Here is a 57,671-nt window from a genome sequence, read left to right on the forward strand (position 1 = left end):
ATCAAAAAAGGAATACGGTCACTGAGCGGAGTCGAAGTGATTATGCATTGAAAATCAACTTTATTTAAATTTCATCTCGACTCCGCTCGATGAACTGACTTTTGTTTTTGGACACCCTCCTCACAAAAATCACTTCTACTCTATTCTTCTAAAGTAATAATTCCTTTTCGTTTTTTACCATCTAAGCGCACCACCAGAGGCTTTTCAAATTGCACATGTCGGCAATAGTTGGTTCTTTCAACTTCACGAGCGTTGGTTAAAGCATCCCATTTGATAAACGATGAAGTATCACTCTTGATGATTGAGCAATACCCTACCTGCATACTCGTAACATTGTGAAAAAAATGCGAGCCTCCCGATGCTTCCAGCGGATAATCTTCTAAGTCGGTCTCCACAATAACTTTTGCATTGGATATTTGCGTCCATGATACCGGAATACCAATCCACGGGTCTCGCGTCCCCCACCTGCCCGGACCAATCAAAAGATAGGAGCGATTCTCTAATTTCATTTTTCGGTTAAGCCCTTCAATCTCCTTCGCAATTTCGCGTGTTTGAGCCTTTTCAAACCTTGCACTATCAACATAAATAACATCACGAATGGATTTGACTTTGCCATTACCCATACTTTGACCCGATTGCAAAATAATCTGTTGTTCATTGATGCGTTCCATGTTGATACTATAATTCTGAGCACCTCCCATTAATGGTTTAATCTGTAATAAATAAAAAGTCGCCCTTCCCTGCTTATCTTTCTTTAAATCAACAGCAAACTCAATTTCTACCGGAGCCCCCATGGCTTCTTTCACCACATCGAGTACCACCTCAATGGCTCGTGGTAAAGGAATATATTTGTACTTCAGTATATCAGCAAAATTAAGGATGCGAGGCCCGGCTGTCTCCAGTCCCGGTTCAATGGTATTATTGTCGGGATGATAAACCGATGCCAGGTGACGTAAAGCACCATGCATTTCAGCATCATAAATATCCATGCGTTTTAATCCGGCTGTTTCTCCTTCCAGCAAGTTTAAACTCTGCTTATCTAAATCAATGGCATAAAACTCTGTCTGCGAATTCTTCAACTGGTCTTTGGGCGAGTTATTATCCAATTCGGGATACACAGGGCAAAAACGCAAGGCTTTTTCTCCATCCACTACATACTTACCAAAACCCAATGCCATCACTGCAAATCCATCTTCAGGGTTCATATGACTGAAAGAGTAATAGTTATACGATTGCGCCACCCCGCTGATATGCGGATAAAAAACCTTCTCATATTGCTGACCTACAGCCTCCTGAATAACAACTGCCATTTTCTCTTCTTCCACCTTAAAATCAACAGCCTCGGTAAAGGCACGGGCCGTATCACTAAATACGGATGCAAACACTAATTTAACTGCATTACACAGTTCATTTAAGCGTATTTCGTCAGACTCGGCATTATTAGGTAATAAATACGTTTCAAACACACCGGCAAAAGGCTGTTTCTGGCTATCTTCCAACAATCCTGATGAACGAACAGCAATTGGTCCGGTAAACATGGCTAATAAACGCCGAAGACGCTGAACGAGGGAAATAGACAAGTCACCGCCCAAAAATATCTTTTTAATCTGATGATAACTCAGATTCCTGAAAATCAATTCCCGAAAATCATTCCGCTCCATAAACAGCTCAAATTCATCGGTTCCAATAACAGTCGTTCGTGGCGTACGAATATTAATACCGGGCACATGGGCTGTGAAATCAAAATTAAAAAGCAATGTGTTGATAAAAGATAAACCACGCCCTTTTCCTCCTAAGGAGCCTCCCGACAAACTAACGATATTGGTAGATCCAATCGTTTCTACCTCATCAAAATCAATGACTTTACCCTGATTTTTCTCTTCGCGATGCCGTGTTATCACTTCCAGCAGATAGGTGCGTATCTCTTCAGGATCATCAAAGTCTGTTATCCGATAAGGAGCTATTTTTCGCGATATCTTAATTTCGCCCCGTGCCATCAACCACAACGAAAAGTGGTTTTTGCGAGCATGATAAACAATGGATTCAACCGGTACTTTGCGCATGGTTCGCTCAAACTCCTTGAGATTACGCGCAACCGCAATAGTGCGTCCATGGGCATCTTTATATGCAAAATTTCCAAAGCCGAGATAGTGCCTGATAAAGGTTTTGATATCCTGAATGAGACTCTCGGAATATTTATTGATAAAAACGGTTTTCAGCTCATAGGCATCCTGCGAATATTCAATTTTAGATGACTGAAGGATAACCGGTAAATCTTTAATTTCAGTCTTCACATAGTTAACCAAATCAAATCCGGCATTGGCATCCAACCTTCCATTTTTAGAGAACTCCACATCTGATATCAGACACAATAAGAATTCCCGGTATTTTTCAAATAGCTCTTGTGCTTCTTCGTATGTGCGGGCCAGCAAAACTTTGGGTCGGGCTTTTAGGCGTAAAACAGCATACAACTCATCTTCCTTCACATCTTCAATCAATCGTTTTGTTTGTTCCAGCACGCTGGCATAAAGCAGTGGTAAATACTTAGAATAATAACGCACCGAATCTTCCACCAGTAAAATGACCCGAGCCAAACCTATCTCTGTATCATTCTCCACATTCACTTTATCCTCTAAATGAAACACCATGGATGAAAACACCTTGGGATCGCCATTCCAGACAAATATCTCATCAAGCACACCCAATTCGCGCTGCCTTTGTTGAAAATATGGAATATCGCCATCGTTATTGAGCAGCATAAATATCGGAATGTAAGGGTACTCCTTTTTCACCATCTGACTTAAATCAATGGGCGACTGTTTTTCAACACCAACCATCACTATTATCAAATCGTAGTGCTTCTCATTGAGCTTGGCCATGGCCTCTTCGTAAGTAGTAACACCTGTGACACGCGGCACCTGTGACAAATGCAATTGATAAAAACCACCCATCACCTGCTCAGTAAAACGCCCTTCATTTTCAATGGCGTAAGCATCGTACAAGGTAGCCACCAGCAATATTTCTTTCACTTTAAAAGGCATCAGGTCGTGGTAAATATCACGAATGGCATTATTACGATGCATGAAATTTTGAAGCAGATGTTTGCTATTTATAGCATCTGTTTTATCAATTACCTGAGGTTTATAATTGCTAATACCAGCCGAACGCCTTACTTTCTCTAATAAGTTGCGGGCTGCCATGCCATTCAGGTAACCTACTATTAAATTACAGAGGTTTTTAATGAGGTCATTTTCTTCATTTAAAAACAGTTCTTCCTGTGTTTTTGCCAATTCTTTTAAATAATAAATCTCAATCGCCCCTTTCTTACCATTAATTGTTTCGTAGCGATGACGCAACAACCAGGGGGTTTCAATAAAACCAGGACTTAAATACTCCTCGCCATCAAAAGTGATGCGAGCCACGGAATAATCAGGATGCTGCATACCGGCAGGTATCTTCTCGGCAATATGGCTCAGCGTATAAGCAACCGGCATATTTAAGGCGATAATACGCGAGGTCTCATTTATAGTGTGTAATTCTTTCACCCTTTCGCGCTGATTAAACTTATCGCGTTCGGCAATCTGACCGTTTATAAAATCACCGATCAAGCGCGATAGGTTAATCAGTAAATCTCTTTCTTCCGATAAAAAAGGATCGCCTTGAAGGGATGGAAATTCCTTGACATAGAAAACATCAATAGACCCTGATAATCCATTGATGGTTTGAAATCGCTGCGTTTGCACCCATTCCGTTTCGATAAAATGGTCGCTTTTGTATTCTTTCTCATTATATGTTATCCGGGCTACTGTAAACTCGGGATATTGCCAACCCAATGGCAGAATAAATACTATTTGTTGCAACACATCATCAATGGACTTACCCTCGTTGATAATTCTGGTAGTCCTGTTGATTGTTGATAATTCTTTTAAACGCTCTAAGGATTCTGAATGATTACGTTCGGCCACCACGCGATTAATATAACCCGCTAATAGTCTTGCCAGTTGATTGAGCAAAGCACGTTCATCGCGCGAAAAAGGTCCCTCATCGCAATCGGGATGCACCTGACTATAAAACACATCAATTACGCCTTTTTCTCCATCTATCGTTGAGAAACGTTCTGTTAAGCCATGTTGTGTTTCGGTAAAACCTGATGTTGTAAATTCATTATCTTTAAATCGGATACGAGCTACAGCATCATCATACTTAAAGCCTTGAATTAAAATACCACTCACATCTTCAAGGGTATTTTTAATATCATTTTCCAACTGTATGGTATCACTAATCTGCTTTAGTGTCTCCAATACGCGCTGCGAACCAGATGCCGACTCTGATATTTGTTGTTGAGGTAGTGACATGCTTATGAGGTCAAGATTGCATAAGTTACACAAAAAGAAGCACAAATACTTGTTTCCTGGATTGAATAAAGACAAAATAATTCACCTTTTTATCGCCCAATATGATCGCGATTAACTAATTTATTTCTTAACTTTTTTTGTTGAAACAACCATGCTATAATCCTGATTTATTGACAGACATGCTAAAGGGACAATGAGTTAGAGATACACCTATTGTAAATATCACTTTATTAATAACCCTTTAAATACAGCTATTATGTCACACACTTCATCATTAGGCACCTCAGCTTTTATGGCTGAGTTGATGGCGAAGAATCCGGCCGAACCTGAATTTCACCAGGCCGTCCACGAGGTGGTTGAATCACTTGACCATTTTCTGGATGAAAATCCTAAGTACAAACATGCTCGAATTCTCGAACGCATTGTTGAACCCGAGCGCATTATCATGTTTCGCGTTCCATGGGTTAACGACAAAGGCGAGATGCAAGTCAACCGTGGCTATCGCATTGAAATGAATAGCGCTATTGGCCCCTACAAGGGCGGACTGCGTTTTCACCCAACCGTTAACCTGGGCATACTCAAGTTTCTGGCTTTTGAGCAGGTGTTTAAAAACAGCCTCACAACATTGCCCATGGGCGGCGGTAAAGGCGGTAGCGATTTTGACCCCAAAGGCAAATCAGACAATGAAGTAATGCGTTTCTGTCAAAGCTTTATGACTGAGCTATATCGCCATATTGGACCAAATACCGATGTGCCAGCTGGTGATATCGGTGTAGGAGGACGCGAGATTGGTTTTATGTATGGACAATATAAGCGCATTGTTAATGAATTTACAGGCGTATTAACAGGCAAAGGACTCAACTGGGGTGGTAGTGTTATCCGACCGGAAGCAACCGGCTATGGCAACGTTTACTTTGCACAGGAAATGCTTAAAACAAGAGGCGAAAGCTTTGAGGGTAAAACCGTTCTTGTTTCTGGTTCAGGTAATGTCGCACAATTTACAGTTGAAAAAGTCAATGACTTAGGAGGCAAAGTAATCACGCTATCTGATTCCAGTGGCTATATCTACGACCCGGACGGTATCGATAACGAGAAATTGAAATATGTGATGTACCTCAAAAACAACAAACGAGGCCGCATTAAAGAGTATGCCGATAAATATGGCGTCAAATATGTTGAAGGAGAACGCCCCTGGGGCGAAAAAGGGGACATTGCCTTACCAAGTGCTACACAGAACGAAATCAATGAAACAGAAGCCATCACCTTAGTGGGCAATGGCTGTATGTGTGTATCAGAAGGAGCAAACATGCCGTCAACACCTGAAGCCATTCAGATTTACCTCGATAAAGGTATTTTATTTGGCCCGGGTAAAGCGGCCAATGCTGGTGGCGTAGCTGTCTCAGGATTGGAAATGACACAGAACAGCATGCGATTGAACTGGACCCGCGAAGAAGTTGACCAGCGCCTTCAGTCCATTATGCAAAGCATCCACTCCACCTGTTGCCAATACGGAACCAAAGACAATGGCTTTATCAACTATGTGGATGGTGCCAACATTGGTGGTTTTGTAAAAGTAGCCGACGCCATGATGGCGCAGGGAGCTGTTTAAACGATCGTAAAACCATATTCATTAAGACCTTAAGGCTTCAAAAACCTTAAGGTCTTATCGTTTAATTAATGATTACTTTTAAACACGAACAACCATCAACAAATCCAGTCTATGAAATACATCTCCTTTATCAGCATTATTTTAGTATTCGCCTGCCAGCACAAACAAGAAAACACAGAACAGCAACATCATTTTTCATTTACAATTGAAACACAGCTACCCGGAGAACCGGAAGTTGTATACGATAACCTGACCGGTGATATCAGTCCCTGGTGGGATCATACTTTTTCGGGCCATCCACACCAATTATTCATTGAAGCTAAACCCGGCGGTGGCTTCTACGAGATTTTTGATGAATCGGGTGATGGGGTGCGACATGCGGTGGTAACAGGTGCTCAAAAAGGTAAACTGCTCCGTATGGAAGGTCCGCTGGGATTGGCCGGTCATGCGCTTACTTTAGTGACTACCTATCATCTGTCAGAAGTGAATGACTCTACTCATTTAAAAGTGGAAGTGCATGGTGCAGGCGAATACAAAAAAGACTGGCCCCAAGTCATCGAAAATGTATGGACACACTTTATTATCGAACGGTTTAAGCCCTATTGGGAGGAAAAATACACTGCAGGTTTGACCCAATAAACCATTTAGTATTCTAACTGGCAGCTTCGCCACTTTTTAGGGTCAGCTTCGGGATCAACCTCGCTGGGAGCGAAGTTGATCCGAACATGGTACGAAGAAGACCCGAAGCGGTTACAAAGGAGGCATAATAAGAAAACCCGAATAACAATATGTTTATTCGGGCTTTCACATCCTACACTCAAACCTATTTAGCTTTACTTGTCCTTTTCAATCTTCACAAAAGCAATCTTTCCCCTTGTTTTAATGAGATGAAGACCATTTTTTGCATAGAGTTTCAACCAGTCATCCACATTTGCCTTATCACTATTTATCGATATATTAATAGTGTATTTTCCTGACAAATCTGTAACAACCGGATAACGTACAGCTCTTTTGGGGTCATTAATATACTCTCCATTTTGCGACACATATAATAGTTGGTTTTCGATGAGAGATACTAATTCCGCTGCTGTGCAATTTTTATTAACAATAAACTCCTTAAAACTGATCGAACTACTTCCTTTTACATCAAATGCTTCGTACCCATCCTTTATTACACAGTCCTTCTCAGATATTTTCATTAGCTTATAAAAAACTACGTCCTTTTCATTTATAGAAGTCTTTAAATTAAATGCTGCATTTAACTGCCCTAATAATATTTTTCTATAATCTCCGGCAAAATTAGAACAGGAGAAATCAATGTTATACAAACTTAATGGACTAAAGGAATTAATATAGTTCAGCTCTTCATCAAAAATAAATCTTGCTTTTGTCAAATTTGCAAATGCATATTGATACAACTCAAGAATAGTTGCTTTTGTAATAGTGCAACTATTAATTATCTGAAATGTATCCACTAATGCATTTCCTTGCCATCCTTTAATGATTTGTTTTGGCACTTTGACATCTAACAGCTCCATTTTCATTTGTCTATCTGCAATATCCGAATTCCTTAACTCAAATGACACCAATGCTTTATTTATCTTTGTAGACTCTGCTATTTCATCACTTTTTGTTTTACATTCAATCACAGGTAAACGTGGTTTACCTCCATTAATAAGTTCTGTAATTATTTCATTTGTAATATAACCTGGAATAGTGTTAGCATGAATTTGTCCATTTTTATCTATTAAAACCGAATGTGGAATCCCATTATGCGGAAATACCTTCGACAAAGACCTGTCCTTATCATAAATAAAATCAAAGGGAAAGTTATTATCAGAAATGAATGCATTTATTCGGTTTATAGGTTCACTCGACACACAAACAATCTGAAGCTCATCTCCAAACTTTGTTTTAAGTTCTTTTAAATGGTGCATTGCCTCAATACAAGGGCCGCACGAGGTTGACCAAAACTCAATAATAATAACCTTATCTTTATTTTTATTGATGAAGTCATAATCAACACAAGTGCCTTCGTTTATCTCCTGCCAATTAATGTGACTAGTTTTTTGACTAATCTCACTTGAAGGTTGGCAAGAAAAGAATAAAATAATAAAGCTAAGGAATGATATAAGTCGCATAGTTTAGGAATTAGGTATTGGCAGTAATTCTTCTAGCCTTTTTTCCAGCTCATCAGCCGAAGGATTAATTGAATAGCTTCTTTTTCTACCACTTAAATTATTGACCTTACAACTAATTGTTTTTTAATACTTCATCTAATATCAGACTGAATTCTTCAACACTTTTTCCTCCAACAGCTTTAGACATTAATTCGCCATTTGCTTTAAAAAATAACAGTGTCGGAAAACCTTTAATTTGGTGTACTTCTTTAGCTCTTTTCGCAATGCTTTTATCTTTAATAGGATCTAATTTTATACAGATCAACTTCTCATTCATTCTCTCTGCAATCCCTGCATTAGTATATACAGACGTATCCATCATTTTACAAGGAGCACAGCCTTTGGTTGAATAGTTTACAAACACTTGTTTTCCTTCTTTTCTTGCTTGTTCAAAGGCTTGTTCAAAACTTATTTCCAGGAATCTAACGCCTTCTTTGTCTTGTGCAGTACAAATTCCTAAGCTTATAATCAACAGTAAACCAACCACTACATATCTCATCTTTATATTTTAAAAGTTAAATTTCGTTTTAAATCACATATTACTTAATTAGCTCTTTCAATCGACTCACCGGAATAATCTCCTTAATCGTACTCTGGTAAATTTTACCCTCTTGGTCGTAGTAAATATTTTGTGTGCCGGCCACAACGCCAACTACATTACCGCAATCGTCCATGATGGGTGCACCGCTTGAGCCTTTGGCAAATTCGGCTGATATCGATTGTCGTATTTTAGTGGTGCCCGGTTTGATGTATTTGCGGTCGATATGTCCTTGCGTGTACGTATAAAAACGGTGCTCAGGGTGAGATATCAGGTGAATAGCTTCGCCCACAGGCTGCTCCTCACCCATGCATAAGGGCGATAATTGTTGTCCTTTAGTGTCAATCTTAAAAATAGCCAAATCATCGTGTTTACTGGCAGCCAATACCTCTGTTACTGGATAGATATTCTGCTCCACATCCATTACAAAAAAAGTGATGTACTCGTTTGGCTTTGAGGGGTCGTATGACTTAAACACATGGTAATTGGTAACGCAAACACCATCAGCCGAAATAACAAAAGCTGAAGCCGTACTGATGTGATCTTCGGGACAGTGACCACATTTAAACATCTTTCCCATTTTCAATACCCCTTTTCGGAACTGCTTATAAAAGGCAGGGCCACGAAATAGCTGCTTAGAAGCTGGCCAAACAGCTACCTCACAAGATTTATTACTTAGTTGTTGCTTATAGGTGGCGGCATCTACCCCGCCGTGCTCATTATAATAAGCTGATGCCTGCTGTTCAAAATCCTTCAGCCTTTTGGCATCGTTAACTGGCGCTTCTGTTTCAACAGGCGCATCAGGAAAACTGGTTTTCTGATCAGTTGGTTTATCTATTTGACAACTGCCCGCCAGCAGAGTCAAAACAAAAAGACTTACTGTTGATTTCATCTTATTACAATAATTCATCAATCATTTCCTTTAGGCGCGGATTTGAAGGTCGCGCTGCATTAACACTTACTATATTTCCTTCCTTATTGAATAACATAAAACGGGGCACACCGGTGATCTCATAATCCAACATAATTTGCGATTTAAAACCTTTATCCGTTATCAGTTGAATCCCCTTCATCCCATGTTCTTCGATAAATTTTTCCCACTTGGCCTTATCCTTTTGTTTGTCGATGGATACACTGATAAACACGATATCAGGATTTGTTTCGTAGTGGTCTATCACCTTCTCTAAATGTGGTATTTCGGCTTTGCATGGTGCACACCAAGTGGCCCATACATCTACTAAAACCACCTTACCCTTGTAGTCCGAAAGCGCATGCACCTGACCAGAGGCATCAGCATATCTGAAGTCGATAGCTGGTGAATCTGCAGCAAACTTCTTGATTTCTTTCTCATAGGCGGCAATGGCCTTTTTCTGCGACTCAGTGACCAAATTATGACCATAGGTTTCCATTAAGTAGTCGTAATCTTTACCCGACTTCTTCCGCATAATAATGTGGTCCTTTAGGAGTTGTCCCTTCAATTTGTCATTATTAAACAGGCTCATTGAATATTTAAAGTAATCCTCAGGACGATGTCCGTTTGCTCTTGCATAAAAGCTTGGGTAGCTATTTAAATAATGACTGCCATCTTTGACTAAAAGATATTTAGCTGAATCAAATCTTTTATTTAGTAGGCGTTTAAAAACGGATTGTTGCAACATCTTTTGGCTAGCTGCTTCGGTCACCATGGAAAATGAACGTAGCCAAAACAGTTCATACTCCACTTCAGCTTTAAGCCGCATAATCGCATTGAAGTCATGGTTGGAAGATTGTACCCCCTCAATGAATTTAAGATAGTCCTCATCATAAGCGCTCATCATATTTTCAATGTTGGCTGTGTCTCTTCCCTCTTTGAAATAACGTATCTGATGTATGCGCTTCAGCTCATCCCACTTTTTCTGATAAGCCGCCAAGGCAGGTTCTGGCACTGATTCTTCAGCGACCACCTTATTGTCAACCAACAAATTGGAAGCTTGTCCTTGAGGAATATAGATTTCTGCAAATACACTTTTAATTTGATCATCAACTCCCAGGTAGTAAAACCCGGCTTCTCCCTGTGGCACATCGAAGCGAAACAGACTATCACTCTGGATGGGTATTACTTCATAAAGTTTCAAATCACCATCATTGACCTGATATAGACTAACATAATTGTGTGGATAATTCGTGACCCGACCGGAAAGTGTAAGCCCTTGTGATTTCATGTCTGTAAACATGGTGATAAAGGCAATTAAAAGAATGTATCTAATTATTGTATTCATATCTGATTTTACTAATGATATCTTCAGTAAGTTTTAAAGGGCCAAACTTAAGCTGATATGTATGGCCCTTAATATTTTATAGTAATTTTTTCAGCCAGGCTTCCGTCCTCTCTTCCGAAGGCCTAGGTGCATCAATGGTTACAACTTTTCCTTCCTTATCGAATAGCATAAAGCGCGGAATAGCATTTATGCCATAGGCTTTAGCTACATCTGAATCAAATGCCTTGTCGGCCATCAACTGTACTCCTTTTAAGTTCTCTGCTTTTACAAAATCTATCCACTTTTGTTGGTCCTTTGGTTTATCTACCGAGATACTTAAGAAAGTAATGGGCTGACCATGAAATTTCTTTTCCAATTCTTTCAGGGCTGGTATCTGAGCCTTGCATGGACCACACCAGGTTGCCCACACATCAACATATACCAGGTTGCCTTTATAATCAGATAGTTTATGTTCTTTACCGTTAACATCATTACCAGCAAAATCAAAAGCTGCAGCTCCGGACTCAAACTTACGTATAGACAGCTCAAAAGCTTTAAACTCTTCTTTCAAGTAATCATTGAGTAAGTAGGGCTCAACCATTGACTTAAAGTCCATATAGTTATCATCATAAGTACGAAACTTCCTCATCTGCTCAAGTGCCAGATAACCTTTTAATAAACCATTGGGGATCTTTTCTAAACTGACCTTATTCCAATCTTCACGCGACGGTTTATTGGGTGATGACATAACTGCATACATCGAGTAGGTCCTCACATACTTAGCCCCAGTGGGCAACTCCAATATACGCTCAGTTGCAGGCGCTCTTTCATTCAAAATATAATCGTAATAGTCGGGATAATCTTTTCGCTCCGGGTGCGCCGTTCTTGGCGTGTATAAGAATTGTAGCGCTGAGTAGTTCATGTCGGTCTCCACCAATAAAGCCATTAACTCATCAAACTTGGCATCTCCAGTATTGATACTTGACTTGAATTGTTCTGCAGCATCAACATATTCTGGTAACAAAGGAAAGAAGTTGGTATAATTAGCAATCGTATAAGAAAACCCGTGCGAGTATGTAAAAACAGTATCAACCTTTGCATTCCACTCAGCCAAACATTCATTTTGTTTGCTGTTAGAAGCCAATAACTCATAGCTTCCATCACTTATCTTCACATCCAGTTCTATTCCATTATCAAGATACATACGTTTTAAACCATGATCCTTCTTAACATTTTGTTGAGCACTTTTCCATACCACATTAAGGATATATAGGCCGGGGGTGTCCACCGAATAGCTAAACCCAAACTTTCCATTAGCTCCAATCGTTGTTGTTGCCACTTTTTCAGTCTTACCATTAACCACCTTACTCAGGTATATTTCGCGTCCTTTAGTGGCGCCATCAAACTGGCCTTTGATAAGAGCAAAGTCTTGCTCTTTGGTGACACAAGAGGTTAGCATTAGGGCAAATAATGCCACAGCTGTAATGATTTTCATACAGTTAGTTTTTTAAAGTATTAAAAGATTAAGGAGTAATCAGAAACAGAATCTGTTTCTGATTACTATAAATTATGCTCTAGTAGTTTTCAAAGAAATCGACCACTTTACCAAATTTATTATCATAGGCTTCGTGAACACCTAAAATTTCACCATCCAGATCGATATTAAGGATATGCACACTACCTGAGTTAGTTGCATTTGTTCCATCGCCAAATCCAACAAATAGCTTTTTATCATCGTTAGCTATTTCCATGCAATCTACAGACAGACCGGCAGGGCCTTCGTATGTATACAATACTTTATTTGCAACCACGTCATAGGTGTAGATTTTATTACCATAGGCATACAACAGCACCTGTTTACCATTTAGAAACTCAAAAACAGTGGCATTTTGTATATTGTCGCCTACTATTTCCTTCTTAAAAGCCGCTTCCTTGTTGAGTAATGCCAGTATGTACCGTTGATTCGTCGCCTCATCTTCAAAAACTCCCATTGCATAATCTCCAACTCTCTTTCCATAAATGACATTCAAACCAGTATTAGTTCGGTCAAAGGGAGCCTCTTCATCATCTATTGGTGGATAGGCTGTAACCCGCGATCCCCACGAATCGATTTCTGCAAATCCCGTAGTAACCGGATTAAACAAAACAAAGCCACCGTAAGGAACAAGAGAATTAAAATTGGGACTTACATCACTAAACGAGTAATTAAAAGCACACTCGTCGCCAAATGGACCACCTGGCTGAAACGTTGTATATAACATGTTATCACCAAATAATCCTGTTGCTGTCGTACCATTGTGTCCAAGATAGTTACCTCCCATATTTGGAGCTGGTACTCTTTGAAAAGCATCGAATACGTTGATTGTCTTTTCTAAAGTGCTTCCAACTGTATATACCCCTAAATTCTCATCATTACAGTAAATCGCAATCCGATATGGTTTACCGCCTCTCATATATTCATTGATACCAATAATGCATACAGGATTTGTACCAGCTGGTTCATTGTTGTTTTTTAGCTTATACGCCTCATAATCACTCATGCCCTCTTCGACACCTCTTAAAATTGATACCTGCGCTTTACTGGCATTATTACTTAACACCTGCAGTCCATCCGGGAACCCTTTAACAATCAAGTCCGATCTAGTATCATAATATATTCCTGTTGATGTATCGGTCACTCTAAACACTAATTTATATACCTTAGGATCTAGCATTAATGATTCCAAATCAAGGTTTTTAGTAATGGCTAACGTATCAGCACTGTCTAGTTGAGAGCCTGCATATGAATACCAGAGGTATTCCAATACACTCTCATTTGGGACCTTTTCTTGTTCCACTGTAGGTGTAATGGAAAAAGGTGCTTCTCTCAATGCTACATATTGTTCTTCTACCCCATTAATCAATACGTTATTTAACTCAACATAATCGTACGTTCCTTTATCTTCGGTACAGGATGCTGTAACAAGGATAATAACAGCGATATAAAATATAATTTTTTTCATGTCTTTTTGCTTTTACCAAGGTTCAACTCGATTACCATTTTCATCGTATACCTCATTAGCTTCCAGGTAGTCATTCATTGGTGCTTTCCAATAATAAATCACATAAAATCCTTCCTCAGCTCTAAGCGCTGCATATTCCTCACTAGTATGCGGTATCACAAATCCTCCATTTGTCATTAAAATAACACGGTGTTTGGCCTTAGAATAAGGTCCCAGGTAATTATAATAATATTGATCCCAAATAAGAGGTTTTACTACATCGTTGTAGATTAATAGCCGTGCATTGGTTCTCCCCTCAAGACCTGGTTCAAAAGTATCATTACCTTCAATAACTACATCCAATGTATAAGGCTCTGTTCCTAATGTTTCGTGGTTATAGAGCACTACAGGAAATGCAGCTCTAATAGTATCGGCCTCAAGCGCATATTGACTCTCCAGAGCTTCATAATGAACTCCCTCCTCGGCTGTTGTTTGATTTTGATTAACACCTATGCTAAAATACCGCTTCTGATCAGCCACCTTGCCAAGTAGATTAACCTGAAGCCATACAGTATCTTGTTCTATATACTCAGGATGATCGGCGGCTAAACCGCCAAAGGTATATATAACGCTATCACCCTCATACTTCAACCAATCATCCCAGTATGAGAAGTGCGCATTAAAATCTGTTTTCTCAAGTTGAAAATAAACAGCATCCTTTTCCTTAAAATTTATCAACTCTGATTCTTCGCAGCTTGTAATAAACGCAAGTGCAAACAATAGATATATATATTTTTTCATAGCTATCACTTAATTTATAATTCCACGTTCTTTTTCAACATCCGGAATCGGAAAAACAAATTGCTCTATATCGGTCATATCATTATTAACAAGCTTGTTTAATCGCTTAAAATAATAGAACATTTGGCCTTCTCCGAGAAACTCTTTCCGATACTCCGCTTCTATTTCCTCTTGCAGAGTAGTACCAGGACTCAGGCTTTTTAGACCTCGCATCCGTCTTAAACTTTGCAAATGCTCAATACTATTCATACATTCCGCAATAATCAGGTACATCTCTGATATCTTTAACAATGGAATCCGCCTTACATTATAGCCCCCAAAATCATACTTCGCCAGATAATAGCTTAGTCCATCGCCATTAATACTAAATAGCTTATTTAAACGCACATCAGCCACACCTCCATACTTATCTGTTTCGAAATATTGATTACGTCTGGCTTCATCTATTTCTAAAACATCCCGGTTTTTAGAGCCTGAGAACTTGAAGAAAGTTTCATTAACGCTTTCGGTAATATCTCGCTTGTATATTGAAAACAAATACTCTTGTGCCAAATAGGACATTACCAGCGAACTTAACGACAAATCTGACAAGGTTTTTGAATCAACAAGAGCAAACTTTTCGCAGTTAATTACATCATTGGCATATTTGTATGCCTCTGTCTTATCATCCTCACCACCACGATACATGTGCACTCGCGCTAATGTACCTATTACCGCATAGTAATTCATACGTTCTTTTCTGAACATTAAGAAGCTGGCAGCATCCACACTCTCATCAACAGATGCAGAACCTGTTATTGACTCTTCATAGGTATCAAAAGCAGGTCCTATTGGATCATAATCCTTTAAAAGAGTCTCTGCTTCTTTCAGATCTTCAATAACACGATTAATCACCTGGTTAACGGTTAATTGCTTAAAAGGAGTTGTTGATATTGCATCCACATACGGAATTGCCGGAGCATCCAAACCATTAACTGGAGCAGGCGCAAAATTACGCAACATATCAAAATGAATGTAAGCTCTTAACGCCAATGCCTCTCCCTTGATAATTTCGTATAACCCTTCATTAAAGATAGCCTGCTTCTCATCTATATTGTCGAGTAGATTATTAATATTGGCTATTGCAGAGTAATTTTTCGACCATAAATTATTAATTCTGGATACATTTCCAGAATGTTCATAATTATATATGGCTGCATTAAAATAGTTATGCTGGTTATCTTTTACACTTGTGTAGGCTCCGCTCAACACTTCAGTAAACGCAAGAGTACCTTCAGCTCCATACGTACTATTGTTGGCCATTTGTGTATAAATACCAATCAAGGCTCTTTTAAAACCGCCTTCGGTGTCAAACAAGTCATCAGCTTTGACTTGTGTCTTTGGCTGAACATCAAACCAGTCTTCACAAGATGTAAATACGGGAGCGAGTGCCAATGCAATTATATAAATTATAAATTTCTTCATATTCCCTATCTTTTAAAATCGTGCCTGGATTCCTAATGAAAAACTTCGAGCAAATGGGTAATTAATACCTCTCTCTGTTCTAACAGTTGAAGCTCTAAAAGCATCATTCATATAGAACAAGGCTTTCAATCGTTTCATACCAACCTTTTGAGCAACTTTTGAATTAAATTCATAAGACGCATTTATAGTTGCAAATTCCAGATAACTATAATCCTGTATAAACCTTGAAGTAGGTTTGGTGAGCTCACTATCTTTTACATCTTTATAAAATGTCATATCTCCGGGATTTTCCCATCTGGCTTCAAGAACTCTTCGATCTGTATTATATGCAGGATCTGCATTCTCCACACGATCTACAAGTGTTTGGTTATAATACTGTCCTCCAATACGATATCTAAAAACCACATTCAGTAAAAAACCTTTATAGCTAACATTAGTACCAAAGTTACCAAATACGTCAGGGCTACTATCTCCACACACCATCATATTATCAACATCCCATACAAGGCTGGTTCCGCCGTCTTTAGTAACAAATATTTCTTTACCTGTTGCAGGATCGATACCCAATGATTTATTAGCCCATATAGCATTCATTGATTGACCTTCTACATAACGAACACGTGGACGCGTTCTTAAGTATTCCTTACCATCCTCCGGGTCAGTTATCTCTTCATCTTGACGCGCATTAAATTCCTCCAACGAATCAGATAGTTTTAACAGGGTGTTTTCATTATGAACCGCATTTCCATATACCGACCAGCGAAATCCACTCTTGTTTTTCAACACATCATATCTCAAAGACAATTCATAACCTTCATTTCTTGACTCTCCAAGGTTTTCTTTGTACTGAGAAAAACCAAGCGAAGGTGCCAAGTCAATATCTACTAATAGGTTTTCAGAAATATCGTTGTAATAATTAAAGGTCGCAGATAGTCGATTATTAAACATTGCGAGGTCTAGTCCGAGGTTGCGTTTAAGCGTTTGCTGCCAAGAAAGGTTTTCATTTCCTAGTGCCATTAGTGTGGCTCCAGCTTCAAAACGGTGTATCAGATCGGTGCGATAATTATACATCATCATGGCTTGGTATGGGTTAAAATCAACACTACCAGTAGAACCATATGAGCCCCTAATTTTCAAATCATTAATTAAGTTTGAATCCTTAATAAAAGCTTCGTTATGCAGGTTCCATCCAGCTCCAACTGCCCAAAATGGCGCCCATCGTTTTTTAGTACCAAAGGCAGAAGAACCATCGGTTCGGTACGATAAATCCATTAAATAGCGGTTATCGAAGCTATAATTTATATTCCCAGAGATACCAACTAATCTTGAGGTATATTCACTCCCATTTGGTTTACCATCAGCTTCATATTGAATGGCAAAATCGATGTTATCCATGTCTTCATTTGGAAAGCCCTGAGCCATTACACTCATGCTTTCTGTATGCTGCTGGTTGGCATTAAAAATACCATTTGCATTAATAACATGTTTATTGATCTGCTTGAAGTAATTAAAAACAATATTTGTTTCCCAACTTATCGACTCCCCTCTACTTGCATTATAACTCCCTTTTTTGTTAATGTCTGATTCACCAGCAAAATCAGTATGGACACCAGGTTTAAATACATCACTGGTATTAATTCGTTTATTCAGCGACAATGAGCCTTTTAACCGAAAATCATCATTTATACGCCAATCAATGTCAAAGTTATTAATCAAATCATCGTACTTACTTTCATCGATTGTATTAAGGGTTGTATTATACAAGGGGTTATAGACAACATAATTCAGAGTTTGCCCGGCCACTGTACCATATGTTTTTTCAAGCATATACTCATATTCACCTATATCATTTTTATAACGATAATATGGGTTTAGCTTTGCATAAGTACTAAAAGCACCGTAAGGCGAATTAATAGCTTTAACATTATCATAGGTGAATTTATTTCTTAAAACCAAATTATTATAGGTATACTGTAATTTAATACCTATACCCATTCTATCACGACCTGATTCTTTCATGATACCATTCTGGTCATTATAATTCAGATCAATACCGTAACGAATTTGGTCATTACCTCCTTCGAGCAGTAATGAGTGCTTATGGCTAATAGCTGTTGTTTCAACTGGTTTATTCAACCAGTAAGTATTATAACCTTGCTGAACCAATTTTAACTTTTCATTGTACCTATGTTGTGCATCCTCAAAATTAGATACTAAGCCAGCTCCTTCATACAAACCGGCTGCCAATTCCAGTTCTAATTTTTCAGTCGCATTTAACAAATCATAATCTGACAAGTCAGCTCCGGTAAAGGTAAAATCACCTTTATAATTTACCGCCATTTTGCCCCCTTCTGGTGCTAATGTTTCAATAACCACAACTCCATTAGCTGCACGTGAACCATAGATGGCGGTTGCTGCCGCATCTTTTAATATCGTAACAGACCGTACTCTATATGGGTCAAGGTCATAAACTTTTTCAACATTTACTTCAAAACCATCCAAAATAAAGGTTGGCATATTAGGTTCCCCTTGAAACTCTCCCTGCATATCAACACTCGCAGAACCTCGAATTTGAAATTCAGGCATTGCGTTTGGGTTGGAGCCTTCTAAACTATTCTCCACCATCATAAAAGCGGGATCTACTAATTGAATCGATTGTAATATATTCTGGTTGCTTGCCTGTATTAGTTCATCAGCGGAAATGGTAACTGCCGATCCGGTAAAGCTCTCTTTGGTTTGATTAAAATAACCGGTTACAACTACATCACCAATCTCACTTACTTCTGTTTCAAGCTGTACATTTACCTCAGTTCGCCCCTCCAATGCAATGGTTTGTTTAACAAACCCAATAAAGGTATATGACAGGCTGACACTACTATCTGGCACTCTTAATTCGTAGTAACCATCAGCATCTGATATGGTACCATTGTTATAATTAACGACCACAATATTGACTCCTGGTATCGGCAAGCCCTTATCATCCGTTACTCTACCCTTAACTGTTATTATTTCCTGCTGTATTACTTTATTCGCAGGTTTTATAATAATAACGTCATCTATTACCTGCCAGGTTAAACCTGAGTTCTCAAGGCAAGTACTTAACACCGACTCTACTGTTTCGTCATTGACAGATAGAGAAACCGTTTTCACATTAGCAATATCCTCCTCATTAAAAATAAAAGTGAACTCACTCTGGGTTTTAATGGCTTTAAATACCTGTTTAACAGATGCATTTCGCATATTCAGCTTTAGTTTTGTTTCCTGGCTGTAAGTACTTGCCGATACCTGCCAGAGCACCACGAACATCATATAAAGACTTAGCTTCATAATCCTCCAAGTTTTAGGTATACCTCTCCCGTCCGGGTACAGTAATTCCCGATTTTTTTTCATAGATTTGTAATTGAATGATTAAACATTAGGCCATAAGCATGAAGTGCTTAGGCTCAAACAGGAGGTGTTGCACCACTTCCTGTTTTTTATTTATTTCTTGCTTACTAAAATTTCAGATCCGTTGATCGTAAAGTAGATTTTTTCAGTAACCTCAAGTTTTGTTAAAATATCATTTAAATTCTCGTAGCGTTTAACATCTATACTAAAATGTAAGTCCTTAATAACGTCATCCTGGTATCTAACTTCAACACCATACCAACGCGACAGGGAGCGCATAATCTCCTCCAAAGTTTCACCGTCATAAACAAAATACCCTTTAGTCCACGCTATATAAGGATAAGTATCTACAGACCTCACATCCAATATATTCAACTTTTGATTGGCACTTAACAGCTGACCAGGTTCCATAATGCGTTCTGTACCGCTATGATCTTTCCACAGCACACTACCCTCAACAAGCACTACTTGCTGTGCTATTTCGTCTGCATAAGCCTTAACATTAAACTGTGTACCCAATACCTGAACTGCATTGCCTTTTGGTAATTCTACAACAAATGGTCGATTAACATCTTTGGCCACCTCCAAAAACACCTCACCTTCCACTTTAACACGTCTTGTATTATCTCCAAATGGATGATTAAAGCTTACTTTACTTCCTGCATTCATCCATATCTTTGTTCCATCGCCTAGTACGAACTGATACTCGGAGCGAAGGGGCACTGTTATCGTCATTGGAACAGATTTCACCGCATCGTCGACATAGGCTAATTGTCCGTTTTTAACAGTTGCCATCACTGATGACTGAGCAGTTACTGAACGATTTAGTGTGTCGTTTAAAACAACAAGTGTTTCATCATTCAACATTAATAAAGCACTTTTATCACCTGGTTGCATATAGTCACTAACAACCGGCTTTGATGCTCCATTAAAATCAGATAAAAACAAATAAGACAGGCTTCCTGCCATTAAAAGCAAGCTAGCAACAGCGGCAATTCGTGTTAATGCTGACCACCTAACTATTTTGTGTGTTTGCAACTGATGTCTTTCTTCAAATCGTTTCCAGGCAGCGTTACTGTCAAACTTTTGATAATTGGCAAGGTCTTCATTCAACGCTTCTTCATTCGTTAGACGCTCTAAAAAAGTATTGTTTTCAGGTGCTTGTTCAGCCCATCGTTGAATAGCATTATCTTCCGATTCATGGCTTTGACCTTTCAGGTATTTGACGATTATATGTGACAGTTGAAAAAGATTCATTTGTTGTTCTTTTATTGTTGACAACCGAAAAGTAAAATCGAGTGAAAGCGTATTAAAAAAAAATGTTTTTTTTTTACAGATGAAAAATAATTAGCAGGCCAAACAGGTGCTTCAGATCCTCTTTTAACAAAGCACGTGCACGTTTTTTATGAGTTTTAACTGAATTAACGGTAATGCCAAGGCGTTCGGCTATTTCACTTTCTCTGAGCTGTGTCAGGGCACCTAATTTAAAAACCTCTTTGGCTTTAGGTGGTAACTTGTCTATACTAGCCATTATTTCGTCATAGACCTCAGCCTTGATCACCTTAAGCGACTCATCATTCTCCCAATTTTCGGTATTTAATTCATGTTCCTGGTATTTGGCCAGATGCCCTTCGCTTCGTTTGAGGTTTAAGCAACGATTACGAACCATGGCATACAGGTAACCTTTAAGCTTTGAGGCATCTTCTAATTGCGGTGGTTGTTCCCATATGTGAGAAAATACATCCTGCACAATATCTTCGGCCTGATGGTGATCATCAACATAACCATAGGCAAAATAGCACAATCGTTGATAATAGTAGTGATACACTTTCTGAAAGGAGTGTCTATCACGACTATTTAAAAAGCAGTCAATCGCATTTATGGTAGATAAAGTATCCAAAAGGAACTTGTAGATTTTTTTGGTTGATAAAGGATTTTGGGCGTTAAATGTAAAAACAATTTTAATGGCTACAAAGGGACGTTAAGAATTTTGTAAGCATTAGTAATATAATAATAACAAAACGTAATTGAACATCGCCTATTATAGTAAGATTACAAGACGACCACCATTCAGTGCATTGATGAGATTTAAAATAGAAAATAAAATATCAGGCAAGAACAGTTTATGCACAAAAAAAGGGAAGCCAAATGACTTCCCTTTTTTTATATCTAGTAGAATCGATTATCTGTCTCTAACCATTTCTGCAGCTGAATAATTTAACTTCAAGGCTGCTGCCTTACGCAATGCCTGCTTGATATCAGTGATGATACCCATTGGGCACTCTTTATCGGCTTTGATTGATACAATCATTTTCGCCTGATTGGCTTCAGTCATGTTATCACGCGACTGGGCGATGTAACTTTGAATATCTGCCACAGTTGAAAACTGGTCATTTAACTGAATACGAGGTTCGCTACCATATAAAGATTGATACTTTTTAGCTGGTACACCAACATAAATAAATGTTACCAACTCTTTTTTCTCAAGCTTTACTAATTCTGTTGCTTGTGCTGGCTTAACCACAACGTTTAAGTCAACCTCTTTCATAGTTGTTGAAACCATGAAGAAGAAAAGCAACATAAATACGATATCAGGTAAAGAGGCCGTGTTAATAGCTTGCTGGCCTCCGCTCTTCTTTTTTCTGAACTTTGCCATAATCTATTTTCCTATGTTTTTAGGTTCTGCCTCAGAGATTTTACGTGGATAGAGGGTGCGAACAGCTTTTTGCTCTTCTTTCTCCAACTCATCGTACTTTTTACCAAATTTCCTCTTCGACGCTTCGTCTCTTAATTCATTGATAGCTCTTGATAACTCGTTTTGAACCATCAAATAAGTCTGATATTCTGTATCACGGTCGTTTTGAAGCGATATGATGCCCTTTCCAATTTCCACAGTACCAAAGAACTCTACTTCCTTCACATTCTTTTCAGGTAAGTTTTCGTCATCCATTGGATTGACGATGAATTCTTTCACTGCTTCCGTTAGGTCCCTTATCTCCATCGGTTTACCTTCAACCAACAACTGATTCTGACTGTTAATTAGCACCGTAAATACGTTACGCTCTTTTACAGGCGGTGTATCTTCTGGCTCTTCTTCAACCGGAGGAGGAAGAAGCGTTGCTAAACCAGTATCAGTATCCATGGTTGTGGTTACCAAGAAGAAGATAAGTAACAAGAAAGCAATATCTGCCATTGACCCTGCATTAACTTCTTGTACTTCTCTTTTACCCATAGATAATTAAATTTATTGTCCCGATGCACAATGAACCGGGACGGGCCATTATTTAAACAGACGTGATAACTCAGTGTAAAGAATAGCTGAAACAACTATTCCAAACAGTAGGTAAGTTCCATGTAACATGGTACCGGCTAGGGTTAACATGCTAGGAACATTATCAGGACCATTATAACCTATTAATTGAAGTGGAGTATCATCTGACATTGCATAAGCCACTAATACAATCACCCCTAAAATTGCCATCGAAACGATTGAACGCATCGCATTCTTTGGGTTAAGAACAAGGTGAAATACTTCAAATAATAGCGATACACCTGCAGCGATATAAATCAACAACTTACCCCAGTTCAGGAACGACTCAGTGTAAATTGGTGTATAATACGTCTCACCTACTACCTCACCACCGAAAAAGAACAATCCGGCGAATACGACAGTTACGGCTAGCAACAGGTATAATACAATATTTAAAATTTTTGAAAGCTTAGTCATAATGACAATTATTTTTTCATGTTATATTTTACCAAGATATCTAGTAGAGAGATAGAAGCATCTTCCATTGTATTTACAATACCGTCAATTTTTGACACTAGGTAGTTGTAGAATACCTGAAGGATGATAGCTACGATCAAACCAGATACAGTGGTAATCAACGCCACTTTAATACCACCTGCTACAGCTGTTGCAGAGATAGTACCCATTGCCTGAATGTTATCAAATGCTTCAATCATACCAATTACAGTACCCATGAAACCAAGCATAGGAGCAAGTGAGATAAACAATGAAATCCAGGTTAAACCTTTTTCTAAAAGACCCATTTGAACTGAACCGTAAGAAATAACTGATTTCTCAACTACATCAACACCTTCGTCAAAACGATCAAGACCCTGATAGAAAATAGAAGCTACAGGACCTCTTGTGTTACGACACACTTCTTTAGCAGCCTCAACACCGCCGTCATTCAACGCGTTCTCGATGTTTTGAAGCAACTTCTTAGTGTTAGTAGAAGCCAAGTTCAAATAAATGATTCTTTCAATTGCTAATGCTAAACCGAAGATTAGACATAACAATACGAAACTCATAAAGATAGCACCACCTTCGATGAATTTCGCTTTAATTTGTTTGTGAATACCTTTTGGTGCTTCAGCCATTTCTTCAACGGCTACCGCTGGTTCTTCACTAGGAGCTGTTTCTTCAGCCACCTGTTCTGTAGCTTCGCCAGCTACATTTTCTTCTTCCTGAGCAAAAACGGCATTGGCACCGGTACTCAGCATTCCAATTACTGCTAAAAACGCAAATAGCTTTTTCATAGTCTGCTAAAAATTTTGATTTGTATTAGTATTGTTAATACTCAAAATAGTTTAATGTTGTCCCCTTTTCCCTTCTTATATTTTAAGTCACAAAAAAGGTTCAAACCCTTTAATTTTTCAGGGTTGCAAATTACAAAAAAAAAGTCAATTACAAACTTTGAACTGTTAATTTTCGTTATTCACAGCATATTGAAGTGCATTCAGGTTAAATATTCGGACACAGAAAGATAAGTCACGCATTGACAAATACGCAACTTCCTTAAAACTAACCCTAAAGAATAAAAGATTAGAATTATTCTTTATTATACGACGAGTGGTAGTTTAAACATGAATCTCGCCCTGTAGCGATTTATTCAATCCTACTTTCACCTCATCCATAGATGAACAGTTCGCCAGAAGATACATTAACTTGGTAACCGCTGTTTCAGTGGTCATGTCATATCCACCGATAACACCTAATTCTAGAAGATGAACGCCTGTTTCATAACGCCACATTTCAACACTTCCAGCCAGGCACTGTGTTACATTTAGTATGATTAAATCGCGATCGAGCGCTTCTTTTATCGCATCTAAAAACCATTGTTTCGTTGGTGCATTGCCCGAACCATAAGTTTCTAAAACGACGGCTTTTATATTTGGTGCATTGAGCACTGCTTTTACAACATCTTTATTTATACCAGGAAAGATACGAAGCAGAGCTACATTTGTATCCATCTTTTTAGCCACCCTAAATGTTCCGTTCAACGTTGTATAGCGGATATATGGATAATTGTATTTTAAATGAATTCCGGCCTCGGCTAATGGTGGGTAATTATCGGAACGAAAAGCATTAAAATGTTCAGCATTATATTTTGTGGTCCGATTGCCTCGAAACAATTTATCCTTAAAATAAATGCATACTTCCGGCACTAAAGCCTGACGATTCTTTTGTGCAGCTGCAATTTCCAATGCGGTTATCAGGTTTTCTTTACCATCGGTCCTGATGGTACCCAATGGCAACTGGCTACCAGTTAGCACAACAGGTTTTTTCAGGTTTTGAAGCATAAAACTCAAAGCACTGGCCGTGTAAGCCATGGTATCGGTACCGTGTAAAATCACAAACCCGTCGTATAACGAATAATTCTCTTCGATAATCCCAACCAGCTTCACCCATATATCGGGATGCATATCTGAAGAATCGATGAGTGGTTCGAAAGATATACTTTTAACCTGAAAGTCGAAACGTCGCAATTCAGGCACTTGTTTTGAAATACTTTCAAAATCAAAAGGCACCAGTGAATTGGTTTCCGGATCGATAACCATACCAATTGTACCTCCGGTGTATATGATCAATATCTTTCTTTCTTCCATCTCTATTCTTTCTTTATACAGCGAAAAGCTGTTTTGCATTTATGGTGGTTTGCTTTTTTACGTCCTCGATATCCTTACCATGAACCAAAGCAATTGTTTCTGCCACTTTTTCAATGTAAGCTGGTTCATTCCTTCTCCCCCTTTTCGGCACAGGCGCTAAGTATGGTGCATCCGTTTCCAGCACTAGTTTATTAAGAGGCACTTCTTTTACTACTTCTCTCAAATGCGTATTTTTGAACGTAACCACTCCATTTATCCCTATCATAAAGTTATTGTATCCTAATATACGCCTGGCTTCCTCGATATTACCAGTGAAACTATGAAACACTCCACACAACTTATCGTCCATTTGTTTCTCTACTACTTCGAATACTTCAGCAAAAGCCTCACGACAATGGATGACGATTGGCAAATTCAATTCTTTGGCCCATATAATTTGCTGCTCAAAGGCTTCCATTTGCTCTGCTCGAAAGGTTTTGTCCCAATATAAATCGATACCAATCTCACCAACAGCAATGTATGGTCGGGTGTCCAAATGCTTTTTCACTTCATCAAGCGCCGCTCTGTAGTTGTGATCAACCGATGTAGGATGCAGCCCCATCATAGCATGACAAAACCCTTTGTATTGCCCCTCCAGCTGATGCATGGCCTCAATCGTTTCACCATCAACATTGGGCAGTAATATCTTTTTCAGCCCGACACGCTTAGCTCGCTCAACAACCTCCGCTCTATCCTCATCAAATTCAGACAGATAAATATGTGAATGTGTATCTATCACGTTCCTTTATTTTTATGAGCTCCAAAAATACCAATGTTTATCGATTTACAACTCGATAAAGGAATGATTTATTCCACATTTTTGCTTACAAGAAGGCCGTCCCGGGGAGGAGACGGCCTATATTGTTGCATCTAGAAAAATTTAAACAACACCTTGAGCAATCATTGCATCGGCCACTTTCACGAAACCGCCAACGTTAGCTCCTTTGATGTAATTTACTTTGCCATTAGGCTCAGTTCCATATTTCACACATGCATTATGAATACTAGTCATGATCTGATCTAAGCGCTCATCCACTTCTTTCTCAGTCCAGTTCAAACGCATGCTGTTCTGTGTCATTTCTAAACCTGATACTGCTACACCACCAGCATTAACAGCTTTACCAGGAGCGAATTCAATCTTTTCAGTTGCTAAGAAAGCAGCTTCAGCTGTACATCCCATGTTAGATGCTTCAGCAATAATCTGACATCCGTTAGCAATCAAAGCTTTTGCATCTTCTTCGTTCAATTCATTCTGAATAGCACAAGGAATAGCGATATCTACTTTTTGTTCCCAAGGTTTCTTACCCGCATAGAAAGTAGCTTCTGGATAACGCTCAGCATAAGGAGCAACGATATCCTGGTTAGAAGCACGTAATTCTAACATGTAATCAATTTTATCTCCTGAGATTCCTTCTGGATCATACACATATCCATCAGGACCAGAGATAGTCACTACTTTTGCACCGTACTCAACAGCTTTTAAAGCAGCACCCCAGGCAACGTTACCAAAACCTGAAACAGATACAGTCTTACCTTTCATTGTTTCACCTTTAGTAGCTAACATTTCACGCACGAAATAGATAGCACCGAAACCTGTAGCTTCAGGACGGATTAATGATCCACCGAACTCAGCTCCTTTACCAGTTAATACACCAGTAAATTCGTTGCGAAGCTTCTTGTACTGACCGAATAAGTAACCGATTTCGCGACCACCAACACCTATATCACCAGCAGGTACGTCAGTGTTAGGACCAATGTGACGGAACAACTCGCTCATAAAAGCCTGGCAGAAACGCATGATTTCTAAATCAGACTTACCTTTTGGATTGAAGTCAGAACCACCTTTACCACCACCCATTGGAAGTGTGGTTAAGCTGTTTTTAAATGTCTGCTCAAATCCTAAAAACTTAAGACCACTTAAAGTTACACTTGGGTGGAAACGCAAACCACCTTTATAAGGACCGATAGCTGAGTTAAACTCAACACGGTAACCACGGTTAACCTGTACTTCACCACTATCGTCAACCCAAGGTACACGGAACATAACAGTTCTTTCTGGCTCTGTCATGCGCTCAAGTATCTTAGCTTTTTTATAGTGAGGGTTCTCCTGATAGAAATCCCAAACTGTTTCTACTACTTCTTGCACTGCTTGCAAAAACTCGTCTTCGCCAGGGTTTTTAACCCTAACGCTGTCCATGAATTCCTTCATCTTAGCGTCCATATTGAAAAGGTATTAAATGTTGGATCTTGTTATTTGTAATAATTATGGTATCAAAAATAGATATTTTTAGATAACAGCATTATAATTTGTAAGGAAAATTAAAGTTTTTTACAACTCACACATAGCGCTATTTTTCAGTCTTTTAAAAAATAAACAAACATGTTTTTTAGCACTTCATGACAATTATCACCTAAACAAGGGGTACACAATAGTCAAAAATTGTAAGCAATTGCGTTTTGTCATGTTTTTTAGCACCGCTTCACTCCTTTTATTTTATGGAAAAATGCTCACTTACTATCTGACAAGTTTTATTTATTTAATCCGTTTACTTGAGATTCGCCATGTGTCTCCTCTGACATCAGGAGTAAAAAAGACTGAGCCTTGCAGAATTCCATAAAAACAAATAAAGATAACAAACGAAAAGAAGAAGTTCAATCCATTACTTCAATGCCATATAAAGTACCAATGCAGGGTGCAGTGCCTCCACATCAGTTCCATCTTTTATTTGATGACGGCACGAGGTACCAGCAGCTACAATCAATGCATCTTTCTTTGAGTTTCTTATTTCTGGGAACAATACCAACTCTCCTATCTTCATGGACAAATCGTAATGTTCTTTTTCATATCCAAAAGAACCAGCCATACCGCAACATCCTGATGGTATTTCTTCAGCACTATAATTTTCTGGTATTTCTAAAATTGTTTGAGTCAGCTTTGTATCCGACAACGCTTTTTGATAGCAATGCGAATGATACCGGATTATTTTCCTATCGCTCACAAACTGCTCTGGACCTATGTGCCCCTTATCATACTCATGAGCAATAAATTCTTCAAAGGTGAATGTATTTTTGGCCAACTGTTGCGCTTTCTCTTTTAATCCATCAGGCACTAACTCCGGATACTCATCGCGCAAAGTCAGAATAGCGGATGGCTCAATACCTATCAATGGAGCATCGTAGTGAACAACACCGGATAATAACTCCACATTTTGAATTGCCAGCTTTTTTGCACCTTTCAATAAACCTTTGGATAAATAGGTGCGACCACTCACCTGATGATTGGGCACCACGACTTGATAGCCTAGTTTCTCTAAAAGCATTATTGCCGCAATCCCTTCTTTAGTGTCGTTGAAATTGGTAAACTCATCCGCAAAAAAGTAAACCTGCTTTTCATTACCAGATGCCTGCCGTTTTTTATTCCATTTTATTAGCGATTGCTTTGAAAGCCTTGGCAAACACCTTTTAGATGAGATGCCGAAGTACTTCTCATTAATTGCTTTTATCCATTTATTTCTGACGCCTATATTATATAGGTATGAAAATGGCATCAATAATTTATTGAATGCAGGCAAATGAGCGATCAGCTTTGAGCGCAGCGGTATGCCAAATTGTTCGTGATAAGCATTAACAAATTCCGCTTTCAGCTTGGTCATATCCACATTGCTCGGACATTCAGTCTTACAGGCCTTACATGACAAACACAAATCGAGCACTTCCTTTACCTCATCGTAACCCAGCCTGGTAGCAGGTATAGTACCAGCAAAGAACTCACGCAGCATATTAGCCCGTGCACGGGTTGTCTGACGCTCATCGCGCGAGCCCATATAACTTGGACACATAGTACCACCAATCAAATGACTCTTACGACAGTCGCCAGAACCAGTACATTTTTCAGCCGCTCTACCCAGTCCCAATGTCGATGACCAATCGAACAAAGCTTTATCGACCAATTCATTTTTCACCTCTTTATAGCGAAGCGAAGTATTCATTTGAGGCGTATCGATAATCTTACCGGCATTAAATATATTATTGGGGTCGAATATTTTCTTAACCTCTTTAAAAAGCCGATAGTTGTGCTCGCCAACCATCAAAGGAATGAACTCGCCACGCAACCGACCATCACCATGCTCCCCACTCAACGAGCCTTTGTATTCCTTAACTATTATGGCCGTATCTCTGGCAATCTGGTAAAACAACTCAACATCCTGCTCTTTTTTCATGTTCAACACAGGACGCAGATGCAACTCACCAGTACCAATGTGTGCGTAGTAGACACACTCTTTACCATATTTATCAAGCATTATTTTGATATCAGCAATAAAAGATGGTAAGTCCTCAGGTCGAACCGCTGTATCTTCAATCACCGGAACCGGACGTTCATCGCCAGGCATATTACCCAACACACCTAAACCGGCTTTCCTAAGATTCCACACCTTATTAATGTCACCACCATATAATACCGGGTAAGCGTAACCAAAGCCTTTCTGCTGCAGGGCAGCAATCATATCATTGGCCAGTTGTTTAATCTCATCTTTACTTTCTCGTGCAAACTCTACCAATAACAAAGCTTCGGGGTCACCTTCTACAAAAAATCGATTCTTATTCTGAAGCACATTCTTTTTGGTCAGGTCCATAATGGCTTTATCCATCAACTCGATGGCTCCCGGATTAAACTGCAAACCCACCAGGTTCGCTTCCAGTGCTTCTTCCAGTGTATTTAGATGCACACAAACCAATCCTTTTTCCTTTGGTGGAACATCAATTAAGTTGAGTTTTATTTCTGTAGCAAAAAACAAGGTACCTTCAGAACCAGCCAGCAATTGACACATATTAAAGTGCGCCCCTTCTGCTTTATATGGATAGGATTCAATTAAATAATCCAGCGCATAACCAGTATTTCTACGATGAATATCGGGATGCGGAAATTCCTTGCGAATACTTCTCCTGTTTTCTTTATTGGTCAATACCTCACGCATGGAGCGATAAATCTCTCCTTCAAAAGACTCACCACGACACTTTTGCTCGAATTCCCAGTTTTGCAGATTCTTAAAAACTACTTCATCGCCATTGCTCAGGTAGCCTCTGAGCGCCATTGTATGATCGCGCGTACTGCCATATATTAAAGAGTGAGCACCACAGGAATTATTCCCCACCATCCCACCAATCATACAACGGTTGGAAGTTGATGTTTCAGGACCAAAGAACAAACCGTATGTTTTGAGGTATTGATTTAACTCATCAAGCACTACCCCTGGCTGAACACGCACCCACTTTTCTTTTACATTTACCTCCAGAATCTTGTTCATGTAACGCCCCACATCAACCACTAAACCTGCACCAACTACCTGACCAGCTAAAGAAGTACCGGCTGCTCTCGGAATAAGGTTTATTTGGTGTTTTTGAGCGAATAAAATAATCTCCTGCACATCCACTTCATCGCGCGGCTTCACCACCCCCAGTGGTTGCTCATAATAGGCCGAAGCATCGGTACTATAAACGATTCGAGAAACCTCGTCAAACTCCAATTGGCCTTTAATCTTCTTACTTAGCTCTTCAAATAGATTCGCGCTCAAGTGAGTCATACTTACTTATACCTTGTTAATATTAAACAATAGCCTTTGTCCGCTGTTGTGAGAATACATAATAGAATATACTCATGACTAGATCAAAATTACAAACAAGAAATGACATAGAGCTTTTAGTAAGGCAATTTTATAGTAAAATACAAATTGATGACTTATTAGGCCCTTTTTTCAACAAAATGATTCCCAATGAAATAGAATGGGAAAAACACTACCAACTTCTGACAGATTTTTGGGAACTCAACTTAATGGAAGTAAAAGGTTTTGACGGCAACCCGGCCAAAGCTCACCATGGCGTTGATAAAGCTTTTAAACAATCCATTACCACCAAACATTTTGATCGTTGGGTGGAGCTATGGACAGAAACAATTGACCAGCTATACGAAGGTGAAATGGCAGAAAAAGCCAAAATGCGCGCACAAAACATGGCCAAAGGCATGTACAAAAAAATAGTAGACCAACGCCCTGGGGGTTTCATTTTACCCGGCAATGCCTCTGATCTAAAATTTGGATAACTATTATTTAGGTAATAAAAGTACCTATTTAGCACACATCTCCTGAAACACAAAGCCCAAAACCAATCCACAACCTCTTAATTAAACAACAGCAAAATCGCATGAATACTAAACCATTGATTGATGTCATAAAGCATATAATTCAACTATTATTGCTTTTATTTAATCTAAATAATTGCGTATTTTTGCGCTTCCAATAACCAATCAATCCAATACAATTGAATTAAAATCCACAATGAACTTAAAATATGCTTCGTTGTTAGGTTGACGAACATGAGTTAAAGTATAATATGGCTGAAGATCAAGATAAAATATTAGAAGAAGTAACCGGCGGGGAATACAAATATGGGTTTTATACCGATATTGAAATGGAAGAGTTCCCCAAAGGTTTGAACGAAGATATCGTTCGTATGATTTCGGCAAAGAAAAATGAGCCGGAATTCATGCTGGAGTTTCGTTTAAAGGCTTTCCGCGATTGGCAAAAGATGAAGCAACCTGATTGGGCTCATCTTAACATTCCGGAAATTGATTTCGATGACATTATTTATTATGCCGCTCCTAAGAAAAAACCGGAGTTGGAAAGCCTGGATGATGTTGATCCCGAATTAAAGGCTACATTCGATAAATTGGGCATTCCCCTTGACGAGCAAAAAGTACTGGCAGGCGTGGCAGTTGATGCTGTAATAGATAGTGTTTCGGTGAAAACAACTTTTAAAGAAACACTAGCCGAAAAAGGCATCATCTTCTGTTCAATGAGCGAAGCTGTTCAGGAATACCCTGACTTAATTAAAAAGTACCTGGGTTCGGTTGTACCGCATCAGGATAATTACTTTGCAGCGCTTAATGCAGCTGTATTTAGTGATGGTTCGTTTGTGTATATTCCCAAAGGCGTGCGATGCCCAATGGAATTATCAACTTATTTCCGAATAAACGCCATTAACACCGGACAATTTGAGCGCACACTAATTGTAGCCGATGATGATAGTTATGTAAGCTACCTTGAAGGCTGTACTGCTCCTCAGCGAGATGAAAACCAGCTGCACGCTGCTATTGTTGAGATTGTGGTAATGGAACGTGCCGAGGTCAAATATTCAACCGTGCAAAACTGGTATCCCGGCGATAAAGAAGGCAAAGGAGGTATTTACAATTTCGTTACCAAGCGCGCTATTTGCAAGGGTGACTATTCAAAAGTTATGTGGACTCAGGTGGAGACTGGCTCTGCCATCACCTGGAAATACCCAAGTGCCATTCTGCAAGGCGATCATTCTGTAGGCGAGTTTTACAGTGTTGCCGTAACGAATAATTACCAGCAAGCCGACACTGGGACTAAGATGATTCACCTGGGCAAAAACACCCGCAGCCTGATAGTTTCCAAAGGTGTTTCTGCGGGTAAGAGCCAGAACAGTTACCGTGGCTTGGTAAAAGTGTCGAAAAAGGCCGAAAACGCCCGAAACTTTAGCCAGTGCGACTCCCTATTATTAGGCGACAAATGTGGCGCGCATACCTTCCCCTACCTGGAAATCGGTAATAATACGGCAAAGGTAGAACATGAAGCAACGACATCGAAAATTGGTGAAGACCAAATATTTTATTGCAACCAACGTGGCTTGAGCACTGAAGATGCCGTCGGCCTAATAGTTAATGGTTACGTTAAAGAAGTTATTAACCAATTACCAATGGAGTTTGCTGTTGAAGCGCAAAAACTATTACAAATCAGCCTTGAAGGCAGCGTGGGCTAAGCCACAAACAATTAACACAATTAGAAACATTTACAGTAGCAACATATGTTAGTCATTAAAGATTTACACGCCAAAATAGATGATAAAGAAATTTTAAGAGGCATCAACCTCGAAGTGAAACCAGGTGAAGTGCATGCCATTATGGGACCTAATGGTTCTGGGAAAAGCACCTTATCATCGGTATTGGCCGGTAATGAAAAATTTGATGTAAGTGAAGGTGAAGTATCTTTTAAAGGAAAAGATTTATTGGATCTAGCACCTGAAGACCGTGCTCGCGAAGGCTTGTTCTTAAGCTTCCAGTACCCGGTTGAAATACCAGGTGTAAGCATGGTAAACTTCATGAGAACGGCAGTTAACGAGCACCGCAAGTATCGCGAAGAAGATCCTTATACTGCCAGCGAATTCTTAAAGCTGATGCGCGAAAAGAAAAAACTGGTTGAGATTGACTCTAACCTGACTAATCGCTCAGTAAATGAAGGTTTCTCAGGTGGTGAGAAGAAGAAAAACGAGATTTTTCAGATGGCTATGCTTGAGCCAAAACTTGCCATTCTCGACGAAACGGATTCTGGTTTGGACATTGATGCGTTGCGCATTGTAGCCAATGGCGTTAACAAGCTAAAGTCACCAGAAACATCTACCATTGTCATCACGCACTACCAGCGCTTACTGGACTATATCGTGCCTGATTATGTGCACGTACTTTATAAAGGACGTATTGTAAAATCAGCTGGTAAAGAATTGGCACACGAGCTTGAAGAAAAAGGCTACGACTGGATTAAGAAAGAGTTTGAAGATTGATTTTAAAGATGCAAGATTTAAGACATAAGATTCAAGACCAATTACATGCTATAAAAGCAGTGGGTACTCAATCATTATTCACTCAATGCAAACCATCTTGATACTTTGTACTTAATACTTAATACTAAAAACAAAGATTATGAATAAAACTTGCCGAATAGTCAATCTGCAAGATGAATATAGCCAATTATTCAAAGAGAATATTTCTCTCTTAGAAAATGGCGCTCCAAATAAAATGAATGCACTAAGAGCAGAAGCTTTTGAGTCATTCATTAATAAGGGGATTCCATCAAACAAGGTTGAAGAATATAAGTACACCAATTTACAGCCTTACTTTAAAGGCACTTTTGATATTGCCTTTGATTCAAAAGCAGCTTTAAATGGCTCGGCCGAAAACTTTAATTGTGGTGTACCCGACCTGGATACTTATAACATCTTTTTGATTAACGGATGGTTTGCTCAGCAAGATAAAATCAGCGATCTGCCCGAAGGAGTAGTCATTGGCAGCATCCGCGAAAAAGCGAATGAGCTTCCTGAGATATTTGAGAAATATTATAACACCAACGCGCCGGTTGAATCTGATGCCATGGCAGCTATGAACACTGCTTTTGCCCAGGATGGTGCCTTTATTTATGTACCTAAAGGTGTTGTTGTTGAAAAACCAATTCAGTTAGTCAACATTATGACTGGCGATAATGATCGCCTGGTTTTTCAGCGTAACCTGGTTATTGTTGAGGAAAATGCACAGGCCAAAGTAATGTTGTGCGACCACACCATTTCGCCACAAAAGTTTGTCATTAATAACCTGACGGAAGTATTTGCAGGCGAAAACAGTGTGTTTGATGTTTATAATGTGCAAAACCAGCATAACCTGACAACACAGGTTGCTGGCATGTACATCAAGCAACAAAAGCACTCCAATGTATTAACCAATAGCCTGACGCTTCACTCAGGTGTTACACGTAATAACATCCGTGTAAATATGGATGATGAACAATGCGAAAGTCATGTGTATGGATTATATTTGAGCGATAAAAACCAGCATGTTGATAATTATTCGTTTATCGACCATGCCAAACCAAATTGCCAGAGCTTTGAACTCTTTAAAGGGGTGATGGACGATTCTGCTTCAGCAGCATTTACTGGTCGGGTTTTGGTTCAACAAGATGCGCAACAAACCAACGCCTACCAAAGCAACAACAACTTGCTTTTAACGGAGAATGCTAAAATCAACAGCAAACCTCAGCTTGAAATATATGCCGATGATGTAAAGTGCAGCCATGGGGCTACAGTGGGGCAGCTGGACGATGACGCTATGTTTTACCTGAGAGCCCGAGGTATTAACGAAACTGAAGGACGAATTCTGTTGATGTTTGCCTTTGCTTACGAGGTGATTGAAAAAATCAGGGTTGAACCGTTGAAAGAAAACATTAGAAGCCTGGTTGAAAAACGCTTCAGAGGTGAATTTGACAAATGTGATTCATGTGTGGTTTGTGGACATCAAGGCGCCAGCGTGAGTTGTTTATAATAAAAGTATACGGTTTATAAAAAACCATACAAATAGATTGATTCCTGTAAGGCACAAAGAACACCAAGAATTATTTCTTAGTGAACTTCGTGTCTTCGTGGTTTAATTAAATATGCCAGACAATGAGTATTAATATTGAACAAATCCGTCAAGACTTTCCTATTCTACAAGAGAAAGTTCACGGCAAGCCATTGGTTTACTTTGACAATGCAGCAACAACACACAAGCCACAGGTAGTTATTGATGCTGTATCTGAAGTGTATCAGAAATACAACAGTAATATTCATCGAGGCGTTCATCATCTGAGCAATGTTTGCACACAAGCACACGAGGAAGCGCGAGAAAAAGTGCAGCACTTCATTAATGCAAAGCATTCGCACGAAGTCATTTTCACGCGCGGAACAACAGAATCAATTAATCTCCTGGCTTCGTCATTCGGAGATACTTTTTTACAGGAGGGCGATGAGATATTAGTCAGTCAGTTAGAGCACCATTCCAATATCGTACCCTGGCAATTGCTCGAAAAACGCAAAGGCATTAAATTGTGTTACATCCCCATTAATCTGGAGGGCGAATTGATTTTAGACCATATTGACGAATTGATTAACGACAGAACAAAACTGGTATCAATCGCCCATATTTCTAATGCCCTTGGCACCATCAATCCGATTAAGCAGATCATTGACCTGGCGCATGGTAAAAACATTCCGGTTGCCATTGACGGCGCGCAAGCTATCCAACATGTGGGTGTTAATGTACAGGATCTCGATTGTGATTTCTATGTTTTCAGCGGACACAAACTGTATGCACCAACGGGCATTGGTGTTTTATATGGGAAAGAAGAATGGCTCAATAAATTAGAGCCTTACCAAGGCGGTGGCGAAATGATTAAAACCGTTTCCTTCGAAGGCACTACATTTAATGAACTCCCATTTAAATTCGAAGCCGGCACACCTGACTTTTCTGGTTCTGTTGGCTTGGGTGCAGCCATTGATTACGTGCAGTCCATCGGACTTAATAACATCGCTCAATATGAGCACCAACTATTGGAATATGCAACTGCAAAGTTGTCGAAAATACCTAATATTCGTTTTTTTGGCACCGCCAAAGAAAAAACCAGTGTTATCTCCTTTTTGATAGGCGATATTCACCCGTTCGATTTAGGTACGATGCTTGATAAGATGGGCATAGCAGTGAGAACCGGTCACCATTGTGCACAACCTTTGATGCAGTTTTATAATATCCCGGGCACTATCAGAGCCTCATTTGCTATCTACAACACCAAAGAAGAGATTGATAAATTGTGCGAAGGGATTGAACGCATTGCCCAGTTGTTTGGCTGATTCACTATTAATTATCAATTTTGCAAAAGACATTTTACAAGGAGCAAATCATGACAATTAACGAAATACAAGAAGAAATAGTTGAAGAATTTTCAGCCTTTGATGAGTGGATGGATAAATACTCATACCTGATTGAGATTGGTAACGACTTAGAAGGCTTTAAGGATGAATGGCGTCTGGAGCAAAACCTAATTGAAGGCTGCCAGTCAAAGGTATGGGTTCATGCCGAATTGGATGGCGACAAAATCATCTACTCCGCTGATAGTGATGCCATTATTACAAAAGGCATTATTGCGCTACTTATCCGCGTTTTATCGGACAAAACACCTGATGAAATCCTTAATAGCGAATTATCTTTTGTAGAAGAAATTGGATTGAAAGACCATTTATCGCCTACCCGTTCCAACGGCTTATTATCGATGATGAAACAAATGCGTTTATACGCTGTTGCATTTAAAGCAAAGATGGGCTAATAGAGTCCGAAGTTAAAACGAATTTTAAATTAAGCTGACAGCTAAAAGCTAGAAAAAGATGGCCAACGAGTTTTTACAATTAGAAGGAGAAATAATCAACGTCATTAAAACCATTTTCGATCCTGAAATTCCGGTTAATGTGTATGATTTAGGTTTGATCTATGAGATTGATGTTAACGAAGAGGGGAAAGCTCGAATTGTGATGACCTTAACATCACCAAACTGTCCGGTGGCTGAATCATTACCTGAAGAAGTGCAGGAGAAAGTAGCCTCTATTGATGGCATCACCAGTGTAGATTTAAACCTGACTTTTGACCCACCTTGGACAAAGGATATGCTCTCAGAGGAAGCCTTGCTGGAACTGGGTTTATTATAGTTTTAAAAGACACAAATATTAATATAAGCTCTCACTTGAGGGCTTTCTTTTTATCAAGAAAATCACTTATGAAACCACTTTACATCGATTTAAATAAAAAGACACCAATCAACTATTTGAGATTATTACTAGGTGTAATAATGATGGCCGCCACAGTCTATATTTATTTCTTTTCGGCTATCACTCGCTTTCAGCCCTACCAATTACTTTTGTTGTTCTTTTTTGGCGTTTATTATGCTATCATGGGGGCTGGTCTAAACCTTCTAAGCCTCGTATTCAAGCGTTTTATCAGCATTAACAATGAAGCTATCAGGGTAAAACAAGGCATTTTTAAAAGACTGTATGAATCAAAGTGGAGTGACATTGCGGAAATCCAAATCAATATCACTGCTATCCGTATTAAAGGTAAAGATGGCTCTGATTACCAATTTGAATACCAGCATCTGGACGAAGACTTAGTACATACACTAAAAACCGCCATCGTGCATCAGGCCAAAGAACAAAGCATTACCATCGGATAATGAGCATTATCAGCCAGGCATATCACCAATTAATAAAAGACAAAGCAATTGAACTTGGTTTTTCCGATGTTGGTTTTGCCCTGATTGAACCCATCGACAACGATGAAGCCCAATTGAAACTGTGGCTTGACAAAGGGTACCAGGCCGGCATGACCTATATGAATAATCATTTCGAAAAACGCGTTAACCCGGCCCTATTGGTTGAGGGTGCTAAAAGTATTATTTCCGTTTTATTAAACTATAAGCCCAAAGAAGAACAACTCGACACAGAAGCTCCCAAATTAGCTCGTTACGCCTACGGTAAAGATTATCATTTTGTGATAAAGGATAAATTACAAGAACTCTTCAATTTTATTAAAGAAGAGATTTATCCGTCACTGGAAGGGCGTGTATTCACTGACTCGGCACCAGTATTAGACCGCGCATGGGCCGTCAAAGCAGGACTAGGCTGGGTTGGCAAAAACACCAACCTCATACACAAAAAACTGGGCAGCTTTACGCTTATTGGCGAAATAATATGTAACCTGGAGTTAAAACCAGACAAGCCCATTAAAGAAGCTTGTGGCGGCTGTCAACGATGCATTGATGCCTGTCCTACAGGTGCACTTATTGGGCCCTATCAACTGGATGCTAATAAGTGCATCTCCTACTTAACCATTGAGCATCGCGATGAATTACCAGAAGAACTAAGGAATCAATTTAACAACTGGGCTTTTGGCTGTGACATTTGCCAGGAAGCCTGCCCCTGGAATTGGAAAGCAAGACCAACAAAGGAAGAAGCATTCGTGCCACATCCTGATTTATTATCACTATCAAAAGATGACTGGCACAACATGGATGAGGAAAAGTTCAGAGAACTCTTTCGAAAATCGGCGGTTAAGCGCACTAAATACTCAGGCCTCAAACGCAATTTGAAATTTCTCAAATAGCAGCCATAAAAAAACCGGCTCAAAGCCGGTTTCTATATCTTATCTCAAAATTATTATGCTTTATCCGGATAATAACCTTTTATAATACCGCGCTGCGAATTACGGACAAACAGAATAATTTCGTCGCGCTCTTTTGAGGCGGGCATTTCTGCTTCAATGCGTTCAATAGCTTCTGAGTTATTTAGTCCCATCTGGAATAAATAACGATAGATATTCTGAATATCGCGAATTTGCTCATTACTAAAGCTACGACGACGCAAACCGATTGAGTTCACTCCGGCATATGAAATACGCTCACGTCCGGCTTTTACATAGGGAGGAACATCTTTACCAATCAGTGTACCTCCGGCAACCATTACATGAGCACCGATGTGCACAAACTGATGTATCGCTGAAGTACCACCAATAATAGCAAAATCGTCAATAACAACCTCACCTGCTACCTGCACAGCATTGGCTAAAATTACATTATTACCCACAATGGCATCATGTGCAATGTGTGTATAAGCCATCAATAAACAGTTACTTCCCACAACCGTTTTACCCTTTGCTTTTGTACCTCTGTTAACAGTAACACACTCGCGAATGGTTGTGTTATCACCAATTTCGGCCGTTGTCTCCTCACCTGCAAATTTCAAATCCTGAGGTACTGCTCCAATCACGGCACCCGGAAAAATCTTACAGTTTTTACCAATTCTTGAACCTTCAAGAATAGTAACATTTGATGCAATGGTTGTTCCCTCTTCGATAACAACATTTTTGTCAATCGTTACAAATGGTTCTATAACAACATTGGGAGCAACCTTTGCTTCCGGATGTATATATGCCAATGGTTGTTTCATTTTAATTGTTTTAGTTCAATATCCTTTCCTGATTCTGTTTAAAGAATATGCTTATTTGGTGTATATTATTTGTTTTTTACTACTGATGCCATAAACTCACCTTCTGACACAACTGTATCACCTACAAAAGCTGTGCCTTTCATATTAGCCATACCACGACGGAATTCGGTCATTAATTCGAGTTTGAATATGATGGTATCACCCGGCACTACTTTCTTGCGCAATTTTACATTGTCTATTTTCAAGAAGTAAGTACTATAAGCTGCGGGATCGTCAACTTTGTTTAAAATAAAAATACCTCCTGCCTGTGCCATCGCTTCAATCTGAAGAACAGCAGGCATCACTGGCTCTCCGGGGAAGTGACCAACAAAGAAGGGTTCATTTGCGGTAACGTTCTTCACCCCTACAATGTGCCTCTCTCCCATCTCAATAATCTTATCGATCAATAAAAATGGATAGCGGTGTGGCAACATCTTTTTAATACTATTGATGTCACAAAGGGGCTCTTTTGTAGGATCATAAACAGGCACTTCTGGTTTAAGAGCACGCTTTTTAATTTCCTTACGAATTAACTTAGCAAACTCAACATTGGCCATATGACCAGGTCGGTTAGCAATAATACGTCCTTTAATTGGCATACCACAGAGGGCCAAATCACCTATCACATCTAATAATTTATGACGTGCAGGTTCATTAGGGTAAACCAGCTCTAGGTTATTAAGTATTCCTGTAGGACGCACTTCAACACGCGGCTGATTAAATAAGTCAGCCAGTTTATCTAATTCTTCTTGTGTTACTTCTTTATCAATAATAATGATGGCATTATCCAGGTCACCACCCTTAATTAAATTATTTTTCAAAAGTGGCTCCAGCTCATGCAAGAAAACAAAAGTACGACAAGCCGACACTTCAGATTCGAAATCATCTAAACTATCAAGCGTTGCATATTGGTTGGAAAGCAAAAGCGATTTATCGAATGATATTTTCACATCAGCATTAAACTCATCGTCAGGCAATGCTACGATTTTAATACCACGCTCTTTATCTTCAAACTCCATCTTTTCTTTCACCACGAAATACTGACGTTCTGCATCCTGCTCTTCAATACCAGCCTTTTTAACAGCCTCAACAAAAAACTTGGAGCTACCGTCTAAAATAGGTGCTTCGGGTCCATCCACCTCGATTAAGCAGTTGTCTATCTTCAGTGCTGTCAGCGCTGCCAGACAATGCTCAATGGTACTCACTTTAGCTTCACCCTTTTGAAGCACTGTTCCACGCTGAGTGAATGCTACATTATCAGCCAAGGCATCAATCACCGGCTGTCCTTCAAGGTCAATTCGTTTAAATTTATAACCATGATTAACCGGTGCCGGCATCAAAGTGAAATTTACATTAACTCCTGTATGTAAACCTGTTCCTTTAAGGGTAACAGGTGCTTTTATGGTCTTTTGCTTTTCTGTCATAACTTTCGTCACTCAACAATATAATATACTTTTCTGCTTCTTATTTCAGATTATCCATATCACGTTGCAACTGATCAACCTGCATTTTCAAATCAGGTAATCGTCGGAAAACTGCAGAAGCTTTATAGAACAATTTAACATCAATAACCGGAGACCCCATCAAGGTTAAACCTTCTTTCTTAATGGTTCCGCCAATTCCTGCTTGCGCTCCAACTTTAGTACCATCAGCAATATTGATATGGCCTCCAATACCAACCTGGCCACCGAACATGCAGTTTTTACCGATTTTAGTTGAACCGGCAACACCAGTTTGCGCTGCAATCACTGTATTTTCACCAACCTCTACATTGTGCGCTACCTGAATTAAATTATCGAGCTTAACACCTTTTTGAATAACCGTAGAACCCATTGTAGCACGATCAATGGTTGTATTGGCTCCAATCTCGACATGGTCATTTAAGACCACATTACCGATCTGTGCTACTTTCTTATATTCATTTTCCGAATTTGGTGCAAACCCAAATCCATCGCTACCAATTACTGCACCAGCGTGTATAGTACAGGCTTTACCAATAACGCAATTTTTGTACACTTTAACACCTGGATAAATAACAGTGTTATCACCAATTTTTACGTTATCGCCAACATAAGCCTGCGGGTAAATCTTTACATTGTCTCCAATCGTTACATTTTCTCCTATGTAGGCAAATGCCCCAACATAAACAAAATCACCTAAACTGGCTGATTCAGAAACAAAAGAAGGTTGTTCGATACCTGTTTTTTGCGGCTGGCTTTGCTCATACATTTCCAAAAGTTGAGCAAGCGCCTCATACGCATTGGGCACACGTATTAAAGTGGCTTTAATTTCCTTTTCGGCTTCAAAGGAATCGTTCACAATCACCACCTCTGCATTGGTAGTATAAATATATTGACTGTATTTCGGATTCGCTAAAAAAGTAAGTGTTTCAGGCTTACCTTCTTCTATTTTAGATACATTTCTAACTATAGCTTCTTCGTTTCCTTCTACCTTGCCGTTTAATAATTCGGCAATCTGACCAGCTGTAAACTTCATATGTCTAAACTATGTTATTTAAAAATGACATACGGAACCCGTCATTGCTATTTCATTTTGCTTGAATTCAACAGCAATAACGCATTCATCTTAACAATAACCTGTTAGTCAACTCATTAGCACCATAAGCCACAAATAATTAATTAAAATTAAGGCAGATGATTAACGAGCTATACGTCAAAAAATTTGGTGCAAATCTAGTAAATATATTTACTTTAGAAAAGTACTGTTTCTGTTTGCAACCGATATTCAATACTCTTCGGATAACATATATAATGCTTCCTTACTGTTTTGCCCAAAACCGAAAGATTAAGCATATCCGATGCATTTGCAATATCTTTTAGTTCCTTGTTATTAAATAAAATCTCAATCTTATCGTCTTTTATGCTATAGGCATTATTTGTTATAGTGTCGGCAAATACAAAATACTTAGCTACTTGTGACGATTTCAAACCAAACTCTTGCATTGTGGCTTCTTTAATTTCCTTCACCAGTTCAGGTTTAATCGGTCGGTCTGATAATTTAATGCGCCACAACTTTCGATTGACAAATCCCTTGGCTAAAGTCGATAAAATAATATCTGAATGTTGCGTCCACGTCTTTATGGAGCACATAATGTCATCATCATCGAGCATGGTGAAGTTATTTAATACGTCATCACTCTTGTAGAAATCCTGAAGCTCTGGTTTGTTTTTAATAAAAAACAACAAATGTGGCGGAGCAAATAATTCTTCTCCTTTAGCAACTAATTTCTTAGCACGCTTTAACAGATGCACCAACATTTGCTCAGCAGCCAAAGCTGTTTTGTGCAAATACACTTGCCAGTACATCAAACGACGAGCCACCAAAAACTTTTCAATGGAATAAATGCCTTTGGATTCAATCACCAACTTATCATCAACAACATTTAGCATTTTTATAATACGGTCTGAACCAATAACACCCTCCGAAACACCTGAGAAAAAACTATCTCTTTTTAGATAATCAAGTCTATCCATATCCAGCTGACTGGATACTAATTGATGCAAAAACTTTTTTGGATAAGTATTATTAAATATTTCAATCGCCATATTTAGCTGACCACCAAACTCATCATTTAACTTTTGCATTATCATTTGTGAAATATCTTCATGCGACACTTCTACCAGCGAATGTTCTAAAACATGGCTAAATGGTCCGTGACCAATATCGTGCAACAAAATTGCAGCGTGGACAGCAATGGACTCTTCTTCTGTTATATTCAGACCTTTCGCATGAAGTGTTTCAACAGCAGAAGTCATCAGATGCATAGCGCCCAACGCATGCTGAAATCGGGTGTGCATCGCCCCTGGATAGACAAGGTGAGTCAATCCCAATTGTTTAATTCGTCTTAACCGCTGAAAATAAGGATGCTCCGTCAAATCATATATTAAGTCGAATGGCACTTTTATAAATCCATGAACCGGATCATTAACTATCTTTCTTTTATTCAAATCCAATCATTTAAATGTCAGGATGACAAGATACGAAAATCACGGTACTCTCATCTTAATTTTAGGATCAAGACTATAAATGAGTGCTTCATGGAGTAAAAATCAGGAATAAACACGAACAACATATTTTCCGTAAAACATCCATTTGGATAAATCTACTATTATTACTATTTTTGCGCTTGATTTACCGAGGGATTGACTTAGGGGACAAAATAGTCCCCTATTTTATTAAACAAAAAGCATGATTAAGGAATCTTTGATACAAGGTATAATTGACAAGAAACTGCAGGAAGACGAAATGTTTCTTGTAGAACTGGAAGTGAAACCTGGCAATAAGATACTTGTGATAGTGGATCACGACAACGGGGTGCCTATCAGTTACTGCATAGAATTAAGCAAAGTCATTGAAGCAGGCCTTAATCGTGATGAAGAAGATTTTGAATTGGAAGTTGCCTCTGCTGGTATTGGACAACCATTTAAAGTGAAACGCCAGTATCAGAAAAACATTGGGCGTGAAATTGAAGTCCTTACATTAGAAGGAAAAAAATTCAATGGTAAACTCACCGAAGTAGCCGACGACACATTTAGCGTTGAAATTGAAGAAAAAGTGAAGGTAGAAGGTAAGAAACGCAAGGAATTGCAGGTGAGAACGGTAAATTGTAAATTTGACGAAGTAAAACAGGTAAAAGACATTATATCTTTTTAAATATTCCTTAGGATATGGAAAATATTAATCTGATAGATACGTTTTCGGAGTTTAAAGAACTCAAAAATATTGATCGTGCAACCATGATCAGTGTATTGGAAGATTCATTTCGTAGCGTTTTAATCAAGCGTTTTGGAACGGATGAAAATTTTGACGTTATCATCAACGATGATAAAGGGGACTTTGAAATATGGCGTAACCGCGAAGTGGTGAAAGATGAAGATTTAGAAGATGAGAACCTTCAGATTTCTCTATCGGAAGCCAAAAAAATTGATGACGATTACGAACTGGGTGAAGAAGTAACCGACGAAGTTAAATTTCTTGACTTTGGCCGAAGAGCAATTCTTAGTCTTCGCCAGAACCTATCAGCACGTATCCTTGAATTGGAGAAAGACAATATTTACCACGCCTACAAAGACCGTGTGGGTGATATTGTAACGGGTGAAGTTTACCAGATTTGGAAGCGCGAAATTCTTATTATCGACGACGAAGGCAACGAGCTTATTTTACCAAAAGCCGAGCAAATTCCTTCTGACTTCTTCCGTAAAGGCGATAACGTGCGAGCTGTCGTTGTTAAAGTTGAAATTCGCAACAACAACCCATTGATTATTCTGTCGCGTACATCTCCTGTATTCCTTGAGCGTTTATTCGAGCTGGAAGTACCAGAGATTTTCGATGGCTTAATTACCATTAAAAAGATTGTTCGTGTACCTGGGGAAAGAGCAAAAGTAGCTGTTGAATCATACGATGAGCGTATTGATCCGGTGGGTGCTTGTGTGGGTATGAAAGGATCGCGTATCCACGGTATCGTGCGTGAGTTAAGAAACGAAAACATCGACGTTATTAACTACACAAGCAATACACAATTATTTATCCAGCGTGCTTTAAATCCTGCTAAAATTACTAACATCAAGATACTGGAAGATCAAGGAAGAGCTGAGGTTTACCTTCGTCCTGAAGAAGTATCGTTAGCAATTGGTAAAGGTGGTCTGAACATTCGTTTAGCCGGACAGTTAACTGGATACGAGTTAGATGTGTACCGTGAGGCGGAAGAAGACGAAGAAGATGTGAAGTTGGATGAATTCGCTGATGAAATTGAAAGCTGGGTATTAGATGAGCTAAAAGCGATTGGTTGTGACACAGCCAAATCAGTGCTAGACTTATCTAATGAAGACCTTGTTAAGAGAACTGATTTAGAAGAGGAAACAATTCAGGAAGTTAGGGATATATTAAGCGCTGAATTTGAATAAATCGCTATATTTGCCCGCAAGAATTGAATCCAAACAAGAAAAATTATAAGAAGAGTCCTGTTATATGGCAGTTGGAAAAAGACTTAGTAAAGTAGCACGAGAATTCAATGTTGGACACCACACCATTGTGGAGTTCCTGCAGAAGAAAGGTTTCAAGGTAGAAACTAACCCGAATACAAAAATCTCGGAAGAGATGTATTCGCTTCTGTCACAAGAATATCGTGGCGATTCACATGTTAAAAAAGAATCGGAAAAACTGGCTAAATTAAAAGAGAAGTCGAAGAAAGAATCGATTTCACTTTCTGATATCAGAGATGATATTGAGCCAGCTCAAGAAAAAGAAAAACCGGCTGAGACACCGGCTGCCAAGGATGAATCCGGACCTAAAGTAGTTGGTAAAGTTGATTTAGACGCTTTCAAGCCGAAAAAGAAAGAAGCGCCAGCCCCTGCTCCTGCTCCAAAAGAAGAGAAGAAGGTTGAAGCGCCAAAGCAAGAAGCGCCTAAAAAGGAAGAGGAAGAAAAGCCAGTTGAGAAAAAGGTAGAAAAGAAAGTTGCTAAAAAGCCTGAGCACATTCCTACAAAAGTAGAACCTGCTGAAGAAATGAAGGTAGTTGGTAAAATTGACTTGGATAAAAAACCAAGTAAGCCAGCAGACAAGCCTAAGCAAGAAAAAGCTCAGCCTAAGGCTGAAGTAAAAAAGGAAACACCTGCTCCAAAGCCAGCTCCGGAATCAAAAGCTAAACCAGCTCCGAAAACAAAACCGGCAGCTGAAGCTCCTGCCAAGCAGGAAGAGAAGCCAAGTGAAGAAGATACTTTTAGAGCAACACAGGTTAAGAAATTATCTGGTCCAACGGTGATTGGTAAAATTGAATTACCTAAAACACCAACAAAATCAGATAACAAATCGGCTGCCGATAAAAATGCCAATAAGAAGCGTAAGCGTAAGCGCATCAAAAAAGATAAAGAGAAGGTTGATATTAACCAGAAGCAACAACAAGGCGGCGATAACAAGCAGCAAGGCGGACAAGGTGGCGGTCAGCGTAACGACAACCGTCCACAACGTCAGCGTCCTACTCGCGTTAAGAAACGCCCTGTAAAAACGGAGGTTAACGAGGAAGATGTACAAAAGCAAATTAAAGATACTTTAGCGCGCTTAACATCTAAAGGAAAGAGCAAAGGTGCTAAACACCGTCGTGAAAAACGTGAAATGCAGTCTCAACGCCAGCAGGCTGAGATGGAGCAGGCAGACAAGGAAAAGTCAATTTTGAAAGTTACGGAGTTCGTTACAGCGAATGAATTGGCCAACATGATGGAAGTACAGGTGAACCAGATTATTGCCACCTGTATGAGTTTAGGCATGTTCGTTTCTATCAACCAACGACTGGATGCTGAAACATTAGCTCTTGTAGCCGAAGAATTTGGTTATACCATTGAATTCGTCAGTGCCGAGGTGGTTGAATCCATTATCGAAGAAGAGGACAAAGAGGAAGATTTAGTAGATCGTCCCCCAATTGTAACCGTGATGGGTCACGTTGACCACGGTAAAACCTCATTGCTTGACCACATTCGTCAGGCCAACGTAATTGCCGGTGAGGCAGGTGGTATTACACAGCACATTGGTGCCTACAGTGTAACACGCGAAGATGGTCGTCAGATTACCTTCCTGGATACACCAGGTCACGAGGCCTTTACAGCGATGCGTGCTCGTGGTGCCCAAATTACCGATATTGCCATTATTATTGTAGCGGCTGATGATAACGTGATGCCTCAAACTGTGGAGGCCATCAACCACGCGGCTGCAGCAGGTGTACCTATTGTGTTTGCCATTAACAAAATTGACAAGCCGGGTGCCAATCCAGATAGAATTAAAGAAGAACTGGCCAATATGAACTACCTAGTTGAAGACTGGGGTGGTAAATACCAGTGCCAGGAGATTTCAGCCAAGAATGGTGTTAACATCGAAGAGCTGCTTGAAAAAGTATTGCTCGAAGCTGACCTTCTTGAGTTGAAAGCCAATCCAAATAAACGAGCGGTTGGTTCGGTTATCGAATCATCACTTGATAAAGGACGTGGTTATGTAACGACCTTATTGATACAAAGCGGAACCATGCGTGTAGGCGACATGATACTGTCAGGTTCACACTATGGTCACGTGAAAGCCATGTTTAACGAGCGTAACCAGAAGGTTGACGAAGTAGGGCCATCAGAACCAGCATTAGTACTTGGTTTAAATGGTGCTCCTCAGGCGGGTGAGCGTTTCAACATCATGGAAGATGAGCGCGAAGCCAAAGATATTGCGACAAAACGTGAGCAATTACAACGTGAGCAGGGCATGCGCACCAAGAAGCATATTACGCTTGACGAAATCGGTCGTCGTATTGCCATTGGTAACTTCCAGGAATTAAATGTGATTGTGAAGGGGGATGTGGATGGTTCTATCGAAGCATTATCTGACTCATTAATCAAATTGTCAACTGAAGAGATTCAGGTGAATGTGATTCACAAAGCAGTAGGTCAGATTTCAGAATCGGATATCATGTTAGCAACAGCTTCAAACGCTATTGTTATCGGTTTCCAGGTTCGTCCATCGATGGCTGCTCGTCGTATTGCCGAGAAAGAAGAAATCGATATTCGACTTTACTCCATCATCTACGATGCTATTGAAGAGTTGAAATCAGCCATGGAAGGTATGTTATCACCAGAAATCAAAGAAGAGATTACAGCAACCATCGAAATTCGCGAGACATTCAAAATTTCGAAAGTGGGTACCATCGCTGGTTGTATGGTGAAAGAAGGAAAAATCAAGCGTACCAATAAAATCCGTCTTATCCGCGAAGGAATTGTGGTTTACACTGGTGAGCTTGGTTCTCTGAAACGCTTTAAAGACGATGTGAAAGAAGTAGCATCGGGTTACGAGTGTGGTTTGAACATCGACAAATACAACGACATTAAGGTTGGTGATATTGTTGAAGCTTACGAAGAAGTGGAAGTAAGCCGTAAATTGTAAAATAGTTTCACACTATATACTAAAAATGGTCATCCGATTGGATGACCATTTTTGTTATATAATAACTCAGGATAGTATTAAATTAGACCTGATTTCAGAAGATTCTCCAAATCCTCTGGGGTATCAATCCCATGCGATTCTTCAGTCGTTTCTTCCACTCGAATGGAATAGCCATTTTCAAGCCAGCGCAATTGTTCTAACGATTCGGCAGCTTCTAATTGACCAATTGCCAATTGAGTAATTTCAAATAATACATCAGCACGATAACCATACAAGCCAACATGGTTGTAGTAGGAATGCTTGTCTGTCCATTGACTCTCCTCCACACCCCTTAGATAGGGTATTGGTGAACGACTAAAATACAGAGCTCGTTTATCCTTACTTAACACCACCTTGGGCTTGTTGGGATTAAACAAATCGTCGGATGAGGTAACAGGCTTCACCAAAGTGGCCAGTTGGGTTGCTACATCATTAAAGCAATGTGCAACCGAAGTAATCTGTTTCGGGCTGATAAAAGGTTCATCGCCCTGTATGTTAATCACTGCGTAAAAATCACTTTGCTCCAGCTCTTTTACCTTTGTTAGAGCTTCAGCACACCGGTCGGTGCCACTCTGATGGTTGACTGAAGTCATCACCACCTTGCCTCCAAATGCTAATACTGCTTTTTCAATACGTTCATCATCCGTGGCCACATAAACACAGTCCAGCTCTTTATTGGCTTGTTCATACACGCGTTGAACCATAATTTTCCCACCAATATCTGCCAATGGTTTCCCTGGAAAACGAGTGGAAGCATATCTAGCTGGTATTATTCCCAAAATCTTTTTTGTCATTGCACTTTCGTTTATATCTCACAAATGTATCAAGTTAAACGCAAATTATTACAACCTATTTGGCAGAGCCTTGCTTTATCCATATCTATTTTAACAATTTTTGTTGAGCATCATAGATGTCAATTCTTTTAGAATTGTAACTTTGTCAGGTTATCTGCAATTTTAGCAGGTTATTCAACGATTGGATAGTGATATAGCAGTAAAGAATGGATTTACAACAAATCAAACAACGATTCGGAATAATTGGCAATTCGTTTGGACTCAACAGGGCCATTGATGTGGCAGTGCAAGTGGCACCAACAGATTTATCGGTGCTAATTACAGGAGAAAGTGGAACTGGGAAAGAGGTGATGCCACAGATCATCCACCAGTCAAGTGCCCGCAAGCATGGCTCCTACATTGCTGTTAACTGTGGGGCTATTCCTGAAGGTACTATTGATTCCGAACTCTTCGGACACGAAAAAGGAGCATTTACCGGTGCCTTATCCGATCGTAAAGGTTATTTTGAAGAAGCTAATGGTGGTACTATTTTCCTGGATGAAATTGGTGAATTACCACTTAATACCCAAGTTCGTTTATTGCGTGTATTAGAAGCTGGCGAATTTATCAAAGTAGGTTCATCCAAAGTTTTAAAAACTGATGTGCGTGTAGTAGCGGCTACTAACGTAAAAATGGAGCAAGCCATTAAAGAAGGTAAGTTTCGTGAAGATTTATTTTATCGTTTAAATAGTGTGCCGATTTCTATACCTCCATTGCGTGAGCGTGCCGATGATATTTATTTGTTGTTTCGCAAATTTGCTAATGACTTTGCAACACGCTATCGCATGCCGGCAATTCGCTTAACTGACGATGCTAAAGAAATGCTTCTGCGCTATCGCTGGCCGGGAAACATCAGACAGCTAAAGAATATTACAGAACAAATTTCCGTTATTGAGCAACAACGAGAAATCAATGGCGAAGCCATTACTAAATACCTGCCCTATCATTCGGGCGATAACCTTCCGGCCATTATAACCGACCATAAAAAGGAGGAATCCGACTTCAGTAACGAGCGCGAAATTCTTTATAAGGTGTTGTTCGATATGAAGAATGATATGAACGACCTGAAAAAGCTTGTACTGGATATGATGGAAAATGGAGGTGTGAATGCACAAGGCGAACATGCCCAAATTATCCAGAAACTATATCAAAGCGAAGATGGTGACTTTGTGCCCAATAATAATAACGTGCAACCGATGCCTTATTCACAACCTGTTCATAAGGAACACCATGAATCCATTCAGGATACTGAAGAGTTTGTCGAAGAATCGCTATCATTGGCCGATAAAGAAATTGAGTTAATTAAAAAAGCGCTCGATAAATACAATGGCCGGCGAAAACAGGCAGCGGTTGAGTTAGGTATATCGGAACGTACCTTATATCGAAAAATTAAAGAATATCAGATAGAACGATGAGCAAAATAAATATCCTATTAGTAGTATGTCTGTCATTAATTGTGAGCGCCTGCTCCGTTAGCATGACAATGAGCGGCGCCTCCATACCCGAAAATCTAAATACTTTTTCAGTACAGTATTTTGATAATCGTGCACCATTAATCAACCCGGTATTAAGCCAAAATTTAACAGAAGGGTTGAAAGACCGAATTGCCAATGAATCACGTTTAACACTCAAGGATGGAACCGGTGATGTAGATTTCTCAGGCGAGATTACAGGTTATAGCGTTCGACCTATGGCTATTCAGGCCGATGCAGTCTCTGCCGAAACACGGTTAAGCATGACGGTTAAAGTCCGCTATAAAAACTACAAAGACCCAAAACTTAATTGGGAAAGTTCTTTCTCAGCCTTCCGTGACTTTGAATCATCGCAAAACATTAATGCCGTTGAAGATGATTTAACAGCTGAAATGATTGAAGAAATTACTGAAAATATTTTCAACAAAGCATTTGCCGATTGGTAGAATACTATCGTTTTTAGCCCGATGAAAAAAACAGATTTTTTTGACATAGTAGCTCAACCAGCATTGCTTAATGAAGGCTCCCTACCTGCATTAAATGAAATAGTGGAAGAATTTCCCTGGTTTCAAACAGGTCGTATGTTACTGATTAAAAATCTTCATACCATTGAACATCTGCGCTTTAATGCTGAATTGAAGCATTCGGCAGCCTTTATCGCTGACAGGAAACGCTTGTTTGAACTCATCCACAACAACACTTCTGAAGCAACAGTTGAAAATGAATCGCTTGAGACAGCTGACACAACACCTACTGAACAATTTGTTGAAACCAAAGAAGAAAATACAAAATCTTCGGTAGGCATAACAACCAAGGTAAGCTCAATAGCTGATTATTTCCAAGCTGACGATGTGTATGAAACAGCTGATGGTGGTCAAATTGATTTCTCTCTCACGTCTGATAAGAATGCCAATGACGAATCATCGTCGATGGTGATGCCTAGTGCGGACTTTTTAGGTTATGAATCGGCCGATTTTGTTGGTTATGAATTAAAAGAAAGCATTGACCCTAAAGAAAAGAAAGATGAAAGCCACTCCTTCTCCGATTGGTTAACCATGCTTCGTCATGCCCCTGTTCAGGCAGAAGAACAACCTGTCAAGAAAAAATCGCAGCAAATTATTGATAATTTCTTACAGATTGATTCGCCAAAGATTGTTCCGACCCGTAAAATGGAGGAGCAAAAAACTGCAGTTCCTCCTGCTTTTAACGACAATTCAAATGACAGCTCGGACGACCTGATGTCGGAAACTTTAGCTGATATTTACATCAAGCAAAAGCACTATGATAAAGCAATTGGGATATATGAAAAGCTACGTTTGAAATATCCCGAAAAAAATGCTTACTTTGCACGTCGAATTAGCGACTTAGAAAAATTAACAAATTAAATAATTGAGCGAGATATGTATACTTTTGTTTCGATATTAGTAATCTTAGTAAGTATCTTTTTAATCCTTATTGTACTGGTTCAGAACTCTAAGGGTGGTGGTTTGGCCTCTAACTTTTCATCACAAAACCAGGTGATGGGTGTGCGTAAAACAACTGATTTCTTAGAAAAAGCAACCTGGACAATGGCAGCTGCTTTATTAGTATTGTCATTTGTGGCTGTAATGGTATTGCCAAAAGGTCAAATGGGTGGTGCTGAAATTGATGAGAAATTAAACACTTTGCCATCACAACAGCAAGAAGTACCAGCTTTCCCAACACCAGCACAAGGTGACGAAGCTACTACAGAAGAAGCTCCTGCTGAAGACGCTAACTAAGCAGAAAAATTTAAAAAAATATTAAAGAGGAAATCCGTTTGGGTTTCCTCTTTTTCGTTTATGGGCAATGAGTAGTCCTACAATATTTCCCGCTGATTTCGCAGATTAACGCAGAACATTATTTTGCAAAAGCAATTAAAAAAAACTCAGCGAAAATCTGCGTTATCTGCGGGAACCTATTCGTAACCTGCAATTTTGACTTTTGTGTCACGCCTCGCCTGTCAGACATCTGCAAAAAAGTCAGTGAAACTTATAAAAATATGTCATAAATTGCTTTGGCATACTTTGTGAGAAAACAGCAATCGTTATAATAAAAACAACATTAAAAATTAATAGATATGTCAGAATTAAAAGGAAGAATCTTAGCCGGAAAAATTTTGGTTAAGCCTCAGGCAGCTGAAACAACAACAGCAAGCGGAATTATCATTCCTGATTCAGCCAAAGAAAAGCCACTACAAGGTGAAGTCGTTTTAGTTGGTGAAGCTAAAAAAGACGAAGCAATGGAAGTGAAAATTGGTGATACAGTATTGTACGGTAAGTATGGCGGTACTGAATTATCAATCGAAGGCGAAGACTACTTGTTGATTCAACAGTCAGATGTTCTTTACATCCTTTAATTATTAATCCTGAATATTTAAAAAATACAGAAATGGCTAAAGAAATTAAGTTCAATATTGAAGCGCGCGACCTATTAAAAGAAGGTGTTGACGCGTTGGCTGATGCAGTAAAAGTAACATTAGGCCCTAAAGGTCGCAACGTTGTTATCGATCGCAAATTTGGTGCGCCATCCATCACTAAAGATGGTGTATCGGTTGCCAAAGAAGTTGAGTTATCAGACCCTTATGCTAACATGGGTGCTCAAATGGTGAAAGAAGTAGCTTCTAAAACTGGTGATGACGCTGGTGACGGAACAACAACTGCCACTGTACTAGCTCAGTCTATTATCAATGTTGGTTTGAAAAACGTAACAGCAGGTGCCAACCCAATGGAATTGAAAAAGGGTATTGACAAAGCGGTTGCTGCGATCGTTAAAAACATCAAAGCTCAGGCGCAAGAAGTTGGTGAGCACAGTGAAAAAATTGAGCAAGTTGCTACTATCTCAGCTAACAACGACAACGAAATTGGTAAGTTGATTGCTGAGGCCATGGAAAAAGTAAGCAAAGAAGGTGTTATCACTGTTGAAGAAGCTAAAGGTACTGAAACAACTGTTGAAGTGGTTGAAGGTATGCAGTTCGACCGTGGTTACATTTCTCCATATTTTGTGACTGATACAGAAAAAATGGAAGCTGATATGGAGAATCCATATATTCTTCTTCATGATAAAAAGATATCTTCAATGAAGGACTTGATGCCTACTCTTGAAGCAACTGCCCAAGCAGGTCGTTCATTAGTTATTGTGGCAGAAGATATTGATGGAGAGGCTCTAGCTGCACTTGTTGTTAACCGTTTACAAGGTCGTTTAAAAGTAGCGGCAGTTAAAGCCCCTGGTTTTGGCGACCGTCGTAAAGAAATGTTGCAAGACTTAGCTGTGTTAACTGGTGGTACTGTTATCTCTGAAGAGACAGGTTTGACATTAGAAGCAGTAACTATCGACAAGCTTGGTCAGGCTGAAAAAGTGACTATTGATAAAGAAAACACAACTGTTGTTAATGGTGCTGGTGAGAAAGAAGCTATTGATGCTCGTGCTAACCAGATTAAAGCTCAGATTGCCAACACAACGTCTGACTACGACCGTGAGAAATTACAGGAGCGTTTAGCTAAGATTGCCGGTGGTGTTGCGGTATTGTATGTTGGTGCTGCTTCTGAAGTAGAGATGAAAGAGAAGAAAGACCGTGTAGATGATGCTTTAAGTGCAACGCGTGCAGCTGTTGAAGAAGGTATTGTTGCCGGTGGTGGTGTTACTTACATCCGCTCTATCGCAGCTTTAGCTGATATTAAAGGTGAGACTGAAGATGAGCAAACTGGTATCGAAATCATCAAACGTGCCATCGAAGAGCCATTGCGTCAGATTGTATTCAATGCTGGTAAAGAAGGTGCAGTAGTGGTGCAGAAAGTGGCTGAGGGCGAAGGCGACTTCGGATACAACGCTCGTTTCGACCGTTACGAAAACTTATTGGAAAGCGGTGTGATTGACCCGGCTAAAGTAACACGTATCGCTCTTGAGAACGCTGCGTCTATCGCAGGTATGTTCTTAACAACTGAGTGTGTTTTAGTAGAGGAAAAAGAAGAAGCTCCGGCTATGCCAATGGGTGGCGCCCCAGGAATGGGTGGCGGCATGCCAGGTATGATGTAAGAATCATCATAAACAAATATATAAAGAGGGAAGTCGAAAGGCTTCCCTTTTTTTGTATATTAAACCTAAAAATATCACAATCTTAAGGATAGCAAAGCCAAAACTTCTTTATAATTGTTATATTTATCGAAATCTATTTCAATCATAATCAGACCTTAAAGCCTTATGACAATAGAAGACAAAAATTATTCACGTACTTTAAACGCAACAAACGGATTAGCATTTAATCTTAAATATATTGCCGACAAGCAAAACCTTTCGTGGTACAACAAGCAAGAATATCTTCAAAAGCAGTGCGAATATTGTGCGTTTACTTCATCTAAAAAAGAACCGATTCATAGTTTGATAAGAAGTGGAGTGTCTCTTTTTAATGATCATGAGCTATTAGTTGCCGATATTCATGCCGGAGAATATATTGGGGTTCATTTAAAACACATGCTCAATATTGTTGATGAAAACAAGGGAGCAGCAATAGCTTTTGAAGGCTCTAAAAATGCGCCCATAAAGAAATATCATTTCTCCTGTCATTTTATTGCAGATAAAAACCGACTGCCAATAACAACAGACCTTAATAAAAATTACAATAAGGTGATTTTTAGTCAAAACAACTTATCAATTAGCATTCTTGATGTTTATGGCCGAAACCCTATATATATTACAAGTTCATCAGCAGATGTGCTTGTTGACACCTTTCATAAAGTAGAAAAACAGATTGGCGTTAACTATTCGACCAATAGCCATCCATACATCAACCTGGTTATATGGAAAGAAGATAATAAATATATACTTGCTGCCATCCCAAGGGTAGTCTATAAACCAACCGAATTTTATGATGAAACCAACCTATGGGATATAGCGCCTGGGGTTTTAGAGATGAGCGGACTTTATTTAATAAGTAATCATAGTGAGTTTATTAGTGTTAATGTTGAACAACTTCAGGAAATTGCAAATGAGGTATCGTTTAGTAATAGCCATATATTAGAAATTATAAATACATTAGACCTAAGCTGACAATAAACGAATAACCAAACCCATATTATGTATTTTCAATTTGCTATTCTCCTTGCTATAATATTAACATATAGCATAATAGCAGGAAAAGTTGAACGCTATCCTGTGAGTGCGCCCATCATCTTTCTAACAATCGGACTAATACTGGGGCCAATTGCCCTTCATGTGTTTAATTTTAATTTTAATCGAGAAAACTATCAGCTTTTATCCGAGTTTGCTTTAGCATTGGTATTATTTAGTGATGCCTCAAAAGCTAACTTAAAAGTTTTAAAACACCATTTTGCCTTACCATCGAAGCTATTATTGATTGGATTACCCTTAACTATTCTGTTGGGCTATGTGATTGCCAGGATCCTTTTTCCACAATTTTCGTGGATTGAAGCTGCCATCTTAAGTACCATTCTTGCTCCAACTGATGCCGCACTTGGCGAACCTGTAGTCTCGAACAAATCAGTCCCGTCAAAAATCAGAGAAGGTATTAATGTTGAAAGTGGATTAAACGATGGTATCTGCGTGCCTATTTTATTGTTGCTAATAGCTGCGCAAAAAGTCCAGCATATCGAAACCTCTTCATTTAGTTATGGATTAAGCCTATTCGCAGATGAAATCGGGCTTGGGATTATAGTTGGTGCTTCTATCGCATTAGTTGGTGCTATTTTAATAAAGCAAGGTGTTAAAAACGGGTGGATTGAATCCTCATGGAGGACCACAATTATTATCCTAATCTCATTATCCAGTTTTACATTTGCCCAGGCATTAGGAGGAAGTGGCTTTATTGCTTGTTTTGTTGGAGGAATAACTTTTAATATCACGTTCAATCTAAATAAACCGGAATTTTTAGAAGGAAGCCAAGGCGTTGGCAAAATATTAAATGCCGTGGTATGGCTAATTTTTGGAAGCGTTATTACCGGATGGATTTTACCCCAATTAACATTAGAAATTATCTTGTATTCATTATTAAGCCTTACTTTGATACGTATTCTTCCTGTATTACTAACACTATTTAATCACAAAATAAGTTTATATGCCAAGTTATTTACGGCTTGGTTTGGTCCCAGAGGATTGGCAAGCATTGTATTTGCAGCTATGGTTTTAGATGTAAATTTACCTCATGGAAATACAATTGTTGTAATTGCTCTGCTAACTATTTTATTCAGCGTT

Annotated in this window: 47 protein-coding genes (1 of these 47 running past the window's edge); 22 read left to right on the top strand and 25 right to left on the bottom strand. The window is 39.2% G+C overall.

Annotated features, from left to right (window positions below):
• Window positions 1-140 precede the first annotated feature (140 nt).
• Entirely contained in the window at window positions 141-4,355 is a 4,215-nt protein-coding gene (locus J1N10_RS10040; RefSeq protein WP_262326567.1) for a PEP/pyruvate-binding domain-containing protein, read from the bottom strand.
• Window positions 4,356-4,611: 256 nt separating this feature from the next.
• Between J1N10_RS10040 and gdhA (J1N10_RS10045) the strand changes: the two genes are divergently transcribed.
• Together gdhA (J1N10_RS10045) and J1N10_RS10050 are read left to right on the top strand one after the other, a co-directional pair.
• A complete protein-coding gene (gdhA, locus tag J1N10_RS10045) occupies window positions 4,612-5,964 on the top strand; it encodes an NADP-specific glutamate dehydrogenase (RefSeq protein ID WP_262326568.1) in 1,353 nt (450 codons plus the stop codon).
• A gap of 111 nt (window positions 5,965-6,075) precedes the next feature.
• A complete protein-coding gene (locus J1N10_RS10050) occupies window positions 6,076-6,603 on the top strand; it encodes a hypothetical protein (RefSeq protein WP_262326569.1) in 528 nt (175 codons plus the stop codon).
• A 194-nt stretch (window positions 6,604-6,797) separates the two neighbouring features.
• Here J1N10_RS10050 and J1N10_RS10055 read toward each other — a convergent pair whose 3' ends face one another.
• The 19 genes from J1N10_RS10055 to J1N10_RS10145 all read right to left on the bottom strand — a co-directional run bounded on the left by J1N10_RS10055 (window position 6,798) and on the right by J1N10_RS10145 (window position 31,059).
• Window positions 6,798-8,105, bottom strand: coding sequence for a TlpA family protein disulfide reductase (locus J1N10_RS10055; protein ID WP_262326570.1), 1,308 nt, complete (start codon window positions 8,103-8,105; stop codon window positions 6,798-6,800).
• A gap of 112 nt (window positions 8,106-8,217) precedes the next feature.
• Window positions 8,218-8,643, bottom strand: coding sequence for a thioredoxin family protein (locus tag J1N10_RS10060; protein WP_262326571.1), 426 nt, complete (start codon window positions 8,641-8,643; stop codon window positions 8,218-8,220).
• A 40-nt stretch (window positions 8,644-8,683) separates the two neighbouring features.
• Complete coding sequence (locus J1N10_RS10065) at window positions 8,684-9,574, bottom strand: S1 family peptidase (RefSeq protein WP_262326572.1); 891 nt, start codon at window positions 9,572-9,574, stop codon at window positions 8,684-8,686.
• Window positions 9,575-9,578: 4 nt separating this feature from the next.
• Entirely contained in the window at window positions 9,579-10,940 is a 1,362-nt protein-coding gene (locus J1N10_RS10070) for a TlpA family protein disulfide reductase (protein ID WP_262326573.1), read from the bottom strand.
• A gap of 76 nt (window positions 10,941-11,016) precedes the next feature.
• Window positions 11,017-12,414, bottom strand: coding sequence for a TlpA disulfide reductase family protein (locus J1N10_RS10075; protein WP_262326574.1), 1,398 nt, complete (start codon window positions 12,412-12,414; stop codon window positions 11,017-11,019).
• Between the two features lie 79 nt (window positions 12,415-12,493).
• The gene (locus J1N10_RS10080) at window positions 12,494-13,921 is read right to left on the bottom strand and encodes a PKD-like family lipoprotein (RefSeq protein ID WP_262326575.1); all 1,428 of its coding nucleotides are present in this window, start codon (window positions 13,919-13,921) and stop codon (window positions 12,494-12,496) included.
• A gap of 12 nt (window positions 13,922-13,933) precedes the next feature.
• Window positions 13,934-14,701, bottom strand: coding sequence for a DUF4843 domain-containing protein (locus tag J1N10_RS10085; protein WP_262326576.1), 768 nt, complete (start codon window positions 14,699-14,701; stop codon window positions 13,934-13,936).
• Window positions 14,702-14,710: 9 nt separating this feature from the next.
• On the bottom strand, window positions 14,711-16,165 hold the full coding sequence (locus tag J1N10_RS10090; RefSeq protein ID WP_262326577.1) for a RagB/SusD family nutrient uptake outer membrane protein: 1,455 nt from the start codon (window positions 16,163-16,165) through the stop codon (window positions 14,711-14,713).
• Between the two features lie 12 nt (window positions 16,166-16,177).
• Entirely contained in the window at window positions 16,178-19,492 is a 3,315-nt protein-coding gene (locus J1N10_RS10095; protein ID WP_262326578.1) for a SusC/RagA family TonB-linked outer membrane protein, read from the bottom strand.
• Between the two features lie 153 nt (window positions 19,493-19,645).
• Window positions 19,646-20,809, bottom strand: coding sequence for a FecR family protein (locus tag J1N10_RS10100; RefSeq protein WP_262326579.1), 1,164 nt, complete (start codon window positions 20,807-20,809; stop codon window positions 19,646-19,648).
• Between the two features lie 73 nt (window positions 20,810-20,882).
• Entirely contained in the window at window positions 20,883-21,452 is a 570-nt protein-coding gene (locus J1N10_RS10105; RefSeq protein WP_262326580.1) for an RNA polymerase sigma-70 factor, read from the bottom strand.
• 282 nt (window positions 21,453-21,734) lie between these two features.
• Window positions 21,735-22,208 (bottom strand): ExbD/TolR family protein, encoded by a 474-nt coding sequence (locus J1N10_RS10110; protein ID WP_262326581.1) that lies wholly within the window; start codon window positions 22,206-22,208, stop codon window positions 21,735-21,737.
• A gap of 3 nt (window positions 22,209-22,211) precedes the next feature.
• Window positions 22,212-22,784 carry an ExbD/TolR family protein gene (locus tag J1N10_RS10115; protein ID WP_262326582.1) on the bottom strand — a complete coding sequence of 191 codons (573 nt, stop codon included), beginning with the start codon at window positions 22,782-22,784 and terminating at the stop codon, window positions 22,212-22,214.
• 48 nt (window positions 22,785-22,832) lie between these two features.
• The gene (locus J1N10_RS10120; RefSeq protein WP_262326583.1) at window positions 22,833-23,279 is read right to left on the bottom strand and encodes a hypothetical protein; all 447 of its coding nucleotides are present in this window, start codon (window positions 23,277-23,279) and stop codon (window positions 22,833-22,835) included.
• Window positions 23,280-23,287: 8 nt separating this feature from the next.
• Window positions 23,288-24,097, bottom strand: coding sequence for a MotA/TolQ/ExbB proton channel family protein (locus J1N10_RS10125; RefSeq protein WP_262326584.1), 810 nt, complete (start codon window positions 24,095-24,097; stop codon window positions 23,288-23,290).
• A gap of 321 nt (window positions 24,098-24,418) precedes the next feature.
• Window positions 24,419-25,486: an asparaginase gene (locus J1N10_RS10130; protein ID WP_262326585.1), complete on the bottom strand. Its 1,068-nt coding sequence runs from the start codon at window positions 25,484-25,486 to the stop codon at window positions 24,419-24,421.
• Window positions 25,461-26,225, bottom strand: coding sequence for a TatD family hydrolase (locus J1N10_RS10135; protein ID WP_262326586.1), 765 nt, complete (start codon window positions 26,223-26,225; stop codon window positions 25,461-25,463). The genes J1N10_RS10130 and J1N10_RS10135 overlap by 26 nt, the downstream gene beginning before the upstream one ends.
• Window positions 26,226-26,366: 141 nt before the next feature.
• Window positions 26,367-27,707 (bottom strand): NADP-specific glutamate dehydrogenase, encoded by a 1,341-nt coding sequence (gene gdhA / locus J1N10_RS10140; protein WP_262326587.1) that lies wholly within the window; start codon window positions 27,705-27,707, stop codon window positions 26,367-26,369.
• A 439-nt stretch (window positions 27,708-28,146) separates the two neighbouring features.
• Window positions 28,147-31,059, bottom strand: a complete 2,913-nt coding sequence (locus J1N10_RS10145; RefSeq protein ID WP_262326588.1) for an FAD-binding and (Fe-S)-binding domain-containing protein — start codon at window positions 31,057-31,059, stop codon at window positions 28,147-28,149.
• A gap of 83 nt (window positions 31,060-31,142) precedes the next feature.
• On the opposite strand from J1N10_RS10145, the gene J1N10_RS10150 reads away from it, so the two are divergent.
• From J1N10_RS10150 to queG, 9 genes are all read left to right on the top strand, one after another.
• Complete coding sequence (locus J1N10_RS10150) at window positions 31,143-31,583, top strand: group III truncated hemoglobin (protein ID WP_262326589.1); 441 nt, start codon at window positions 31,143-31,145, stop codon at window positions 31,581-31,583.
• 290 nt (window positions 31,584-31,873) lie between these two features.
• Window positions 31,874-33,322 (top strand): Fe-S cluster assembly protein SufB, encoded by a 1,449-nt coding sequence (gene sufB, locus J1N10_RS10155; protein WP_262326590.1) that lies wholly within the window; start codon window positions 31,874-31,876, stop codon window positions 33,320-33,322.
• Between the two features lie 45 nt (window positions 33,323-33,367).
• The gene (sufC, locus tag J1N10_RS10160) at window positions 33,368-34,120 is read left to right on the top strand and encodes a Fe-S cluster assembly ATPase SufC (RefSeq protein WP_262326591.1); all 753 of its coding nucleotides are present in this window, start codon (window positions 33,368-33,370) and stop codon (window positions 34,118-34,120) included.
• Between the two features lie 139 nt (window positions 34,121-34,259).
• A complete protein-coding gene (gene sufD / locus J1N10_RS10165; protein ID WP_262326592.1) occupies window positions 34,260-35,648 on the top strand; it encodes a Fe-S cluster assembly protein SufD in 1,389 nt (462 codons plus the stop codon).
• Between the two features lie 122 nt (window positions 35,649-35,770).
• Entirely contained in the window at window positions 35,771-36,991 is a 1,221-nt protein-coding gene (locus J1N10_RS10170) for an aminotransferase class V-fold PLP-dependent enzyme (protein ID WP_316044925.1), read from the top strand.
• A 20-nt stretch (window positions 36,992-37,011) separates the two neighbouring features.
• Complete coding sequence (locus J1N10_RS10175; protein WP_262326593.1) at window positions 37,012-37,464, top strand: SufE family protein; 453 nt, start codon at window positions 37,012-37,014, stop codon at window positions 37,462-37,464.
• A gap of 58 nt (window positions 37,465-37,522) precedes the next feature.
• On the top strand, window positions 37,523-37,840 hold the full coding sequence (locus J1N10_RS10180; RefSeq protein WP_262326594.1) for an iron-sulfur cluster assembly protein: 318 nt from the start codon (window positions 37,523-37,525) through the stop codon (window positions 37,838-37,840).
• Window positions 37,841-37,908: 68 nt separating this feature from the next.
• Window positions 37,909-38,361, top strand: a complete 453-nt coding sequence (locus J1N10_RS10185) for a hypothetical protein (RefSeq protein ID WP_262326595.1) — start codon at window positions 37,909-37,911, stop codon at window positions 38,359-38,361.
• Window positions 38,361-39,290 carry a tRNA epoxyqueuosine(34) reductase QueG gene (gene queG / locus J1N10_RS10190; RefSeq protein ID WP_262326596.1) on the top strand — a complete coding sequence of 310 codons (930 nt, stop codon included), beginning with the start codon at window positions 38,361-38,363 and terminating at the stop codon, window positions 39,288-39,290. The genes J1N10_RS10185 and queG overlap by 1 nt, the downstream gene beginning before the upstream one ends.
• Before the next feature lie 53 nt (window positions 39,291-39,343).
• Here the strand turns inward: queG and lpxA are convergent, their stop codons facing one another.
• The 4 genes from lpxA to J1N10_RS10210 form a co-directional block, all read right to left on the bottom strand.
• Window positions 39,344-40,132 carry an acyl-ACP--UDP-N-acetylglucosamine O-acyltransferase gene (gene lpxA, locus J1N10_RS10195; RefSeq protein ID WP_262326597.1) on the bottom strand — a complete coding sequence of 263 codons (789 nt, stop codon included), beginning with the start codon at window positions 40,130-40,132 and terminating at the stop codon, window positions 39,344-39,346.
• A 65-nt stretch (window positions 40,133-40,197) separates the two neighbouring features.
• Window positions 40,198-41,595: a bifunctional UDP-3-O-[3-hydroxymyristoyl] N-acetylglucosamine deacetylase/3-hydroxyacyl-ACP dehydratase gene (locus J1N10_RS10200; RefSeq protein ID WP_262326598.1), complete on the bottom strand. Its 1,398-nt coding sequence runs from the start codon at window positions 41,593-41,595 to the stop codon at window positions 40,198-40,200.
• A gap of 40 nt (window positions 41,596-41,635) precedes the next feature.
• Window positions 41,636-42,667 (bottom strand): UDP-3-O-(3-hydroxymyristoyl)glucosamine N-acyltransferase, encoded by a 1,032-nt coding sequence (lpxD, locus tag J1N10_RS10205; RefSeq protein ID WP_262326599.1) that lies wholly within the window; start codon window positions 42,665-42,667, stop codon window positions 41,636-41,638.
• 215 nt (window positions 42,668-42,882) lie between these two features.
• Window positions 42,883-44,139: an HD domain-containing protein gene (locus J1N10_RS10210; RefSeq protein WP_262326600.1), complete on the bottom strand. Its 1,257-nt coding sequence runs from the start codon at window positions 44,137-44,139 to the stop codon at window positions 42,883-42,885.
• A gap of 241 nt (window positions 44,140-44,380) precedes the next feature.
• On the opposite strand from J1N10_RS10210, the gene rimP reads away from it, so the two are divergent.
• From rimP to infB, 3 genes are all read left to right on the top strand, one after another.
• Entirely contained in the window at window positions 44,381-44,845 is a 465-nt protein-coding gene (gene rimP, locus J1N10_RS10215; RefSeq protein ID WP_262326601.1) for a ribosome assembly cofactor RimP, read from the top strand.
• Window positions 44,846-44,859: 14 nt separating this feature from the next.
• On the top strand, window positions 44,860-46,095 hold the full coding sequence (nusA, locus tag J1N10_RS10220; protein ID WP_262326602.1) for a transcription termination factor NusA: 1,236 nt from the start codon (window positions 44,860-44,862) through the stop codon (window positions 46,093-46,095).
• Between the two features lie 64 nt (window positions 46,096-46,159).
• Window positions 46,160-49,102, top strand: coding sequence for a translation initiation factor IF-2 (gene infB, locus J1N10_RS10225; RefSeq protein ID WP_262326603.1), 2,943 nt, complete (start codon window positions 46,160-46,162; stop codon window positions 49,100-49,102).
• A 77-nt stretch (window positions 49,103-49,179) separates the two neighbouring features.
• Here infB and kdsB read toward each other — a convergent pair whose 3' ends face one another.
• Entirely contained in the window at window positions 49,180-49,935 is a 756-nt protein-coding gene (kdsB, locus tag J1N10_RS10230; protein ID WP_262326604.1) for a 3-deoxy-manno-octulosonate cytidylyltransferase, read from the bottom strand.
• 206 nt (window positions 49,936-50,141) lie between these two features.
• On the opposite strand from kdsB, the gene J1N10_RS10235 reads away from it, so the two are divergent.
• The 8 genes from J1N10_RS10235 to J1N10_RS10270 all read left to right on the top strand — a co-directional run.
• Window positions 50,142-51,389 (top strand): sigma-54 interaction domain-containing protein, encoded by a 1,248-nt coding sequence (locus tag J1N10_RS10235; RefSeq protein ID WP_262326605.1) that lies wholly within the window; start codon window positions 50,142-50,144, stop codon window positions 51,387-51,389.
• Window positions 51,386-51,892, top strand: a complete 507-nt coding sequence (locus J1N10_RS10240) for an LptE family protein (RefSeq protein WP_262326606.1) — start codon at window positions 51,386-51,388, stop codon at window positions 51,890-51,892. Before J1N10_RS10235 ends, J1N10_RS10240 begins: the two co-directional genes overlap by 4 nt.
• Window positions 51,893-51,913: 21 nt before the next feature.
• The gene (locus tag J1N10_RS10245) at window positions 51,914-52,831 is read left to right on the top strand and encodes a tetratricopeptide repeat protein (RefSeq protein ID WP_262326607.1); all 918 of its coding nucleotides are present in this window, start codon (window positions 51,914-51,916) and stop codon (window positions 52,829-52,831) included.
• Window positions 52,832-52,846: 15 nt separating this feature from the next.
• The gene (gene secG / locus J1N10_RS10250) at window positions 52,847-53,206 is read left to right on the top strand and encodes a preprotein translocase subunit SecG (RefSeq protein ID WP_262326608.1); all 360 of its coding nucleotides are present in this window, start codon (window positions 52,847-52,849) and stop codon (window positions 53,204-53,206) included.
• A 338-nt stretch (window positions 53,207-53,544) separates the two neighbouring features.
• Window positions 53,545-53,823: a co-chaperone GroES gene (locus J1N10_RS10255; RefSeq protein ID WP_262326609.1), complete on the top strand. Its 279-nt coding sequence runs from the start codon at window positions 53,545-53,547 to the stop codon at window positions 53,821-53,823.
• A gap of 32 nt (window positions 53,824-53,855) precedes the next feature.
• Window positions 53,856-55,499 (top strand): chaperonin GroEL, encoded by a 1,644-nt coding sequence (gene groL, locus J1N10_RS10260; protein WP_262326610.1) that lies wholly within the window; start codon window positions 53,856-53,858, stop codon window positions 55,497-55,499.
• Between the two features lie 165 nt (window positions 55,500-55,664).
• Window positions 55,665-56,510: a DUF4922 domain-containing protein gene (locus J1N10_RS10265; protein WP_262326611.1), complete on the top strand. Its 846-nt coding sequence runs from the start codon at window positions 55,665-55,667 to the stop codon at window positions 56,508-56,510.
• A gap of 27 nt (window positions 56,511-56,537) precedes the next feature.
• On the top strand, window positions 56,538-57,671 hold the 5' portion of the coding sequence (locus J1N10_RS10270) for a cation:proton antiporter (protein WP_262326612.1). Its footprint extends 57 nt past the window's final position; 1,134 of the gene's 1,191 nt are visible here — the first part of the coding sequence; it begins with the start codon at window positions 56,538-56,540; its stop codon lies off the right edge, out of view.

The organism is Carboxylicivirga litoralis (genome assembly GCF_025499605.1).
GTDB lineage: Bacteria > Bacteroidota > Bacteroidia > Bacteroidales > Marinilabiliaceae > Carboxylicivirga > Carboxylicivirga litoralis.

Coding starts and splice junctions, on each gene's coding strand:
- J1N10_RS10040 (WP_262326567.1), bottom strand. CDS start 4,355: ATGTCACTACCTCAACAACAAATATCAGAGTCGGCATCTGGTTCGCAG.
- gdhA (WP_262326568.1), top strand. CDS start 4,612: ATGTCACACACTTCATCATTAGGCACCTCAGCTTTTATGGCTGAGTTG.
- J1N10_RS10050 (WP_262326569.1), top strand. CDS start 6,076: ATGAAATACATCTCCTTTATCAGCATTATTTTAGTATTCGCCTGCCAG.
- J1N10_RS10055 (WP_262326570.1), bottom strand. CDS start 8,105: ATGCGACTTATATCATTCCTTAGCTTTATTATTTTATTCTTTTCTTGC.
- J1N10_RS10060 (WP_262326571.1), bottom strand. CDS start 8,643: ATGAGATATGTAGTGGTTGGTTTACTGTTGATTATAAGCTTAGGAATT.
- J1N10_RS10065 (WP_262326572.1), bottom strand. CDS start 9,574: ATGAAATCAACAGTAAGTCTTTTTGTTTTGACTCTGCTGGCGGGCAGT.
- J1N10_RS10070 (WP_262326573.1), bottom strand. CDS start 10,940: ATGAATACAATAATTAGATACATTCTTTTAATTGCCTTTATCACCATG.
- J1N10_RS10075 (WP_262326574.1), bottom strand. CDS start 12,414: ATGAAAATCATTACAGCTGTGGCATTATTTGCCCTAATGCTAACCTCT.
- J1N10_RS10080 (WP_262326575.1), bottom strand. CDS start 13,921: ATGAAAAAAATTATATTTTATATCGCTGTTATTATCCTTGTTACAGCA.
- J1N10_RS10085 (WP_262326576.1), bottom strand. CDS start 14,701: ATGAAAAAATATATATATCTATTGTTTGCACTTGCGTTTATTACAAGC.
- J1N10_RS10090 (WP_262326577.1), bottom strand. CDS start 16,165: ATGAAGAAATTTATAATTTATATAATTGCATTGGCACTCGCTCCCGTA.
- J1N10_RS10095 (WP_262326578.1), bottom strand. CDS start 19,492: ATGAAGCTAAGTCTTTATATGATGTTCGTGGTGCTCTGGCAGGTATCG.
- J1N10_RS10100 (WP_262326579.1), bottom strand. CDS start 20,809: ATGAATCTTTTTCAACTGTCACATATAATCGTCAAATACCTGAAAGGT.
- J1N10_RS10110 (WP_262326581.1), bottom strand. CDS start 22,208: ATGGCAAAGTTCAGAAAAAAGAAGAGCGGAGGCCAGCAAGCTATTAAC.
- J1N10_RS10115 (WP_262326582.1), bottom strand. CDS start 22,784: ATGGGTAAAAGAGAAGTACAAGAAGTTAATGCAGGGTCAATGGCAGAT.
- J1N10_RS10120 (WP_262326583.1), bottom strand. CDS start 23,279: ATGACTAAGCTTTCAAAAATTTTAAATATTGTATTATACCTGTTGCTA.
- J1N10_RS10125 (WP_262326584.1), bottom strand. CDS start 24,097: ATGAAAAAGCTATTTGCGTTTTTAGCAGTAATTGGAATGCTGAGTACC.
- J1N10_RS10130 (WP_262326585.1), bottom strand. CDS start 25,486: ATGCAAAACAGCTTTTCGCTGTATAAAGAAAGAATAGAGATGGAAGAA.
- gdhA (WP_262326587.1), bottom strand. CDS start 27,707: ATGGACGCTAAGATGAAGGAATTCATGGACAGCGTTAGGGTTAAAAAC.
- J1N10_RS10150 (WP_262326589.1), top strand. CDS start 31,143: ATGACTAGATCAAAATTACAAACAAGAAATGACATAGAGCTTTTAGTA.
- sufB (WP_262326590.1), top strand. CDS start 31,874: ATGGCTGAAGATCAAGATAAAATATTAGAAGAAGTAACCGGCGGGGAA.
- sufC (WP_262326591.1), top strand. CDS start 33,368: ATGTTAGTCATTAAAGATTTACACGCCAAAATAGATGATAAAGAAATT.
- sufD (WP_262326592.1), top strand. CDS start 34,260: ATGAATAAAACTTGCCGAATAGTCAATCTGCAAGATGAATATAGCCAA.
- J1N10_RS10170 (WP_316044925.1), top strand. CDS start 35,771: ATGAGTATTAATATTGAACAAATCCGTCAAGACTTTCCTATTCTACAA.
- J1N10_RS10180 (WP_262326594.1), top strand. CDS start 37,523: ATGGCCAACGAGTTTTTACAATTAGAAGGAGAAATAATCAACGTCATT.
- J1N10_RS10185 (WP_262326595.1), top strand. CDS start 37,909: ATGAAACCACTTTACATCGATTTAAATAAAAAGACACCAATCAACTAT.
- queG (WP_262326596.1), top strand. CDS start 38,361: ATGAGCATTATCAGCCAGGCATATCACCAATTAATAAAAGACAAAGCA.
- lpxA (WP_262326597.1), bottom strand. CDS start 40,132: ATGAAACAACCATTGGCATATATACATCCGGAAGCAAAGGTTGCTCCC.
- J1N10_RS10200 (WP_262326598.1), bottom strand. CDS start 41,595: ATGACAGAAAAGCAAAAGACCATAAAAGCACCTGTTACCCTTAAAGGA.
- lpxD (WP_262326599.1), bottom strand. CDS start 42,667: ATGAAGTTTACAGCTGGTCAGATTGCCGAATTATTAAACGGCAAGGTA.
- rimP (WP_262326601.1), top strand. CDS start 44,381: ATGATTAAGGAATCTTTGATACAAGGTATAATTGACAAGAAACTGCAG.
- nusA (WP_262326602.1), top strand. CDS start 44,860: ATGGAAAATATTAATCTGATAGATACGTTTTCGGAGTTTAAAGAACTC.
- infB (WP_262326603.1), top strand. CDS start 46,160: ATGGCAGTTGGAAAAAGACTTAGTAAAGTAGCACGAGAATTCAATGTT.
- kdsB (WP_262326604.1), bottom strand. CDS start 49,935: ATGACAAAAAAGATTTTGGGAATAATACCAGCTAGATATGCTTCCACT.
- J1N10_RS10235 (WP_262326605.1), top strand. CDS start 50,142: ATGGATTTACAACAAATCAAACAACGATTCGGAATAATTGGCAATTCG.
- J1N10_RS10240 (WP_262326606.1), top strand. CDS start 51,386: ATGAGCAAAATAAATATCCTATTAGTAGTATGTCTGTCATTAATTGTG.
- J1N10_RS10245 (WP_262326607.1), top strand. CDS start 51,914: ATGAAAAAAACAGATTTTTTTGACATAGTAGCTCAACCAGCATTGCTT.
- secG (WP_262326608.1), top strand. CDS start 52,847: ATGTATACTTTTGTTTCGATATTAGTAATCTTAGTAAGTATCTTTTTA.
- J1N10_RS10255 (WP_262326609.1), top strand. CDS start 53,545: ATGTCAGAATTAAAAGGAAGAATCTTAGCCGGAAAAATTTTGGTTAAG.
- groL (WP_262326610.1), top strand. CDS start 53,856: ATGGCTAAAGAAATTAAGTTCAATATTGAAGCGCGCGACCTATTAAAA.
- J1N10_RS10265 (WP_262326611.1), top strand. CDS start 55,665: ATGACAATAGAAGACAAAAATTATTCACGTACTTTAAACGCAACAAAC.